Here is a 51,346-nt window from a genome sequence, read left to right on the forward strand (position 1 = left end):
AATTTTTTAGACGATGAGTTTTATCGGAACGCGTTTCCCACTGCACTGCTTGCAAGCGATCCGTATGATTTCGATCAATTGGAAAACGCATGGGAAAAGCAGGAAATCACGCATCTTTCGCTCGAAGGGCGTGAGCTGCTTGCAGCCTTTAGGATTCAATAAATCCAAATAGACACACCAAATAACAAGGCGTTGGACGCGGAGCCGCCGATCGCGTCGTTCGTGGAGTCAATGTTGATTGGCGGCGGCCCGGTCAACGCGGCCGTTCGGCCCACAAAGGAATGAGAAGGCCGATGAACACGAGCAAACACAGAACCAAGGGATGCTCATGATCAGTCGCGGTTCGGAATGGCACCGATGGGAGCCGCATATCCACGCGCCCGGCACGATCCTCAACAATCAGTTCGGTGCGACCGATCCCTGGGAGCCCTATCTGACGACGCTGGAAGGCCTAACGCCGAAGATAGAGGCGATCGGTGTCACCGACTACTACGTCACCGATACCTACCAGGAGTTCCTCAAGCATAAGGCCGCCGGCCGGTTGCCCGGCGTGATGCTGCTCTTCCCGAACATCGAACTGCGCCTGGATGTGGCCGCGAGGTCCGGCTTCGTGAACGTCCACATGCTGGTCAGCCCCGAGGATCTCGACCACCTGTCCGAGGTGAAGCGCATCCTGAATCGACTGCAATTTCACGCGTTCGACGATCGCTTCGACTGCTCACGCGAGGAGCTGATCAAGCTGGGCAAGCGTGCCGACCCGGCAATCACCGATGACGGCACCGCGCTCCGACACGGTGCGACGCAGTTCAAAGTCAACTTTGATCAACTGCGCAAGGTCATCGGCGAAAGCGAATGGGCGAAGAAGAACATCTTGATCGCCGTCGCTGGCGGCGCCGGGGATGGCACGTCTGGCATGCGCCAGGCCGCCGACGCCACCGTGCGTCAGGAAATCGAGAAGTTCGCCCACATCATCTTTTCGAGCAGTCCTGCACAGCGCGAATTCTGGATCGGTCAGCGCAGCGCGACGGTGGAGGAGTTGCGCGCACGCTATGACGGGTGCAAGCCTTGTCTCCACGGCAGCGACTCCCATGACCAGCAATCCGTAGGCCAGCCCGTCGAAGGTCGCTTGTCATGGATCAAGGGTGCCCTGGAGTTTGATGCTCTCCGTCAGGCATGCATCGATCCCGAAGGCCGCGCTTTCGTCTCCGAGCGGCCGCCACGTTCGGCCATGCCTTCGCAGGTCATTTCGCACGTCAGGATCAACGATGCGGATTGGGCCACCACGCCCGATATTCCTCTCAATCCCGGACTTGTTGCCATCATCGGCGCGCGCGGCTCGGGAAAGACGGCCCTGGTCGACGTGATCGCCGCAGGCTGCGACGCGATCAAGCCCGCCGGCTGGGATGCGGACGAGAACATCAGCCCATCTTTCCTGGCTCGAGCGCGCACGCTCATCGGGAGCGCGAAGGCGTCACTGACTTGGGACGACGGCGCCACGGTCACGCGCTCACTCGATGGCAGCGACGCCAACGATCCTACGGCGTTTCCGCGTGCCAGGTATCTGTCCCAGCAGTTCGTCGAGGAGCTCTGCTCGGCGAGGGGTGTCTCCGATGGCTTGGTCGACGAGATCGAGCGCGTGATCTTTGAATCACATTCACAGGACGATCGAGACGGGGCACTCGGTTTTGCCGAGCTGCGCGACCAGCACACCTCACGGTTCCAGCAGGCGCGCGAGCGCGAAGCCGAGGCGATCTCCGACATCTCGGAACGCATCGCCACCGAGTTCGAGAAAGAGACCCTTGTCGCCAGCCTGGCAACGCAGGTCCGGCAGAAGACGAAGCTGATCGTGGACTACACGGCCGATCGTGCGAAGCTCGTCGTCAAGGGCACCGAAGCACAGGTGGCCCGACACACCCAGCTCAGCGAGGCGGCTCAGACGCTTCGCAATGAGATCCAGGCCTTCGGGAACCGGCGCCGCACCTTCGTCGCCCTGCAGGACGAAGTTCGCAGCATGCGCGCTACGCGAGCCCCGGAACTGCTCCGCCAAGCCCAAGAACGACATGGGAACAGCGGTTTGAACGCGCAGCAGTGGGACGAATTCCTGCTCATCTACAAGGGCGACGTAGACAAGAGCCTGGCGGCCTACATCAAGTGGGCGGATGGCGAAATCCGCAAGCTGACGGGCATTGCGCCTCCGACCGGCGATCCGAACGTCGCGCTGATCGCCGACGACGCGGATGTCTCGACGCTGCCGCTAGCGCCCATCGCTGCCGAAATGACTCGCCTCGAAACGTTGTTCAGCGCCGACAAGATCGTGCGCGATCAGTATGCAGCGCTGACCAGCCGCATCGCGCTAGAGAACTCGGCGCTGCAGGCCCTCAAAGTCCGGCTCACCGATGCGCAAGGCGCTGCAGCCCGCCGGAAGAACCTCCAGACAGAGCGCGAGGACACGTATGGCCGCGTTTTCGAGGCTATCACCAGCGAGCAGAACGCGCTGGCCGGTCTCTACGAGCCTCTGATGGCGCGGCTTGTAGCGTCATCGGGAACGCTCAAGAAGCTCAGCTTCTCGGTTCGCAGGATCGCCGACGTCCACACCTGGGGATCCTTTGCCGAGGAGGAACTTCTCGACCGGCGCAAGACTGGGCCCTTCTACGGCCGTGGCTCGCTGATTGGCGTCGCGAACGAGGCTCTCAAACCCGCGTGGGAAACGGGCTCGGCGGCCGACGCTCAGGCGGCCATGACAGCCTTCATGGCCAAGTACCTAAAGGACCTGCTGTCCCATGCGCCTTATGCACCAACGCAGCAGGCCGATTTTCGAGCCTGGTCGAAGCGGTTCGCGCACTGGATCTTCGGCACCGAACACATCACCGTCCGCTACGAGATATCCTACGACGGCGTCGATATCCGCAACCTATCTCCCGGCACGCGAGGCATCGTCTTGCTACTGTTGTATCTCGCGCTGGATGATTCAGACGATCGGCCTCTGATCATCGACCAGCCCGAGGAGAACCTCGATCCAAAGTCTGTCTTCGACGAGCTGGTCTCGCTTTTCACAGCCGCGAAGGTGAAGCGCCAAGTCATCATAGTGACGCACAACGCCAATCTCGTCATCAACACCGACGCGGATCAGGTCATTGTTGCGGAAGCCGGCCCGCATCCGTCGGGTGGCCTGCCGCCGATCAGCTACAAGGCGGGCGGATTGGAGAATGCGGGAATCCGCAAGGCCGTCTGCGACATCCTAGAGGGTGGCGAAGCCGCCTTCCGCGAGCGCGCGCGGCGCCTTCGCGTCCGTCTCGATCGCTAGGTAATAGGTTGAGCAACGATGGCAGGCCCGTCCACAACTGCTACAGGTTCCCAACGCCCCCGAAGATCCGCATCTTGGATTCTCCGACTTGCCATGAGGCCTAACAACAGCATGCAGCGGACGGCCCGCTGCGCGGCCCGCCGCTGAACCGGAGCGTTAGGCCGACTGCGTACACACCATGAATCAGATACCTGACTCATACGCCGATCCTGTTCCCGCGCCTGCACCCAACCGGACCGGCTGGCGGCGTGACGGGCCCCGCTTCGCGCTGGTGGCGTGGGTGATCGCGACCGTTGCGTTGGCAGCGACAGCGGCGGGCGCTGCGATCGTCGTTTCCGTCGTCGCCGCAGTGCGTGCGGCTCTCGGCGGGGAGAGTTCTCGCGATCGGCTCGGCGAGATCGCCCAGGAGGCGCTCAGGTCGGACGCCTTCGCGTGGATCACCGTGATCGCAACACAGGTGGCGCTACTCGCGTGCGCGTGGCTCGCCTGCCGCATCCTGCGAAGACCCGTGCACGAGCGGCTTGGCCTCCGCGCGACGGGCCTGGGTCCCGTGCAGGGAGCGGTGGTGCTGGTCGCTACCGTCGTTCCGTTCGCGCTGGGCCTGGCCGCGGCGTGGCTCGTAGAAAGCGCGATCGGTTCATCGAGCGACGACGCCCTCGGCCTGCAGCGGATGTGGAGCGAGGGCTCGCGCGGAGGGAGCGTGGCGTGGGTCCTGCTGATCGCGCTCCTGCCGGGATTCGTGGAGGAGGTCTTCTATCGCGGGTTCCTTCAGCGCGGACTGCTGTTGCGCTGGGGAGCTGCGGCGTCGATCCTCACGAGCAGCGTGCTGTTCGCCGTCAGCCACGGCGAGTTGGCGTGGGCGGCGGCCATCTTTCCTCTCGGCGTGTGGCTCGGCGTCGTCGCGTGGCGCACCGGCTCGGTGCTGATGACCTTCGCCATACACGCGAGCGTCAACGGCCTGTGGACGGCGGGCATGATGATCCTGCACCGCGAGCCGGCGAGCGAGCAGGCATTGAACGAGATCGCCATCGCTCTGCTCGCGGTCAGCGTGATCGCGTTCCCGTGGGCGATCGCCATCCTGCGTCGGCAGCCTGCGGCCGCGACGAGCGTGGTTACGCGGCGGCCGATGTGGCTTCTTCAGCGAGTCGCCGGCGTGGGGATTGTGGCAGGGGCGTTCCTCTTCTTGCTCGTGCCGCCTGGAGCTCTGCCGATGTCACCCGAGCAGGCGGCAACGCAGCCCGTGCCCACGCTCGGCGAACTCGAGGCGAGCGCCGTCGAAGACGCGACCTGCGCAGCCGCGGGCGACAATGGCGCGGTCGAGTTTTTCCTTATGCCCGGCGTCGGCACCCGCGTCGCGCTGCCGAAGAACCGCGTCGGCATCGACGAGGTGATCGTCACGCTCGACGCCGCAGGCGAGACCGTCTGGCTCGCCTACGCCGGCGAGCGCAGTGGCAAAGGGGGCAAGCGCCGTCCTGTGGGCATCGTCGAGCAGCTCGCCTCGGGCGACCCGACCGTGCTTCGCATGACGCTCACGCAGGGGCCGCCGCCGGTGACGGTGCGCTTGACGCTCGAGGAGGACGAAGCGATGAAGATCGCCGCGTTCGCGCAGGCTGAAGCCGAAGGCTGGGCCATGCGCGGACGGAAGTAGGCCATCAGGAGTGGACGACGCCTTGGCTCAAGCACGTTTGTCATCGCAAGAAGGATCGACACCGAGATGCGCCTAACAACCGGTTGCAGCGGCCGGTCCGCTGCGCGGCCCGCCGCTGAACCGGAGCGTTCGCCCCGCTACATTCGTTGTTTAACATGACGCCAAGCAAGATACTGTTCGCGTTGTTGGTTTCCACAGTCATCGGTTTATCCGGGTTTGCTCTCTTGCTTCAAAGAAGGAGGGCAAAGCTTGCCAATAAAAACATTTACGGCACTGGACTTGATCGAAAAGAATGGACTCTTCTCCAACAGGCTGTGCTTTGCGCGGGGGAATGCCCCGATTTTCCATCTAGATCATTTGATTCTCTTCCACAGAATCTCAAGAGTCATGCGGTCGGCCAGATTGTTGCACGTTGTCTAGCAAATGAGCCAAATGTCGATTTGGAGGATGCAGCAAAGCTGATGGTTGGCGGACAACAGAATGCATGGCTCGCCCTAAGTAAGTCGTAAGGGAGCAACTACGGAAATCAGGGGATAACAAACCGTTGCACACGGAGCCGCGGGCCGAGCGGTTTCTGAAGTCAAAGTTGGTTGACCGCGGCCCGGTTAACCGTGACGTTCGGAGGCGGCACACGCTATGAGCGAAGAACGGTCAGAGTCTCGACGCAGAGTGCCACCCATCTTGTGGCTTGTTGTTGCGCTTCCCGTGCTGCTTGTTCTTCCACTCGGAATTGCGGCAGGCGAGCATTGCATTCGTGGCAGCGATCATTTCGAGGATCTTCTGCGTCGTGTTGGAGTTCACGACACACGTGATCGTGTGTATCGGCCGGTTATAGATCTGTTCCAATGATAACGCGGCCTAATAGGACTACGTTAGCGGAGCTTGTGCCGGATCGGTGTCGTCGTCATGCTCGGTGGCATGAAGCGGGTGTAACGTTCTTTCTGTAAATCTGGCTGTGGGCCTGCCCGTAGCGAGCGTAGCGAGCTGAGGGCAGGCCCACACCCGGGCCACAAGTTGAAGAGGTGGGTCATCGAGGCTTTCTTGGAAGTGCTAACTCACCAAGAAAGGGAAACCTGCGATGACCCACCAAGAAGGTATTGGATCGACGTGTGCCGACCTCAATGCACTGGTGATCGAGTTGGGCCCCGCGGCCATCGCCGAAGTCTTCGCCACGCTCATGAACCACGCCATGCAGATCGAGCGAGAGCAGACCCCATGGCCGAGTCTCGTGGCGTGCCCGATCGTCGAGGCTACGCCAACGGATTCAAACCCGAGTCGCTCAAGACCCGGGTCGGGGACGTGCATCTCCGTATTCCGCAGACCCGCGGCTACCACGACGACCGGGGCCGACCCTTCTATCCTCGGTCGCTGGAGCGGGGAGTCCGCAGCGAGCGGGCGATGACCCTCGCCATCGCCGAGATGGATGTCCAGGGCGTCAGTGCCAGGACGGTGACCAAGATCGTCGAGGAGCTGTGCGGGCTCGATATCACGTCTACCCAGGTCAGCCGAGCTGCCGCAAAGCTCGACGAGCAGCTTGCCGCCTGGCGGAGTAGCGCGTTACGACTCGATCACCGTTCTCGCCGATATCGACACCTCCCGTGTCCTGGACGTCGCTTCGGAGCGAATCCGGGCTGCCGCCGAAGCGGTTTTGCAGACTCGCGGCATGGCGGCCCACTCAACGGCCACAACGTGACTGTTGCCGGCGTGCACGCTGGCGGCGGCCGGGGTGGGCGGTGACAATCCTCCCGGGCGTCGTCTCTCCGGGGGGCCGTGTCATGCGTGGATCCGATGTCTCGATGTGCCGGGTGTCGCCGTCGGTGACACGACCCGAGAAACGGGAGATCCTCGGTCTTCAGGAACCCCACCCTCTGTCGAGCCCGAGCAGGCAAGCCGCCTGCTTCCCGACCTCCGGCATAGCCCGGTGGACCGCCGTTGCCTGCCGGCTCGTGGCCTGCCTCGGCATGGCGATCGTCGCAGTCTCCGCCAGCGCCGCCAACCGCGCCGCGCCGCCGACCAACGTCGTCCTCATCGTCTCCGACGACCAGCACTGGCGTGACTACGGCTTCATGGGGCACGAGCACCTGCGCACACCCTGCCTCGACCGGCTGGCGCGCGAGAGCCTCGTCTACCCGCGCGGCTACGTCACCAGCAGCCTCTGCTGCCCGAGCCTCGCGGCGCTGATCACCGGCCGCTACCCGCACGAGACCGGGATCGTCGGCAACGACCCGCCGGGCACCGACGGCCCGCGGACCACGCCCGCGGCGAAGGCCGCGTTCGCCGCCGGCCGCGAGGCGATGAACCGCAAGCTCGACGCCTTCCCGACGCTGCCCAAGCTCCTGGCCGCGGCCGGCTACGACAGCCTCCAGACGGGGAAGTGGTGGCAGGGGGATTTCCGCCGCGGCGGGTTCACCGCCGGAATGACGCGCGGCGAGCGCCATGGCGACGACGGCCTGGCGATCGGCCGCAAGACGATGGCGCCGATCGAGGACTTCGTCCGCGCGACACACAGGGCGGGGAAGCCGTTTTTCGTCTGGTACGCGCCGATGCTGCCCCATGATCCCCACGACCCGCCGGCCGAGCTGGTCGAGCACTACCGCACGCGTGCGCCGAGCGACCATGTGGCGCGCTACTGGGGCAACGTCGAACGGTTCGACCGGACGGTCGGTGAGCTGCTCGACTTCCTCGACCGCGAGGGGCTCGCCGCCGACACGCTGGTCGTCTATGTGACCGACAACGGCTGGATCCAATCGCCCGACAACCCGCGCTTCGCGCCGCGCTCCAAGCTCTCCCCCTACGACGGCGGCCTGCGGACGCCGATCATGCTCCGCCAGCCGGGGCGGATCGCTCCGGGCTCGTGCGCGACGCCGGTGTCGAGCGTCGATATCCTCCCCACGGTGCTTGCCGCCTGTGGCGTGGCGGCACCGGCCGGGCTGCGGGGTGTCGATCTCCTCGATCCGGCCGCGGTGGCGGCGCGGAAGGAGGTGTTCGGCGAGTGCTTCACCCACACGCTCGTCGACGCCGATGACCCGGCGCGGAGCTTGCTGTGGCGGTTCGTCGTCCGCGACGAGTGGAAGCTGATCGTGCCGGTGTCGGCCGACCGGCCCGCCGCGACGGTGCCGCCCGAGGGGCGGCTGGTCGACACCGAATCGCGCGTTAGGCTCGCGCGCGGGCAGAGCGAGCTGTACGACGTCGCCGCCGATCCGACCGAGGCGACCGACGTCGCCGGCGGTCACCCCGACGTGGTGCGGGAGTTGCGGGGCGTGCTCGACGCATGGTGGAATCCGTTTCCGCCGGCGTCGCCGGCGAACCCCGGGGGAGGAGAGTGAGATGGTGCGCCGCGGCGTTTCGGGTGGTTGGCTGTGCGTGGCGGTGTGCACGCTCTCGAGCGTGGCAGGGGGCGAGGCGCCCCCGGCGGGCACCTGGCCCAACTGGCGCGGGCCGGCGGGTGACGGGGTCGCCACGGGGACGGGGTATGCGACCCGCTGGAGCCCGACCGAGAACGTCCGCTGGAAAGTCGCGCTCCCCGGTTTCGGGGCGAGCACACCGGCGGTGTGGGGCGACAGGCTCGTCCTCACCTGCACGATCGACGGCCAGGATGCCGCGCTGTGCTACACGCGCGACGGCAAGGCGGCGTGGCGGAGAAGCCTCGGCACTGCCAAGGCGGGGAAGCACAAGAAAGCCACCGGGGCCAACTCCTCGCCGGTCACCGACGGCCGGCAGGTGTGGGTCTATTTCAAGAGTGGCGAGCTGGCCTGCCTCGATCTCGCCGACGGCGCGGTGGTGTGGAAGACGAATCTCCAGGAGCAGTTCGGCGAGGACACGCTGTGGTGGGACCTCGGCACGTCGCCGGTGCTGTCGGCCAAGGCGGTGGTCGTGGCGGTGATGCAAAGCGGCCCGAGCTACCTGGCGGCGTTCGACCGGCAGACGGGCAAACTGCTCTGGAAGCAAGACCGGCTCCTCGGCGCCCCGGAGGAGGCGGCGCAGAGCTACTCGACGCCGCTGGTCGTCGCCGGTGATGCCGCGAAGGGGGAACCGGCCGAGATGCTCGTGGTCCTCGGCGCCGACCATGTCACGGCCCACGATGCCGCCGACGGCCGCGAACTGTGGCGCGTCGGCGGGCTCAATCCGGGGGGCGAACGGTTCTTCCGCTCGATCGCCTCGCCGGTGATCGCCGGCGACCTCGTGATCGCCCCGTACGCCCGCGGCAGCACGTTGACCGCGATCCGCCGCGGCGGGACGGGGGACGTGACGACGACGCACGTCGCCTGGGTGCGGAAGGACCTCGGCGCCGACGTCCCCACGCCGACGGCCAAGGATGGCAAGGTCTACGTCTGCACCGACAAGGGGACGGTCGCCTGCCTCGACGCCGCCACCGGCACGACCGTGTGGAGCGGCGACGTCGAGCGCAACCGCAACGCCTACAGCGCCTCGCCGGTCCTCGTCGGCGACCGGCTCGTCGTCATCCGCGAGGATGGGGCGGCGGCGGTGATCGACGTCGCCGACGGCTTCAAGGTGATCGGCGGCGGCAGTGTCGACGAGATGACCGTCGCCACGCCGGTGTGCGTCGACGGCCGGATCTACCTGCGGACGCACGACAGCCTGTGGTGCATCGCCGGCACCTGACCGCCGGCGTCGTTTTCCCCGTGCCGATTCCAGGAGGCTGTCGATGAACCGTCTGCGTCGTTCCCGCTGCCGGGGTGCAGCCGTCGTCGGCGCCCTGCTGGTGGCCGCCACGGCCGCGCGGGCCGCCGAGCCGGCCCGCCTGCTGGTGGTGACGGTGACCACCGGCTTTCGCCACGGGTCGATCGCCACCGCCGAGCCGGTCCTCGAGCAGCTCGGCCGGGAGAGCGGCCTGTTCCACGTCGATTTCCTCCGCCTGCCGCCGGGGCGGCCGGGGCGGCCGCCGGAGCCGAAGCGGGCCGACGGCACGGCGGATGCCGACTGGGAGAAGCAGCAGGCGGCCCACAAGGAGGCGCTCGCGCGCCACGGCGCCGCCGACGCGGCGTGGTTTGCGGGACTCGAGGAGCAGTTCGCCAAGGCGTTCGCGCCGGAGGCGCTGGCCCAGTTCGACGGCGTGATCTTCGCGAGCACGACCGGCGACGACCTGCCGATCCCCGATCTGCCGGCGTTCCTCGACTGGGTGCGGTCGGGGAAGGCGTTCATCGGCGTCCACGCCGCCACCGACACGCTCAAGCGCTCCGATGCCTACGTCGAATTCATCGGCGGGGCGTTTGCCGGCCATCCGTGGAACGCCGGGGGCGAACACGGGTTCGTGGTCGACGAGCCGGGCCACCGCCTCGTGGCGATGTTTCCCGAGCGCTTCCGCTGGAAGGACGAGATCTACCAGTACGACCAGCGCTACGTGCCGGAGAACGTCCGCGTCCTGCTCAGCCTCGACATGGCTGCGAGCAACCCGAAGGAACCGTGGCACGTCCCGGTGAGCTGGATCCGCGAAGTCGGCAAGGGGCGGCTGTTCTCGACGAACCTCGGCCACAACGACTCCACCTGGAAGGACCCGACGTTCCAGAAGCATCTCGTCGAGGGGATCGCCTGGGCGCTGGGGAGATTCGACGCCCCGGCCACGCCCAATCCGGAGGTCCAGGCGGCCGAATACCTGCGCAGTGTCGTCGCCGCCGCCTGCGCCGCCACCAGCGCCGATCATGGGGCGCTCCGCGCCAAGGCCGACGAGCGGATCAAGGCCGATCCCGGCTGGGCCCGGCGCTGGCGGCCGCAGTTGGTGGCCCTGCGGACGCAGAACGCCGAGGAACGCAAGGCGGGCTACGCCAAGCTCCTCGACGAGATCCGCGATGCGCCGGCGAAGGCCGCTGCCAGCGGCCGCAAGAACGTCCTCCTCGTGATGTGTGACGACCTGTGCTGCGCGCTGGGGGCGTATGGCGACGCCGCGGCGAAGTCGCCGGCGATCGATCGCCTGGCAGCGCGGGGCGTGCGCTTCGGGCGCGCGTATTGCCAGTTTCCGCTGTGCAATCCGTCGCGGGCGAGCATGCTCACCGGACGGCGGCCGCAGCGGACGACCGTCCTCGACAACACCGTCCACTTCCGCACCGTCGATCCGGGGATCGTGACGCTGCCGCAGGCGTTCCGCGCCGCCGGCTACCGGGTGGAGCGGGTCGGGAAGCTCTACCACTACGGCGTGCCCCGGCAGATCGGTACCGATGGCCTCGACGATCCACAGAGCTGGGACGCGGTGTTCAATCCCAAGGGGCGCGACGTCGCCGACGAGGGGCGGATCTTCTCGCTCGTGCCCGGCCAATTCGGCGGCACGGTGAGCTGGCTGGCCGCCGACGGCGATCCCGCCGAGCAGACCGATGCAATTGGCGCGGCCCATGCCGAGCGCCGGCTCGAGGCCTTCGCCCGCGACAAGACGCCGTTCTTCCTCGCCGTCGGCTTCTACCGGCCGCACACCCCCTACGTGGCGCCCAAGGAATTCTTCGCCCGCCACCCGCTCGACTCGGTCCTCCCTCCCGAGGTGCCCGCCGACCACGACGCCCACGTGCCCGCCGCGGCGCTCGGCAGCCGTAAGAAGGAGCAGGTCCGGCTCGTCGGGGATCTCGGCCGGGAGGCGCTGCAGGCTTACCGCGCCAGCGTGAGCTTCGTCGACGAGCAGGTCGGCAAGGTGGTCGGGGCGCTCGACCGCCTCGGCCTCGCCGACGACACGATCGTGGTCTTCACCAGCGACCACGGCTACCACCTCGGCGAGCACGGGCTGTGGCAGAAGATGAGCCTGTTCGAGGAGAGCGCCCGGGTGCCGCTGGTGATCGCGGCGCCGGGTGGGGCCCGGGGCGTGCGCGACCACACCGTGGAACTGATCGATCTGGCGCCGACGCTCTGCGACCTGGCCGGAGTCGCGCCGCCGCCGGGGCTCGATGGCCGTAGCCTGGGGGCGCTGGTGAGTGACGGCGGTGACGTCGCCGGTTTTCCCGACCGTCCGGCCTTCACGCAGGTGACGCGCGGTGGGGCGAAAAACCCCGGGGGTGGCGGGCAGAGCGTGCGCCGCGGCCGTTGGCGCTACACGGAGTGGCACGATGCCGCGGGCACGACGACCGGCCGCCAACTCTACGACCACGACACCGACCCACACGAGCTGACCAATCTCGCCGCCGATCCGGCCCATGCCGCCACCGTGGCCGAGCTGGCTGGGTTGGTGGCGGAACGGTTCACGCCGCGCGCCGACGTGAAGGCGGCGACCGTGAGCCGCTGACCGTCGATACCGTCCGCAGCCCTGGGAGGACAGACGATGAACCGATGGCGGCGACGGTGTGGTCGCATGGCGGCGCTGGTGGCGGCGCTCGTCGGCGCCGGAGCCACTGGTGACGGTGGCTCACCGCCGGCCCGCGCCGCCGACCGCCCCCCCGACGTGCTCGTGATCCTCGCCGACGACCTCGGCTTCTCCGACGTCGGCGCCTACGGCGGTGAGATCGCCACGCCGCAACTCGACCGTCTCGCGGCCGGCGGCGTGCGGTTCACGCAGGGCTATTCCACGTCGCGCTGCTGGCCGAGCCGCGCGGCGCTGCTCACCGGGTACTACGCCCAGTCGGTCAACCGCGACGCTCTGCCGGTTGGAGCTGGCCCGGCTGCGGGCGGCGGCAAGGGCGGCAACCAGGGCACGCGACCCCGGTGGGCGAAACTGCTGCCGCAGCTCCTCGCGCCGGCCGGCTACCGCGCGTACCACTCGGGCAAATGGCACGTCGATGGCGATCCGCGTGCCAGCGGGTTCGCCCGCTCGCTCGACGTCGGTGGCAAGGGCCAGAGCAACTTCTTCGACGCCACCGGCATCACCGACGGCGGCCAGCCGATCACCGCCGGAGAGGACTTCTATGCGACGACCGCCATCGGCGACCATGCGGTCTCGTGCCTCGACGAGCACCTCCGGGACCATGCGGCCAGCCCCTTCTTCCACTACGTCGCCTTCACCGCGCCACACTTTCCGCTCCAGGCACCCGCGGAGCGGATCGCCGCCGTCGGGGCCCGCTACCGGGCCGGGTGGAACGCCATCCAGAAGGAGCGTCAGGGCAGGATCGCCGCCGCGGGGCTCGTGACGACCGTCCCGGCGGCGATGGAGCCTGCGATCGGGCCCCCATATCAGTTTCCCAAGGCGTTCGAGGCGCTCGGTCCGGGGGAGATCGACAGGCCGCTGCCGTGGGACTCGCTCACGGCCGAGCAGCGTGAGTTCCAGGCGGGGAAGATGGCGATCCACGCCGCGATGGTCGAGTCGATGGATCGCGAGATCGGGCGGATCATCGGCCGGCTGGAAGCCGCCGGCCGGCTCGCCAACACGCTCATCATCTTCGCCAGCGACAACGGCGCCTCGGCCGAGATCATGGTCCGTGGCGAGGGGCACGATCGGACGGCGGCGCCGGGCTCCCGGCCGACGTTCCTCTGCCTCGGCCCGGGCTGGTCGAGCTGTGCGAACACGCCGTTTCGTCGGCACAAGACCTGGGTCCACGAAGGGGGCATCGCCTCGCCGTGGATCGTCCACTGGCCGGCGCGGATCGGCACCGGTGGGGGCCTACGCACACAGCCCGTGCATCTGATCGACGTCGCACCGACGGTCCTCGAAGCGGCCGGGATCCCGCCCCGTGACCCGCCTCCCGCACAGCCCGGGGGCACCGTGGCCGTGCCACCGTTGCAGGGCCGCAGCTTCCTCCGGGCACTCGCCGATGCGGCGGCGCCGCCGGCGCACGAGAGCCTGTGGTGGTGCCATGAAGGGCACCGCGCGGTGCGCGTCGGCGACTGGAAACTCGTCGCCGCCAAGGGAGATCCGTGGGAACTCTACGATCTCGCCACCGACCGCTGCGAGACGCACGACCGCGCCGGCGAACAGCCCGAGCGCGTCGCGGCGCTGGCCCGCCGCTGGGAGGAGACCGCGGCGGAGTGCGCGGCGCTGGCGGCCGAACCGCCGGCCACGGTGCCGCCGGCCGCGGCGGTGCCGGCACCGCCTGGCAGCCCGCGACGACCGCCGAACGTGGTGATCGTGTTCGCCGACGATCTCGGCTACGGCGACCTCGGCTGCTACGGCGGCACCCGCGCCGCCACGCCGCACATCGACAGCATCGCCAGGGAAGGGACGCGCTGCACCGATTTCCACGTCGCCCAGCCGGTCTGCTCGGCGTCGCGCGCCGCGCTGCTCACCGGCTGCTATCCCAACCGGGTGTCGATCGCCGGGGCGCTCGGCCCGAGCGCCCGCCATGGGATCGCCGCCGCCGAGACGACACTTGCCGAGCTGCTCGCGGCGCGCGGCTATGCGACGGCCGCCGTCGGCAAGTGGCACCTCGGCCACCACCCGCCGTTCCTGCCGTCGCGCCACGGGTTCGACGAGTATTTCGGGCTCCCCTATTCCAACGACATGTGGCCGCACCACCCCGAGGCGAAGCCGGGAAGCTACCCGCCGCTGCCGCTGTTCGACGGCGAGACGGTGGTCGACGCCGACGTCGGCCCCGAGGACCAGGCGACGCTCACCGCGCGCTACACCGCCCGGGCGGTCGATTTTCTCGAGCGCGTTGGCCGCGGTGACAAGCCGTTTTTCCTGTATCTGGCCCACTCGATGCCGCACGTGCCGCTGTTCGCCGGCGAGGCACATCGCGGGAAGTCCGCCGACGGGCTGTACGGCGACGTCCTCACCGAGATCGACGCCTCGGTCGGCGCCCTGCTCGGGGCCCTCGAGCGCACGGGCCATGCCGACGACACGCTGGTGATCTTCACCAGCGACAACGGCCCCTGGCTCTCCTACGGCGACCATGGGGGGAGTGCCGGCGATCTGCGCGAGGGGAAGGGGACGGTGTTCGAGGGGGGTGTGCGCGTGCCGTGCGTGGCGCGGCTTCCGGGCGTGATCCCCGCCGGCAGCACCTGCACGGCGCCCTTGATGACGATCGACCTGCTGCCCTCGATCGCGGCGCTGACAGGCGCCGCGCTGCCTCACGACGCCGCCGGCCGGTGCCTCGTCGGCGGTCGGCCGATCGACGGCCAGGACCGGCTGGCGAGCCTCCGCGGCGCGGCCGATCCCCGGGCTGCCGAGGCGTCCTACGGCTTCTGGTACGCCGACAACCAGCTCCAGGCGGTGCGCCAGGGAAACTGGAAGCTGATGCTCCCCCACACCGCGCGGACGATGGCCGGCCAGGAACCGGGGGCAGGGGGCACCCCGGGGAAATACAAGGCGCTGCCGGTCGAGCGGATGCTGTTCGATCTCGACGCCGATCCCGGCGAGCGGCATGACGCCGCCGCGGCGCATCCCGACGTGGTCGACCGGCTCGAGCGTTTCGCCGAGGCCTGCCGCGCCGAGCTCGGCGACTCGCTTACGCACCGCGTCGGCACCGGCACGCGCCCCCACGACACGCTGCCCGACCGACCGCCGCCCGCGGCGGCGCGCCCCGGGCGGCGGCCGAACATCATCTACGTGATGACCGACGACCAGGGCTACGGCGACATCGCCGCCCACGGCAACCCCGTGATCCGCACCCCGTCCCTCGACCGGCTCCACGCCGAGAGCGTGCGGCTGACCGAGTTTCACGCCAGCCCGACCTGCTCCCCCACGCGCGCCGCGCTCCTGACCGGCCGCCACGAATTCCGCTCCGGCGTGACCCACACGATCCTCGAGCGCGAGCGGCTCGCTCCCGGGGCGACGACGCTGCCGGATTTGCTCCGCTCCGCCGGCTACGCGACCGGGATCTTCGGCAAGTGGCACCTCGGCGACGAGGACGACCGCCAGCCGGGGAAGCGCGGCTTCGACCGCGTCTTCATCCACGGCGCCGGAGGCATCGGCCAGAGCTATCCCGGGAGCTGCGGCGACGCGCCGGGCAACCGCTACGTCGATCCGGTGGTCCGCAGCGACGGCACGTTCGTGAAGACGAAGGGCTACTGCACCGGCGTGTTCTTCGACGCGGCACTGGAATGGATCGACTCGCGCCGTGGTTCGGGAGCCCCGTTCTTCTGTTATCTCACCCCCAACGCCCCCCACGGGCCGCTCGACTGCCCGCCGGGGAGCGACGAACCCTACCTCGCGGCGCTCGACGACCAGGGCCGCGCCGATCCCGGCAAGCGCGCCGCGATCGCGAAGTTCTACGGGATGATTGCGAATATCGACGCCAACGTCGGCCGGCTGCTCGCCAAGCTCGACGAGTGGGGGATCGCCGACGACACGCTGGTGGTGTTCACGACCGACAATGGCTCCGCCACCGGCCACACCGTGTGGAACGCCGGGATGCGCGGCGCCAAGGGGAGCCCGTGGCGCGGCGGGACGCGCGTGCCGAGCCTGTGGCGCTGGCCGAAGACGCTGCCGGCCGGCGTCGACGTTCCGGCCGTCACCGCCCACATCGACGTCCTGCCGACGCTCTGCGAACTGGCCGGAGTCGAGATCCCCGCGGAAGTCGCCGGCCGGCTCGAGGGGCGGAGCCTCGTGCCGCTGCTGTTCGATCGGGGCGCGCCGTGGCCCGACCGGGCGCTGTTCACCCACGTCGGCCGCTGGGAGCGCGGGAAGGCGGCCGACAGCGCCCTGGCCAACTGCCGGGTCCGCGAGGGGCGATGGAGCCTGGTCAACGTCGGCGGCCGCGACGAATCGTGGCAACTGTTCGACACCGCGGCCGATCCCGGCGAGACGACCGACCTGTCGGCCCGCGAGCCGGCGCTCCGTGCGCGGTTGATCACGACCTACCTCGACTGGTGGCGGAGCGTCCAGGGCGATCTGGTCAACGAAGACCGCGACGGTCCGGCGGAGAATCCGTTCAAGACGGCGTTCGTCCGCCAGTTCGGCGCCGAGGCGACGGCGGCGACCGTGAGCGCCGATGCGCCTCCGCCGCCGGCGCCCGCGCGGCAGTCGGCCGCGCAGCGCCGCAAGGCGAAGGAAGCGGCGGCAGCGCCGCCGCCGTCGCGCGCCGACGTCCCCTACGGCGACCATCCCAAGCAGGTGTTCCATTTCTGGTCGGCCCCCGGCGCGAGCGCCGCCGAGCCGGCGCCGCTGCTGTTGTTCATCCATGGCGGCGGCTGGAACGCCGGCGAGCATTTGAACGGCCTGGCGCCGATGCTTCCGGCGCTGCTCGACAAGGGGATTTCGGTGGCGAGCGTCGAGTACCGGTTCATCAAGGAGGCGATGGATGCCGGCATCGAGCCGCCGGTCCGGGCCCCGCTCCACGACGCGGCCCGCGCGCTCCAGACGATCCGGTACCGGGCGGCGGAATTCGCCATCGACCCCCGGCGCGTGGTCGCCAGCGGCGGGTCGGCGGGGGCGTGCACGAGCCTGTGGCTGGCGTTCCACGACGACCTCGCCGATCCGGCCGCCGCCGACCCGGTGGCCCGGCAGTCGACGCGCCTCCTTGGCGCCGCCGTCACCGGCGCCCAGACGACGCTCGATCCGGCGCAGATGAAGGCCTGGACCCCCAACAGCCGTTACGGCGGCCATGCCTTCGGCTTCATGAGGGATCCGCAGCAGCGCGACGCGCAGTTCGCCGAGTTCCTCGCGGCCCGGGAGCGGATCCTCCCCTGGATCGCCGAGTACTCGCCCTACGCGCTGGTCTCCGCCGACGATCCGCCCGTCGCCCTCTACTACGCCGCGCCGCCGGCCCTCGGCGAGGAGCAAAAGGACCCGACGCACACCGCCAACTTCGGCGTCAAGCTCGCCGAACGCCTCGCGGAGGTCGGCGTGGCGTGTGAACTGGTCCATCCCGGTGCCGCGGGCGTCCGCCATCCGACCGTCGAGGCGGCGATCGAAGGGATGCTCCTCGGGGAGCGGCCGGGGAACCGCTGAAGCCTCCGTGGAGAACCGCCGCATGAGCCGTTCGATCCCGCTGCTCGCCGCCGCGGTGTGCTGCGCGCTCCAGGCAGTGCCGGTGGCCGCGGCCCCCGCGGCCCGGCCGCCGAACGTCGTCTTCTTCCTCTGCGACGACCTCGGCACGGGGGACCTCGGCTGCCTCGGCGCCGGGGAGATCCGCACGCCGCACATCGACGCGCTGTTCGCCCGCGGCACGGTGCTCGCCCGCCACTGGGCCGGCAGCGCCGTCTGCGCGCCGAGCCGCTGCGTGCTCATGACCGGCCGGCATCCGGGCCACGGCGCGGTGCGCAGCAACCGCGAGGTCAAACCCGAAGGGCAGGCGCCGCTCCCCCCGGGCACGACGACGCTCGCCGGCCTGTTTCGCGCCGCCGGCTACGCCACCGGCGCGTTCGGGAAGTGGGGCCTGGGGGCGCCGGGGAGCGGCTCCGAGCCGCTCGACTGCGGCTTCGAGCGGTTCTTCGGCTACAACTGCCAGCGCGAGGCCCATACCTATTACCCGCAGCATCTGTGGAGCGACCGCCAGCGCGTCGCGGTCGACAATCCCGCCGTCCCGCGCGGGGGTACGGTGCCGGCCGATCCCCCTCCGGGACGCGAGGCGTTTGCCCCCTTCCTCGGCACGACCTACTCGGCCGACCTGATCGCCGAGCAGCAGTTGGCGTTCGTCCGCGCCCACGCCGCCGAGCCGTTTTTTCTCTACGTCCCGACGACGGTGCCCCACGTCGCCCTCCAGGTGCCCGCCGACGAACCGTCGCTGGCGGAGTACGAGCGCGTCTTCGCCGACGAGACCCCCTACCTCGGCGGCAAGGGCTACGTTCCCTGCCGCCGGCCGCTGGCGACGTTTGCGGCGATGGTCACGCGGCTCGACCGTGAGGTCGGACGGCTGGTCGCCCTCCTCGGCGAGCTGGGCCTGGCCGACGACACGATCTTCGTGTTCACCAGCGACAACGGCGCGACGATGCCGGGCGTCGGTGGGTTGGACACGCCGCGGCTGCGGAGCAACGGGGCGCTGCGCGACTGGAAGGGCTCGCCATACGAAGGGGGCCTGCGCGTGCCGACGGCGGTCGTCTGGCCCGGGCGGATCCCCGCCGGCCGGCGGATCGAGACACCGACCGGCTGCGAAGACTGGCTGCCGACGCTCCTCGACCTGGCCGGGCTCGGTGACCGGATTCCCGCCGGGCTCGACGGCACGAGCCTCGCGGGGCCGCTCACCGGCGCCGCGCCAGCGCCCGCGGAGCGGATCCTGTACCGCGAGCTCACCGAGGCGCGCTGGCAGGCGGTCCTCGCCACCGGCCGCGACGGAGAGTGGAAGGCGATCCGCCGCGCTGCCGGCCGCGACCGCGCCGACGAGGCGCGGCCGACCGAGCTCTACGACCTCGCGGCCGATCCCGGCGAGGCACACGACCTGGCAGCGGCGCGGCCGGAGATCGTCGCCCGTCTCGAGGCGCTCCTCGACCGAGAGCACGTTCCCCATCCCGACTGGCCGCTGCCGTTCGCCGACGCCGCTGCCCGCGCCCGGCGCGGCGCCGGCACCGGTCGGCGTCCCAACATCCTGTTGGTCGTCGTCGACGACCAGTCGCCGTTCGACCTGCGCTGCTACGACCCCGCCTCGCGCCTCGAGACGCCGGTCATCGACCGGCTGGCGCGCGGGGGGATGGTGATCGACGCCGCCTACCACATGGGGTCGTTCTCCGGGGCGGTGTGCACGCCGAGCCGCCACATGCTGATGACCGGGCGAACACTGTGGCACCTCCCGATCGGCCCCGGCGGCCGCCGCGCGGCGCCCGCCGGGCCCGCGCGCTGTCCCCCCGACATCGCCGAGCAGTCGCTGGCCGCCGTCTTCAACCGGGCCGGCTACGACACGATGCGGACCTGCAAGCAGGGCAACAGCTACGAGGGGGCCGACCGGCTGTTCACGACGCGGCGCGACGCCACGAAGCGCGGCGGCTCGGCCGACGACGGGAGCGCTTGGCACGCCGAGCAGGTGCTCGCCTGGCTCGACGGGCGCGCGGCGGCGGGCGACGACGATCCGTTTTTCGTCTTCTTCGGCTTCTCCCATCCCCACGACACGCGCGACGGCACGCCGGAGCTCCTCGCCCGCTACGGCGCCTCCAACCACGCCGACCCTGCCACGCTCCCGGCGCCCGGGGCCCGTGCGCCGCCGCTGCCGGTCAACTGGCTCCCGCGCCATCCCTTCGACGACACCGACATGCGCGTCCGCGACGAGATCGCCGTCAGCGGCGTGTGGGAGCGGCGCGACGAGCGCACGATCCGCAACGAGATCGGCAGGCAGTTCGCCTGCAGTGCGAACATCGACGCCCAGCTCGGCCGCGTCCTCGACCGGCTCGAGGCGACCGGGCAGCTGGCCGACACGTGGGTGATCTACACCTCCGACCATGGCATCGCCATCGGCCGGCACGGCCTCCAGGGGAAGCAGAACCTCTACGAGCACACCTGGCGCGTCCCGCTGGTCGTGAAGGGGCCAGGCGTCCGCCCCGGGTCGCGTGCCCCTGGCAACGTCTACCTCCTCGACCTGCTGGCCACGGCCTGCGACATCGCCGGCATCCTCGTCCCCGCGACGAACGAGGGGCGGAGCTTCCTCCCGGTGCTCCGCGGCGAGGTCGACCGGGTGCGCGACCGCCTCTACGGCGCCTACTGCGGCGGGGCGAAGCCCGGGATCCGCAGCCTCAGACGCGGCGACTGGAAGCTGGTCAAGTACCAGTCCGGCCCCGCGGCGGTCGTCGAAACGCAGCTCTTCGACCTCGCCGCCAATCCGCACGAACTGCTCGCCGAGCATGCTGGGGCCGAGGTCACGGCGCTCACGGGGCGCTTTGGCCGGGTGCCCGGTGGCAACCGGGCCGCCGACCCGGCCGTCGCGAATGTGCGTGCGGAACTGGAGCGGGAATTGCTCGCCGAGATGGAGCGGCTCGACGACCCGTTCCGGTTCGCCGACCAGCCGGCCCCGGCCGGCAAGGAGACGCGATGAGGATTCCCCGGGCGCTGTTTACCTGCGCGGCGGTGCTGCTCGTGGCCGTGCCGGCCGCGGCTGCCGAGCGGCCCAATATCCTCTGGCTCGTCGCCGAGGATCTCCCCCCGCGCCTCGGCTGCTACGGCGACGCCCTCGCCCGCACCCCGGTGCTCGACCGGTTGGCCGCCGAGGGGGTCGTCTTCGAGCGCTGCTATGCGCAGCCGGTCTGCGCGCCGTCGCGGTTCACGCTCGTCACCGGGCTGCCGGCCGCCGCCTGCGGGCCGGCCCAGCACATGCGCGCAAGCGCCACGCTTCCCCCGGGCGTCGCCGGCTTTCCCGAGCTGCTGCGCCGCGCCGGCTACCACGCCACCAACAACGCCAAGACCGACTACAACACCGCGCTCGATCTCGCCGCGACCTGGGACGCCTCGTCGAAGCGCGCCACCTACCGCGATCGGGCCGATCCACGGCGCCCGTTCTTCGCCGTCTTCAACCACGAGACGACCCACGAGAGCTGTCTGTTTCCCGAGACCGACGAGCTGCCGTTCGCGGCCACGCCGCCGGCGGCGGTGACGCTCCCCCCCTACCTGCCCGACACGCCCGAGCTGCGCGCCGACCTGGCACGGCAGTATGACCGGATCGCGCTGCTCGACCGGCAGATCGCCGAGAAGCTCGCCGAGCTCGAGGCGTCGGGGGAGTCCGACGACACGATCGTGTTCTTCTACGGCGACAACGGCGGCGTCCTTCCGCGGAGCAAGCGCTTCCTCCATTCCAGCGGCACGCGCGTGCCGTTGATCGTGCGCTTCCCGCCGAAGTGGGCCCACCTCGCCCCCGCGGCGCCGGGGAGCCGGATCGCCGACCCCGTCGGCTTCGTCGACTTCGCGCCGACCGTGCTGGCGCTCGCCGGCGTGCCGATCCCGGAAGCGCTCGCCGGCCGGCCGTTCGCCGGGCCGTCCCGCGTTGCCAACGAGTACGTGTTCACCACGCGCGACCGGATGGACGAACGGCTCGACATGGTCCGCGCGGTGATGGACCGGCGCTGGCTCTACATCCGCAACTTCCGCCCCGACCTCCCCTTCGTCCAGCCGCTGGCCTACATGTTCCGCGCCCGCGGCTACCGCTCGTGGGCCCGGGAGGCCCGCGCCGGCACGCTCACCGCCGCCACGGCAGCTTACTGGGGCGAGAAGCCGACCGAGGAACTGTACGACATCGATGCCGACCCCGGCAGCACGGTGAACCTCGCCGCCGATCCGGCGCACGCCGCGACGCTCGAGCGCCTCCGCGGGGCGCTCCGCGGGCAGATGCGCCGGATCCGCGACAACGGCCTCGTTCCCGAGGGCTCGGCGTCCGAGGGGTTCGCCGCCGCCCGTGACGAAGACCGGTTCCCGGCGGTGCGCGCGCTCGACGCCGCCTGGCTGGCGGCCGAGCGCGACGCGGAGGCGCTCCCGCGCCTCGCGGCACTCGGTGCCGATTCCGCCGAGCCGGTCCGCTGGTGGGCCGCGCAGGGGCTGGCGATGCTCGCCAAGCGCGCCGGTCGCGATGCCGACCTCCAGGGTCGCCTCGCCGCGGCGCTGCGCCCGCTCCTCGACGACCCGAGCGGTCCGGTCCAGGTGGCCGCCGCCGAGGGGCTCGCCGCAGCCGGTGCGGTGCCCGAGGCCCTGGCGGCACTCGGTCGGCGGATCGAGGGGCCCGATCCGTGGTGCGCCGTCGCGGCCGGCAACGTCGTCGACCGGCTCGGCAGGACCGCGGCGCCGCTCGCGCCGGTCCTCGCCCGGTTCCTCGCCCGGCCCGAACAGGACCCCGCGGAGAAGCGCCCCGCCGCCGTCCGTTACCCCGGCGACATCGCCGCCCATGCCCTGGCGGTGATCCGCGGCGAGACCGAGGCGCTCGAATACCCGCCACCGGCGGCCTCGGCCGCCGCGCACGACGCGACCGGCGCGCCGTGGAACGTCGTGTTCATCCTCGCCGACGACCTCGGCTGGACCGACCTGGCGGTGCAGGGCTCGGGCTACTACCGGACGCCGGCGCTCGATCGCCTCGCGGCCGACGGAATGCGGTTCTTGTCGCACCACTCCTGCCCCAACTGCCAGCCGACCCGTGCGGCGCTCCTCTCCGGCCAGTACCCGCCACGGACCGGCGTCTACACCGTCGGCGGCATCGACCGGTTCGATTGGTCGGCACGGCCGCTACGGCCGGTCGACAACGTCGTCAAGCTGCCGCTCGACCGCCAGACGCTCGCCGACGCCCTGCGCGGGGCGGGGCGGGCCACCGCACTGTTCGGCAAGTGGCACCTCGGCGACGACGACGACCACCATCCGCTGGCCCGCGGGTTCGACGAGGCGCTGGTGACAATGGGGAAGCACTTCGGCTTCGTGACCAAGCCGCCGGTCGACCATCCCGAAGGGGAGTACCTCGCCGACTTCCTCACCGACCGGGCCTGCGACTTCATCCGCCGCCATGCGGCGGAGCCGTTCTTCCTCTACGTCCCGCACTTCGCCGTCCACGGGCCCCACGACGCCAAGGAGGATCTCGTCGCGCGGTTCCGCGACCTCCCCGCCGTCGGCGGCCACCACGACCCGGTCTACGCGGCGATGATCGCCAGCGTCGACGAGAGCGTGGCGCGAATCCGCCGCCAGCTCGAGGAGTCGGGGATCGCGCGGCGCACGGTGGTGATCTTCTCGAGCGACAATGGCGGCGTCGGTGGCTACGTCCGCGAGGGGCTCCGCGAGTCGGGTGGCGTGACCGACAACCTTCCCCTGCGGAGCGGCAAGGGGAGCCTCTACGAAGGGGGCACGCGCGTCCCGCTGCTCGTCTCCTGGCCCGGGGTCACGCCGGCCGGCGCGACCTGCAGCGTCCCGACGATCCACGTCGACGTGTTCCCCACGCTCCTGGAGATCGCCGGCGCGCGGCCACCGGCGCAGCGGCTCGACGGCGTGAGTCTCGTGCCCCTGCTCCGTGATCCCCGGGCGACGCTCGACCGCGACGGGATCTACCAGCATTTCCCCGGCTACCTCGGCGCCGACGAGCGCCGTGGCACGTGGCGGACGACCCCGGTCGGTTCGATCATCGCCGGCGACTGGAAGCTGCTCGAGTTCTTCGAGGATGGCCGCCTCGAGCTCTACGACCTCGCCGCCGACCCCGGCGAAACGCGGAACCTCGCCGAGCGCGAGCCGGCCCGTGCCGCCGACTTGCACCGCCGGCTGGTGGCATGGCGGGAGCGGGTCGGCGCGAAGCTGCCGACGGCCAACGAGCGCGCCGCGCCCGCACGCCCCGCGAAGGCCGGTGCGGCGGGCGACTGACGCCGCCGCCACGCCGGGATTCAACGCGACACCGCGCCGAATCTGCGCGCCTGTTGCTTGCGGCGGTGGCGAACGGGTGTAGGAATGGAGGAACCGGTCCGGGAGCGTGGCGCGTGGGGGCAGCCGCTCTGGAAGGTGGACCGGTCTCTTCTCCTGTCCGGAACTCCATCCATGAACGGAGGCCCCCATATTCTCGCGCGCATGGTTCCACGGTCGATTCTTCGGCAATGACGACGCCGCCCCCCGCAGCGGGGCGGCTCCCCGGGCGACGCGGCAGCAGCGACGCTCGGCGACCCGCCTCGCGGGCCGGGAACGGTTGGCGTGCGAGTCACTCGAATCGCGGGCCCTGCTCGCCGGCGTCGTGCCCGGTTACTCGGTGAGCGATTTCTGGGGCAGCGGCTTCCAGGGGGCGATCACGCTCGACAACCAGACCGCCGCCGCGATCCCCGACTGGAAACTGTCGTTCGACTCGACGGCGACGATCACGTCGATCTGGGACGCGAAGATCGTGTCGCGCGTCGGCACGACCTACACCGTCGCCAACGTCGGCTGGAACGCGACGATCGACGCCGGCAAGAAGCTCGGTTTCGGGTTCGTCGCCACGCCGCCGACCGCGGGCGTGCTGCCGCCGGCGCCGACCGGCTGGGTGCTCAATGGCGCGGCGCTCGGCGGCACGGCGCCGGCGCTGCCGGTGGTGTCGGTGGCGGGCACGAGCGTGGCCGAGGGAGCCGCCGGGAGCGGCGGCCGGGCCGTGTTCGCGGTGACGCTCTCCCGGGCAGTGAGTACGCCGGTGACGGTGAGCTACGCGACGGCCAACGGCACGGCGACGGCCGGCAGCGATTACACCGCGGCCACCGGCACGATCACGTTCCCGGCTGGATCGACGCGGCAGGAGGTGGCCGTGGCGGTGATCGGTGACGCGACGGTCGAACCCGACGAGACGTTCGCGCTCAAGCTCACCGCGGCGCAGGGGGCTTCGCTCGGGCAGTCGACCGCCCACGCCACGATCACCAACGACGACACCCCGCCGGCCGGGCAGGGGGTGACGGCGACGTTCTCGATCGTCAACCAGTGGCAGGGGGGGTTCCAGGGGCAGGTGACGTTGAGGAACGGTGGCCTGACGGCCCTGGCCGGGTGGCGGTTGGGGTTCACCGCGCCATGGTCGATCAGCTCGTTGTGGAACGGCACGATCGACGGCCGGACGGCGGTGTCCGGCGGGACGAGCTACGTCGTCCGTGACGCCGGCTGGAACGGCGCGGTGCCCGTCGGTGGTGCGGTGAGCTTCGGGTTCTCCGCCACCACCACCGCCAGCACGGTCGCCGCGCCGACGAATTGGACGCTCAACGGCGCGCCGTTGGGGGGAACGACGCCCCCACCCGCGCCGCTGGTTCCTGTGGTGACAGTGGCCGGCGCGACGGTGACGGAGGGGGCCGCGGGGGCGACGGCGCGGGCGCTGTTCGCCGTGACGCTGTCGCAGGCGGCGACGGCGCCCGTGACGGTGAGCTACGCGACGGCCAACGGCACGGCGACGGCCGGCAGCGATTACACCGCGGCCACCGGCACGGTCACGTTCCCGGTCGGCTCGACACGGCAGGAGGTGGCCGTGGCGGTGATCGGTGACGCCCAGGTCGAGTCCGACGAGACGTTTTCGCTCGTGCTCACCGCCCCGCAGAACGCCACGCTCGGGCAGGCCACGGCCACCGGCAGGATCGTCAACGACGACGTCGCGCCGCCCCCCGATCCCGGCACCCTCCCGATCGCCCGCCACGACCGGGTGCTGGCGGCCTACTTCCCCGAGTGGGGCATCTACGGCCGCAACTTCCAGGTCGCAGACGTCCCGGCCGAGAAGCTCACCCACCTCATCTACTCGTTCCTCGACCTCAAGAGCAATGGAACGGTGGCGCTGTTCGACAGCTACGCCGCCGTCGAGAAGCGCTTCCCGGCCGGGGAGACGGTGAGCGGGGAGGCCGACCTCTGGTACTACCCGCCGGGGGATCCGCGCGCCACGCAGACGGTGTGGGGCAACTTCAACCAACTCGCCCAGCTCAAGGAGAAGTACCCGCATCTCCGGGTCAGCATCGCGGTCGGCGGCTGGACGCTGTCCGACCACTTCAGCACCGTCTGCTCGACGGCGACGGGGCGCGAGACGTTCGCCGCGTCGCTGGTGAAGTTCCTCGAGACCTACCGGATGTTCGACGGCATCGACTTCGACTGGGAATACCCGGGGGGGGGCGGCGAGGGGGGCAACTCGGCGAGCCCGGCCGACGGGCGGAACTACGCCCTGCTGCTGGCGACGTTCCGCGCCAAGCTCGACGGCCTCGAGGCACGCACCGGGAGGCGCTACGAGATCTCGGTTGCGGCGCCGGCGGGGGTCGACAAGATCGCGAACTTCAACGCCGCCGGGTTGGCCCCGTCGGTCGCGTTTTTCAACGTCATGACCTACGATTTCCACGGAACGTGGGAGACGACCACCGGGCATCTGGCCGCGTTCACCGCCGATCTGGCCGGCTACGACATCCGCACCGCCGTCGCCGCCTACGCGAAGGCCGGCGTCGATCCGCGGAAGATCGTCCTCGGCGCGCCGATGTACACGCGCGCCTGGAAGGGGGTGATCGACGGCGGCGACGGCGGCTACGCCGAGAAGTCGGCGGGGGCGGCGCCGGGGAGCTTCGAGCCGGGCAACTACGACTACAAGGAGTTGTTGGCGAAGCTCCAGGCCGCCGGAAGCACGTGGAAACTCCACTGGGACGATCGCGCCCAGGCCGCCTATCTGTACAGCGGCACCGAGGGGATCTTCAGCTCGTTCGAGACGCCGACGACGATCGCCCAGAAGGCGCAGTGGGCGTCCGATTCCGGTCTCGGGGGGATGATGTTCTGGGACATCTCCAACGATGCGACGACATCGCCCGAGAGCCTGCTCACGGCGGCCTACTCGTCGTGGGTGATCGACGAGAGCTTCGCCTCGATCCGCTCCCGGAGCCGGCTGACAGGCGAAACGATCATCGGCGGCGACGGCGTGATCACGCCGCTCGCGCCGGGTTGGTGAGCGCCGCGGCATGATCCGGCACGACGGTGGCCCGCGGCGGCGATTTCCCGCGCCGCGGGCTGCCGCCGCCGGCGGCCACTCGGCAGGCTACAATCATTTTTCCGATGAACTCCTCGGGGGAATGACGCGGCATGCACCGACCGGGCGACGGCCAGCCACCGACGACCCCCGCCGGCCGGCGGACGGGGCTGGCGCTGTTCTGGCTGTACGTCGCCCTGTACGGCGGGTTCATGGCGCTGGTGCTGGTCCGCCCCGACCTGCTGTCGAAGCGCCCCTTCGGCGGCGTGAATCTGGCGATCGCCTACGGGATGGGGTTGATCGCCGCCGCCTTCCTCCTCGCCGTCCTCTACATGGTCCTGCGCTCGGACCGTTCCGGAGGGTGACGGCCGATGCTCCACGAGACCTCGGCGACCGCCGTCGCGATCTTCGCCGCTTTCGTGCTCGGCGTCCTCGGCCTGTCGTTTTTCCTCGGTCGCAAGGGGCAGTCGGCGGCCGGCTACTACGCCGCCCACGGTCAGATCCACTGGTTCGTCAACGGCATCGCCTTCGCGGGGGACTATCTCTCCGCGGCGTCGTTCCTCGGCATCTGCGGGATGATCGCCTTCACCGGCTACGACGGCTTCCTGTACTCGATCGGATTCCTCGCCGGCTGGATCGTCGCCCTGTTCGTGATCGCCGAGCCGATCAAGGCGCTCGGCCGGTTCACGTTCGCCGACGCGCTCGACGCGCGCTTTCGCAGCCGCGGCATCAAGCTCGCGGTGGCGATCTCGACGTTGGTGGTGAGCGTCTTCTACCTGATCCCGCAGATGGTCGGGGCCGGGTCGCTGATCCGGCCGCTTCTCGGACTTCCCCACGAGGCCGGGGTGATCCTCGTCGGCGTCACCGTGACCCTGATCGTCGTCACCGCGGGGATGGTTTCGACGACGTGGGTCCAGTTCATCAAGGGGTCGCTGCTGGTGTTTTTCTGCGGCGTCCTCACCGTGTTGATCCTCCAGCGCGGCCTGAAGGAGAATGCCGGCCGCCCCGGCGTCGAGGACCTCACGCCGCAGGTCCGCACCGTGACCCCCGCGGGCGCCGTACTCGTCGACGGGGTGGCGCAATCGCGCGACCACGACCTCCGCCCCGTCGGGACGATCGCCGCCCTGCCGGAGCGGTTCGCCGGGCGGCGCGAGACCGGGCCGCTGGGGGCGCTTGAATACCTCGCCGTGCTCGAGGACTCGTCGATCGTCACCTGGGCGGGAAAGAAGGCCGCCACCGCCGCCGGCACCGAGACGACGTTCACCCCCGTCGTCCGCTCCGGGGCGGAGCTGCTCAAGCCGGGGGGCTCGTTCAAGGGACTGACCACCGGCAGGCTCGCCGACCGGCTCGACTTCGCCAGCCTGATGCTCGCGCTGTTCTGTGGCACCGCCTCGCTGCCGCACATCCTCATCCGCTACTACACCGTCAAGGACGGCGAGGCGGCACGGCGCAGCACCGTGGTGGGGATCGCCGCGATCGGCGTGTTCTACGTCCTCACCCTGTACCTCGGCCTCGGGGCGATGACCTCCGGGGCCCTCGACCCGACCGACACCAACATGGCGGCGCCGCTGCTGGCCAAGAGCTTCAACGACACGCTGTTCGCGGTGATTTCGGCGATTGCCTTCACCACCGTGCTCGGCACCGTGAGCGGATTGATCATGGCGGGGAGCGGCGCGGTGGCCCACGACCTCGTCGAGCACGTCCTCGGCGTGGCGATGACCGACCACGAGAAGGTTCGCTGCGGCAAGGTCGCGGCCGTCGTCCTCGGCGTCGTGGCGATGGGCCTCGGGATCGTGTTCCGCGACTTCAACGTCAGCTTCCTCGTCGGCTGGGCGTTCAACATCGCCGCCAGCGCCAATCTCCCGGCGCTGGTGATGCTGCTGTTCTGGCCGCGGACGACCAAGCAGGGGATCATCGCGGCAGTCACGGTCGGGATGCTGTCGTCGCTGGCGTGGATCCTCCTCTCCGCCGACACCTTCGAGAAGGTCTACGGCTGGCCGCGCGAGGCGGCACCGATGCCCTTCAGCCAGCCGGGTCTGGTGACGATCCCGCTGGGGTTCGCGGTCCTCGTCGCGGTGTCGCTGCTGACGGCGCCACGGCCGGCGGAGGGGAGAGCGTGAGCGGCGATCCCGGCGTGATCCGCTGTGCCCCACGGCACCTCGGGGCGATCCGCGAGATCTACAACGACGCCATCGTCGGCACCACCGCCCTCTACGAATACCACCCGCGCAGCGCCGAGACGGTCGCGGCCTGGTGGGACGGCAAGTCGCGGGCGGGCCTGCCGGTGCTCGGCATCGAGGCCGACGACGGGGCGCTGGCCGGGTTCGCCACCTGGGGCCCGTTCCGTCCCTTCCCGGCGTTCAAGTACACCGTCGAGCACTCGGTCTACGTCCACCCCGCCCACCGCGGCCGCGGTGTCGGGCGCCGGTTGCTCGCGGCGATCGTCGCCGAGGCGACGGCACGCGAACTGCATCTTCTCGTCGGCGGCATCGACGCCGACAACGTCGCCAGCAAAACGCTCCACCGCCGGGCGGGGTTCGCCCACGCCGGCACGATCCGCCAGGCGGGGTTCAAGTTCGGCCGCTGGCTCGACCTCGAGTTCTGGCAGCTCCACCTCGCCGGCCCGGAGCGACCCGTCGACGGCTGACCGCGATCCGGTCGGTTCGCGGCCCGTGGCCCAGGGGGTCTCGGCCACCGGCGCACCGGGAAACCCTCGGCGTGTGCCGCGGTCGCCTGCGTGGACTGCGTGAGCCGGCCATCCCGCGGCCGGTCAGGGCCGGAGAGGGCCTCGTTCACGGACAGTTCAGACGCGCGGCAGTTCGTAGCCCTTGCGGTATTCCTTCGTGAACAGCGCGTTGGCGGCGCTGTCGAGGGCCCGTTCGGCCTTCGGGTCGATCTCCAACTCGCGGCCGAGGAACAGCTTCGTCTCGGCGAAGTCGACTCCGTTCTCGGCGAGATGCGCCTCGAAGCCCTCGAGCGTCTTCTTCACCGCCGCCTCGTTGGCGGAAAGCGTGGGCCGCGTGCCGGCCGGCACCGCCGTGCCGAGCGCCCAGGAGACGTTGCCGAGGTGGGCCAGGGCGCTCGACAGATGGCCGTCTTCGATGTCGAGGACGAGGTCGGTGTGGTTACGGCTTTTGATCGCGGTGACGAGGTTGGCGAAATGGGCCTGGCTCGAGCCGCCGCTCCACTTCCCCAGTTCGTGGCCGTCGTAGTCGAATGCCACCCCCGACTGGTAATTGGTCGACACCGCGTAGCCCTCGGTGCCCCACCAGATGTTGCCGACTGCGAGCGGCCCGCCGGCGAGCCCGAACGTGACCGGCGTCTTGATCTCGAGCCCGCGGACATCGGAGATGAGCAGGGCGTCGTCCCACTGGAAGAGAGTGACCTGGCTGTTGGCGACGTCGCCGTTGTCGCGGTAGCCGAGGCGGCCGCCGAGGCTGACGACGCGGCGGGGGAACTCGGCCTTGCCGAGTCCCCAGCGAGCCTTGTCGAGCTCGTGGGGGTTTTGGTTGCCGATGTCGCCGTTGCCGGTGCGCTTGTCCCAGTGCCAGTCATAGTGGAGGCGCTGGCGGATCGGCACCTCGGCCGGCGCCGGGCCGGCCCAGAGGTCGAAGTCGAGCCCCGGCGGCAGCGGCGCCGGCGTGTCGACCAGACCGATGCTCGGGCGGCGCTTGTAGCACAGCGCGTGGGCGACCTTCACCGCCCCGAGCTTGCCGCTGCGGACGAAGTCGATCGTCTCGCGCATCCCGGTCATGCTCCGGCTCTGCGCCCCCATCTGGCACATCTTCCCGAGCTTCCGTGCCCACTGCGTGATCACCCGTCCCTCTTCGACGGTGTGGCTGCAGGGCTTCTCGACGTACACGTCCTTGCCGGCCTGCATCGCCCAGATCGCCATCAGCGCGTGCCAATGGTTGGGCGAGGCGATCGACACCAGGTCGATGTCCTTCCGCTCGAGGAGCTTGCGGATGTCCTTCTCGTACTGCGGCGGGCGCTGGAGCGACGCGAAGCGCTTCTCGTACTTGCCGAACGCGGCCGGGTCGCAGTCGCAGATCGCCGCCAGCTCCGTCTCGGGGTGGGCGAGCCACTGCGAGATGTGCTCCCCACCGCGGCCGTTGGTGCCGACGACGGCGACGCGCAGCTTGTCGTTGGGCCCGACGCGGCGCGGGGTGGTGGCGGGCGCCTCGGCGGCGCCACCCCGCGGCATCCCGGCGAGCGACGCGGCGGCCAGGGCCAAGGTCCGTTCGAGCATGTCACGGCGGCGGATCGTCATGGTTCACCCTCCCCTCGGCGTCCGGATCGAACACGAGCGGAAGAGTTTACCACTGGGCTGATGCCCTCGCGCCGGGGCCATGGATGGCCCCGCGGGCGCGAAAGTCAGCCCACCCTGGGCAGCTCGTAGCCGCGGCGGTATTCGCGGCTGAACAGGGCGTTGGCGTCGGCGTCGGTCGACCGCTCTGTAATCGGATCGAGGACCAGTTCGCGGCCGCGGGAGAGACGCGTCGTCGCCAGATCGACACGGTTGTCGTCGAGGTAGCGCTGGAAGCTCGCCAGCGTGTCGCTGACGTGACCACCGAAGGGGAAGTCGAGGTGACCGAGCGACAGCGGCGTCCGTGGCTCGAGCGGCTCGCCGAGTGCCCACGAGACGTTGCCAAGGTGCGCCAGGGCACTGGAGAGGTGGCCGTCCTCGATGTCGAGGTGGAGGTCGGCGGGGTCGCGGCTCTTGATCGCCGTGACGAAGTTGGCGAAATGCGCCTGGTAGGTGCCGCCGCTCCACCGCCCCAGCTCGTGGCCGTCGTAGTCGAAGGCGATCCCCGACGAGTAATTCGGGCCGACGGCATAGCCGCTGGTGCCATACCAGATGTTGCAGGCGCCGTTGAACGGCCCGCCGGCGAGTCCGAACGTGACCGGCGTCTTGATCTCGAGCCCGCGGACATCGGAGATGAGCAGGGCGTCGTCCCACTGGTAGAGGGTGACTTGGCTATTGGCGACGTCGCCGTTGTCGCGGTAGCCGAGCCGGCCGCCGAGGCTGACGACGCGGCGCGGGAGCTCGTGCTTGCCGAGGGCCCAGCGTGCCTTGTCGAGCTCGTGGGGGTTTTGGTTGCCGATGTCGCCGTTGCCGGTGCGCTTGTCCCAGTGCCAGTCATAGTGCAGGCGCTGGCGGATCGGGACCTCGGCCGGGGCCGGGCCGGCCCAGAGGTCGAAGTCGAGCCCCGGCGGCAGCGGCGCCGGCGTGTCGACCAGACCGATCGAGTCGCGGCGGCGGTAACAGATCGCCCGGGCGACCGTGACCGGTCCGATCGCCCCGCTGGCGAGGAACTCGAGGGTCTGCCGCATCCCGGTCATGCTCCGGCTCTGCACCCCCATCTGGCACATCTTCCCGAGGTTCCGCGCCCACTGCGTGATCACCCGTCCCTCCTCGACGGTGTGGCTGCAGGGCTTCTCGACATACACGTCCTTGCCGGCCTGCATCGCCCACACCGCCATCAGCGCGTGCCAGTGGTTGGGGGTGGCGATCGAGACGGCGTCGATGTCCTTCCGCTCGAGGAGGCGGCGGACGTCGGCGACCGCCTCGGGCAGCCGGCGCGGCGGCTGCTTGCGTTTCTCCACCTGTGCCAGGCAGCGCGCCGATGCGGCTGGATCACAGTCGCAGATCGCCACCAGTTCGACGCCGGGCGTGTCGAGCCAGTTGTCGACGTGGGCCCGGCCCTGGCCGTTGACGCCGATGACGGCGACCCGCAGCGTGTCGCCGGTCGCGATGGCCGCAGCCGTGGCGGCAGGCTCGGCGGCCACCGGCGGCCGACCGTCGGCCAGCGCCGCGGTGGCCAGGGCGAGTGCCTGCGAGACGAAGTCACGGCGGCTGGTGGCCATGCGAACGCTCCCCCGGGTTGGCCGAGCAGACCGTGGAAAAACTGATCGGCCGCCGGATGCAGCCGATGGCGTTGTCCACGGACAGCAAGCCCCGGGGAGTCTACCGCGGCGCGCCGCCGCGCCGGTCAGGCGCCGGGGCGACGGAAATGCCGGTAGGCCTGGAGGACGTCGTAGAGGTCACTCGAGACGGTCACTTCGTCCGACTCGAAGTCGGTCAGCCAGGTGCGGTTGCTGGCGACGGCATCGGCGAGGATCGGCAGGATTTCGCCGAGCGTGACCTGCACGCCCCGTTCCTGGGCCGCCACCTGCAGGGTGCCGACCGACTCGGTCTCCGGACCGGTGTAGACCCGAAACTTGCGCAGCGCCATTGGTGCACACTCCCTTGCCTGGGCTTTTCCGGGCCTGAGGGTCGGCCGGGAACGAGCGGTCGCGACGGCGGGACGCGTGCCATCCGGGCACCGGACCCGTCCGAAAGCCACTTCATCGGCGCGCGGGACCGGGCGACTTTGAAAAAAAGCCCCCGGCGGGTAGGAAACCCCCAGGTTTCCCGTGGGTCCCGGGAAGGGGGGCGTCAGGCCCCCACCGGGTCCGTCCCTTCCTGCAGCCCTCGGCCGAGCCGCCCGGCACGGAACGCGGCCCCCATCGACGTCGGCACCAGTGCCTCGGCCTGCAGGAGACGGGCCTTGTTCTCCGCCGTCGCGGCCTTCATCTCCTGCTCACGGGCGATCGCCACGCTGCGCCGCTCCTCGGCCTTCGCCCGGGCGACGCGCGTGTCGGCCTCGGCCTGGTCGGCCTGGAGGCGGGCGCCGATGTTCTCGCCGACCTCGATGTCGGCGATGTCGATCGACACGATCTGAAACGCCGTCTGCGCGTCGAGGCCGCGCTGGAGCACCGCCTTGGAAATCGTGTCGGGGTGCTCCATGACGTCGAAATGGCTTTCCGCCGAGCCGATCGACGTGATGATCCCCTCACCGACGCGGGCGATGATCGTCTCCTCGGTGGCGCCGCCGATGAGCTGCTGGATGTTGGTCCGCACGGTGACCCGCGCGGCGATCTTCAGTTCGACGCCGTTCTTGGCGACGGCCGACAGGGTCGACTTGCCGCTGGCATTGTCGGGGCAGTCGATGACCTTGGGGTTGACGCTGGTCTGGACGGCGTCGAGGACGTCGCGGCCGGCGAGGTCGATGGCGCAGGCCTTGTCGAAGTCGAGGTCGATGTCGGCGCGGTGGGCGGCGATCAGGGCGCGGATCACCCGCGGCACGTCACCGCCGGCGAGGTAGTGGGCCTCGAGCTTGCGCGACGAGATCTCGCGCCCCAGTCCGGCCTGCACGGCCATGATCCGCGCCTGGACGATCGTCCGCGCGTTGACCTTCCGCAGGCTCATGCCGAGCAGCTCGAGGAACGAGATCGGCGCCTTCGACCAGTAGGCCTGGAACCACAGCTGGCCGTAGTTGAACACCAGCGTGAGCATCACCAGGGCCACGAGGCCGAGGATGACGAGCAAACCCACGAACACCGGCTGCGGGATCGGCGGCATCGGCATCTCTTCCAGGGAGGAGCGGGGTACGCGAACCCGCCCGACAGAGCGTAGTTCCGGGATTCGGGCAGGGGAAAAACCACCGCCGGACCCCGCGAATCGGGCCTTCTTTCGCCCTCCCGAGGCCGCCGGTGGCCGCACCCCCCGCCGTTCGGTGGACCGTCGCTGCGGACGAACGGGTCGGAACGGGCCGTCCGCCGGTCAGTACACCAGCACGCTCTCGACCCGGGCCGGTGCGAGGCGCTCCCGCCCGCCGAGCGCCGCCAGTTCCACCAGGAACGCCGCCCCCACCACTGACGCGCCGCCCGCCTCGGCCAGCCGCATGCAGGCCGCCGCCGTGCCCCCCGTCGCGAGGACGTCGTCGACCACCAGGACCCTGGCCCCGGCGGCGAGGATCCCGCGGTGCATCTCCAATCGGTCGCGGCCGTATTCGAGGTCGTAGTCGTGGCCGATCGTGTCGGCCGGCAGCTTGCCCGGCTTGCGCACCGGCACGACGCCGATCCCCAGCCGCAGCGCCACCGGCACCGCGAACAGGAACCCGCGCGCCTCGACGGCGACGACGGCGTCGAGGCCTGCCCCCAGCCATGGAGCCGCGAGGCGCTCGACGGCCGTCGCCAGGGCCGGACCGTCGGCCAGCAGCGGCGTGATGTCGCGGAACAGGATCCCCGGCTTGGGGAAGTCGGGGATGTCGCGGATGTGGCGTGTCAGATCGACGGGGGCCATCGAGGTCTCCGGTTGGGGGGCAGGGACGGCCTGGCGGCCGCAGACACTCAGGCCCCTTGCCTGAGGCGGATCCGGACTCGGGGCGCGGCGTCGATCTCGGCGGCCAGCGCCGCCAGGGTCTCCGACTCGATCTGGCGCACGCGCTCCCGCGTCAGCCCGAGCACGGCGCCGATCTGCTTGAGGGTCATCGGCTCCCCGCCACCGAGGCCGAAGCGGAGGCGGAGGATCGTCGCCGCCCGCTCGTCGAGCCGCTCGATCCGGGCGAGCACGTAACGCAGCGTGTCGGCGTCGAGGAGCACCTCGGCGGGACAGCGCGTGTTCTCGTCGCGGATCAGGTCGCCGAGCGACCAGCCGCCGTCGGCCTGGTCGGTCTGCGGCGCGGCCTGATGGACGTGGATCGCCTTCTTGATGATCGGCAGTTTCTTGCGGGCCAGGCCGAGGGACCGTGCCACCTCCTCGGGGGTCGGCGTGCGCCCGAGGGCGTCGAACAGGCGGGCCGAGGCGCGCCGCCATTTCGACAGCAGCTCGACCATGTAGGCGGGGATCCGGATCGTCTTTCCGGAGTTGATCAACGCCCGCTTGATCGACTGCTTGATCCAGTAGCTGGCGTAGGTGCTGAAGCGCGTGCCGACCTTGGGGTCGAATCCCTCGACGGCGCGCAGCAGCCCGAGGTTGCCCTCCTCGATGAGGTCGGGGAGCGGAAGGCCGCGGTTGGCGTAGCCGCGGGCGATGTTGACCACCAGGCGCAGGTTCGCCCGCACCATGTGGTCGCGGGCGGCGGCGTCGCCGGCGGCGATCGCGGTCGCCAGCCGCTTCTCGTCGTCAGCGGTGAGCAGCGCCGTGTCGTTGATGTCGCGGAGATAGGTCTCCAGCGGGTTTTGCACTCCGTGGGACGACGGCCGGCGGCGGGGGGTTGGCATGGTCGGCGGCGATTCCGGATGAGGGATGATGGATGGATGAGGAGAAAGCCGGTCGCGGCGGTGACGAGTCCCCCGTGGGCGACCCGCACCGGCATCGCGTCCCGACGAAGAGGATATCGGCGGCATCGCCGACGCTCTGCACAAGCGGGGCAAGCGCGGCCGGGTGTGCGGCCTGTAGCGACGGTTGCGCGGCGCTCGGGCAAGAGCCTTCGAGCGTGTCCGGCGACGACCGGGGAAACACCGGGCGTTTTCCCGGTCGCCCGAGTGGACTGCATGAGCCGGCCGTCCCGCGACCGGCGGCTTTGTCCACGGACAATCAGCGCCGCCGCGGGTCGATCTGACCGGTCGGGGTCAGCTCGTCGATGATCTTGGGGATGTAGCGGCTGAGGACCTCGGCGAGGTGCTCACGATCGATGTTGCGCTTCCGCGCCAACTCGTCGATCTCGCGGCTGCCGAACACGTCGTCGATCTGCCGACGATCGACCGGCTTGTTGGGACCGGTCCGGACCCACGAATCGACCTGCTCACGCAGCCCCTTCTCCTCGAACTGGCGGACGACGTCGGGGAGCTTCTCGGCCTGGCCACCGCCGAAGATCTGCTTGAAGATCTCGGAGAGATCGTCGGGAGACGGCATCCCCTGCGGCGGGCCGCCCTGCGGGCCGCGCCCCTGGGGCGGCTGCGGGGCGCGCTGCGGTTGCTGCGGTTGCTGTTGCTGCTGCTGGGCGCCGGCCAGCACCTGCTTGAGGATCTCACCGAGAATGTCCATGCGTCGCTCCTGGGAATCGTCAGTGACAAGAAAAGAACCGGGAAGCCCGCGATTGTAGAGGGGCGTCACCGGCGGAGAAAGCATCGGGACCGGACGGCGCCGGCCGGTCGGGGCGTCAGGAATCGGCGGGCGTGACCCCGAGGACGACGTCGAACGCGGCGGTGAGCTCGCCGATCCGCGATCCTTCCAGCGGGCGGAAGTCGGCCAGCACGCTGTCGCGCACCGGACCGGCCGGAAGCGCGCGGAGGATCCCGTCACGCTCATTGCCGGCATCGCCGCGCACGTAGCACTGCGTGGTGAGCAGGCGGGTGTCACCGCGGCTGATGCGGACGTGGATGTGGGGCGCGCGCCCCGGGTAGGCCACCGGCTTGATCGTGCGGAAGCCGTAGCGGCCGTCGGTGCCGGTGACGAACCGGCCGTACCCCTGGAAATGTCCGTCGCGGCGCGAGCCATTGACGCTGCCCGAGTGGAGGTAGGCCCCATGGGCGTCGCACTGCCAGATCTCGACCACGGCGCCGCGCAGCGGCGTGCCGGTGGCGGAGAGGATCCGGCCCGACAGCCAGGTGACGACGCCGTCGGCCGGCGACGACGAGTCGTTGATGATCAGCAGGTCGTTGTCGGTGTCGAGCGGCAGCCGGTCGGGAAAGAACGGGCCCTCGGTCTGGGCGGCAGTGCGGACCAGTTCGTCGGCGTAGGCACCGCGACGGGTGGCGAACACCGTTCCGAGCGCCGCCATCCCGAGAAGGCGACGGCGGCTCGCGGCGGGCAACGGCCGGGGAAGGAAACCGGGCTGCAGCATGATGACCTCGCGCGGGGGCTGGGACGCGGCGGAGGGGCAGTATATCGGTCGCCGTCGGTCGGGGCGGGATCGGTTCACTCCGGCGACGTGGTTTCCCCGCCCGAGCGCGTCCCGAGCGCGCGCCACACCGCCAGCGCGACATCGTCGCCGAGCGCACGGACCGAGCCGTCCATCATCGCGACGGCGACCGTCCCGGCGTGATGGCTCCGCGCGGTGATCGCCGCGAACGTGCGAATCGTGGCGCTGTTGCCCTCCTGGCGCGAGTTGTAGTCGATGTCGTGCGTGATCCCGCCGACGGTGAGGGGGACTCGCGTGTTCGGCGTGAACACGGTCGTGAACCCGGCGTGGTGGACGCGGCCGTCGGGCCATTCGGTGTGGCCGGTGCAGTCGTTGGTCGTGGGACCGAGCTTGGGATCCGACGGGCTACCGCCGGCCAGCGCGACCACCTCGGCCGGGAGCGTCGGCGGCAGGGGGGCGGGGAAAGTCGCTCCGGGGTCGGCCGTGTTGCGGACGTAGGGCGTGAACGCCTTCACCTCTGCCAGGCACAGCGTCTTGGCCAGCCCGTCGGTGAACATCCCGGTCTTGAAGCGGGAGTTGGGATGGAAGGCACCGTCGCCGCCGTTTCCCGTCGCCGGGTCGTAGACGAACCACGTGCCGAAGTTGAAGCCGTAGGTGTGCGGATAGACGAACGGGGCGTTGTTCTTGAGCCGGACCGTGTCGTTCTTCTCGCTCGGGCAGAGGAAGATACCGACCCGCGTCGTGGGCACACCGGTGGTGCTGTTGGGCGGTTGGTCCCAGGCCCTCTCGAGATCGAGCTTCACCGCGGCATTCCCCTCCTCGACGAACGGGAGGATCCGGCCGAGGATGCCCCACGAGCCGTTGTTGCTGACGAACGACGTCCCCGGTGCATGGATCATGCTCGGCGGAAAGTGCCGCCGGGCGCCTTCGTAGTTGTGGACCGCCAACGCGAGTTGCCGGACGTTGTTGTGGCACCCCGTTCGCCGCGCCGCCTCGCGCGCCGCCTGGACCGCCGGGAGCAGCAGCCCCATCAGCGTGCCGATGATCGCGATCACCACCAGCAGTTCGACGAGCGTGAAACCACGGCGCGGCGCAGGGCGGCGACGACCGCTGGTGATCGGGGAGGAGGCCATGAGCACGCGCTCCTGGTCGGGGGCTGGTATCGGTCGGGGGCCGGGACCATGTCCCTTCTATGGATAGCACGGCATAGCACGTCGCGTGCCGGACGCCACGGTGCCATCCGCCGCTCGGGTCGGCCGGGAACGCGGCGGCGCTTCTCCCGCCCGGTCAACGCAGCGCGGTGAATCCGTCGCCGCGCGCGGCGAATGCTTCACCGGCCGAGCCGGTTCCGAAGCGTCGCCCGGTCGAGGCCGAGCCGCCGGGCGGCGGCGGTGAGGTTGCCCTGTTCCTGGGCGAGGATCTCCTCCGCCAGCGTTGGCTCCACCAGCGCCAGCAGGCGTGCGTGGAGGTCGGAGGGGGAGTCGGAGGTGGCGCCCTCAGCCGCCGCCCAGCGCCGCACTGCCGCCACCACCTCGGAGGCGGTGTGGCCGGGGGGCGCGGCGGTGCCGATTGGCGCCGGTAGGTGCTCCGGCAGGAGCGGGCCGCCGCGGGCGACGATGGCGGCGTGCTCGACGGCATGGCGCAGTTCGCGGACGTTGCCCGGCCAGGGGCGGATGGCGAGCGCCGCCAGGAACGCCGCGCTGACCTGCGGAGGGGGGCGGCGCCCGGCGAGGAAATGACCCACCAGCAGCGGCAGGTCGTCGAGCCGGTCGGCCAGCGGTGGCATCGCGATCGCGAACGCGGCGAGCCGGTGGTAGAGGTCGGCCCGGAACCGCCCCACCTCCCGGTCTCCGCGGAGATCGCGATTGGTGGCGGCGATGATCCGCACGTCGACGCGCTGCACCGCCGCGGCACCGACCGGCTGGATCTCGCCGCTCTCGATGACGCGCAGCAGCCGCGCCTGGACCTCGGGGGGAGCGTCGCCGATCTCGTCGAGGAACACCGTCCCGCCGTGGCCGCGGGCGAACAGCCCGGCGTGATCGGCATGGGCCCCGGTGAACGCGCCGCGGACGTGGCCGAACAGCTCGCTCTCGACCAGACCGGGCGCGAGCGCCGCGAGGTTGGCGGTGACCAGCGCCCCATGGCGCCGGGGGCCGTGGGCGTGGATCGCCCGCGCGGCCAGCTCCTTGCCGGTGCCGGTCGGGCCACTGAGGAGCACGGGCAGGTCTGCCGCCGCCGCGAGGGCAATCCGCTTGAAGACCGTCTGCATCGCCGCCGAGCGCCCCACCAGCCCGGGCGTGGTCGCTTCGGCGGGCGCCGCGTCGGCCAGCCGGTCCACCGCGAGGAGTCGGGCGACGACCGCCGTGACGTTCTCGAGATCGAACGGCTTGACGAGGTACTCTCGCGCTCCGGCCTGGACGGCGCGGACTGCGGTCTCGAGATCGCCGAACGCCGTCATCACGACGACCGCCGCGCGCGGCGCCAGCGCCAGGAAGTCGGGGATCGCGTCGATCCCGTCGCGCTCGCGGAGCCGAACGTCGAGGAGCACCAGGTCGGGCGCGGCGGACCCGCAGGCGTCGAGCGCGGCGGGGAGGTTGGCGGCGACGGCGACGTCGTGGCCGGCGTCGCGGAGCACCTCGCGAAGGCTCCAGCCGATCGCCGGCTCGTCATCGACCACGAGGATCCGGCTCATGGCACGCAGCCCAGCGCGGCGGCGACCGGCACGATCCGCTCGGCCGGTAATTCCAGTGCGAACCGCGTCCGCCCCTGGGCCCGGTCCCAGGCGAGACGGCCTCCGTGGGCCTCGGCCACGGCACCGGCGACGGCCAGCCCGAGGCCGATCCCCTCGGCCTTGCCGGTGACGAACGGCTCGTGGAGCGTGGCGGCAAGCTCGGCCGGCGGTCCGGGGCCGTCGTCCTCGACGGCGAGGCTGACGCCGGTCCCGTCGGCCGTGGCCACGAGCCGGACGCTGCCTCCCGGGCCGGCCGCGTCGATCGCGTTGAGGGCGAGATTGACAAGTGCCGCCCGCAACGGCTCGCGCCGGCCGCGGATCGCCAGGCCGGTGGCGGGCGCGCGGGCCAGGCCGACCCCGGCATGGGTGCAGCGCGCGGCGACGAGGTCGTGGACTTCGTCGACAAGCGCGCTGACGGTCACGGTGACCTCGGCGGCATCGGCGGGGCGCCCCAGCGCCAGCAGGCCACGGACCTCCTCCTCGACGATGTCGAGTTGGCGGACGGCGACGGCGAGGCTCTCGTCGCCGGCGGGGCAGCGCCGGCGGTGGAGATCGATCGCCAGCCGGCAGCCGGTGAGGCAGTTGCGCAATTCGTGGGCGAATCCGGCGGCCAGCTGGCCGAGGAGCCGCTGCCGTTCGCCGGCGACGAGCCGCTGGCGCAGCCCGGCAAGCGCGCCGGCGAGCCGGTCGACGCCGGCCGTGAGCCGGTCGATCTCGTCCCCCGCCGCGGTCGGCGGTGGCGCGTCGGGCGGCGGTGCGGCGCCGTCGTCGAACCGCCCGGCGGCGATCAATTCGACGTGCTCCTCGATCCCGGTCAGCCGCCGCGCCAGGCCGCGCGTCGCCGCCAAGCCGAGGGGCACGAGCACCGCCAGCGTGCCGGCGGCGACGGCCAGCGCCGGTGCCACCGCCTCGAGCGTCGCCGCAGCCAACGGCGGGATCGGCGCGAGCACGGCGACCGCCTCGGGTCTGCCGTCGGCGGGAATCAACGCGATCCGGTGGGGACCGGACGGCAGGTCGACCCGGCCGCGCGACTGCGCGGCGACGGGAAATGCCTCGGCGTCGGAGCGGGGGAGCGTGCCGCCGCTGACCCGCCCCGCGATCGGATCGAGCGACACGAATCGGCAGCCGGTGAGCCGGTCGAGCGCGTCGAGGACGACCGGCGACAGCGGCACCCGCGAAGCGGCCAGTGCCGACGCCACCTGGGTCGCCTGCCGCTCGGCGACCGCCGCCGAGCGCCGGGCCGCGAGCCACGCCGCGCAGACGACGTTGATGAGCACGGCGGCGAGGATCAACCCCACGACCGGCAGCACCAATTGCCGCGACAGCGAACGGCGGTGGCTGACCGGATCGGTCATCGGCGGGCACGCGGGGTGAACGGGGTGGGGCGACGAACCATCCATGATACGTGCGGTCACACCGCGGTCGGCCGAAGGGGTCGCCGGGCGAAACCTCCGCCCGCGGGCGGAGCGGTATCATCGGGCCATGACGCCTCGCGCTTCCGTCCGGGTTCGGGTCCTCACCCTGTGGGCCGCCGCCGTCGTCGTCGTCCTGACGGCGCCCTCGGGCCACGCCCAGCGCGCCGCGCCGGCACCGCCGGAGGCGCGCTTCCCCCTCGAGCTGCTCGAGTTCGGCCCGCCGTCGCGGACGCCGCTGTTCGCCGGCCGTGGCGACGGCGGCTGGGACCACGAGATCCGCGAACGCGGCTGGATCGTGCGCGAAGGGGGGCGGTGGCGGATGTGGTACACCGGCGTCGCGCCCAAGAGTGATCCAGCCGGCCCGCGCGGCCGCTGCCGGCTCGGCCATGCCACCAGCCCCGACGGTCTCAACTGGACGCGCACCCCGGGCCGGCCGCTGGTGGCCGACACCTGGATCGAGGACGTGTGCCTGATGCGCCCGGCGGGGGGCGCCTACCAGGCGTTCGTCGAGGGGGAGGGAGACATCGCGGCGCACTGGACGTCGGCCGACGGGCTCGACTGGCACTCGCAAGGCGCACTCGACATCCGCCTCGTCGATGGGCGGCCGATTCCCGACGGGCCGCGTGGCACTCCCGCCGTCTGGCTCGAAGGGGGCGTGTGGCACCTGTTCTACGAACGGCAGGATCTCGGCATCTGGCTGGCGACGTCGCGCGACCTGCTCGTCTGGACCAACGTCGCTGACGAGCCGGTGATCGCCTGCGGGCCGGAGCCCTACGACGCCCGCGCCGTGGCACTCGACCAGATCGTCCGCTACCAGGGGCGCTACTTCGCGCTGTACCACGCCAGCGCGCTCGGCGGCCAGGGGCGCTGGTGCACCTGCATCGCCACCAGCGACGACCTGCGGCACTGGACGAAGTGGCGCGGCAATCCCCTCCTCCCGGTCGATGACGAGGTGCCCGGCGAATCGAGCGCGATGCTCGTCTTCGACGGCACTCGCCACCGCCTCTACACCACCCACCCCGCGGTCCGTGTGCGGTTCGCCGTCCATCCGACGCGCGTCGGCGTGGAAACCGGCGGCCGGGGCGAACTGGCGCCGGTGCGCTGATCGCGGATCGCGCTGTCGGCCAGTGGTGGTCGGCCGCGCGGCTGCGTCACCGGCGGGCTTTCACCAGCCCCACAGCACGCTCCGCCGGTAGACGCGGTTGGCGTAGCGCACAGCAGGGCGCGTGACGATCACCGGTGCCGGCGAGTAATAGGACACCGTCGTCACCACCGGGGTCATGACGGGGACCACCGGCCGGGCGACGACGATGGGCATCACCGGCGCCACGGGCACGAAGCCACCGACGAACGTCGGCCCCGCCAGCCCGAACGGCACCGGCGCCACGACCGGCGGGCCGAACGACCCGACCCAGAATCCTCCCGCCTTGGCCGGCCGCGTTGCCGCCAGCGCCGCGACCAGACCGAGCATCATCACGACCCGCTTCATCGTCATCCTCCCTGCCGAAGAAAACCGGCGCCGCGGTGACCGATCCGTTCCGGTCCTCGCGCTGGCATCGATCATACGCGCGCGGTGCAAAAAACGCTCGCTGCGCACGGCCAGCGGACGGAATCGGTGCGCCGCCGCCGGTGCGGCCCGTCAGGGGACCATGCCGCGCTGCCGCAGCCACGCCAGCGACCCAGCTTGCCAGGCATCCCAGGAGGGGCCCTTGTAGCCGTCGAGCCCGTGGCCTCCCGAGGGGAGCCGGAGGAGCCGCACCGGGACCCCCTTGGCGACGAGGGCGTCGTGGAACAGGACGCTGTTGGCGATCGGCACCGGCGCGTCGTCCTCGGCATGGGCGAGGAACGTCGGCGTGGTGTCGGCGGTCACCTGCTGCTCCGCCGAGAACCGGCGGACGAGGTCGGCCGACGGCGCGGGGCCGAGGAGATTGCTCCGTGATCCGCCGTGCGCGGCGTTTCCGGACATGAGCGTGATCACCGGATAGACGAGGATCGCGAAGTCGGGGCGGCTGCCGACGCGCTCGACCGGGTCGGCCGCACCGGGGGCGCCCGCCTCGAAGAGCGTCGCCGCGGTGGCCGCCAGGTGGCCCCCCGCCGAGAACCCGATGATCCCGATCCGCCGCGCGTCGAGGTTCCACTCCGCGGCGCGGTGGCGGACCGTGCGGATCGCGCGCGCCGCATCGAGCCGTGGCACTTCCGGCCGACCGGCGGGAAGGCGGTATTCGAGGACGACGCCGGCGATCCCGTGGCGGCACAGCCAGGCGGCGATGCCGTGCCCCTCCGGGCCGGTCACCAGCCCGCCGTAGCCGCCGCCGGGGCAGATCACCGCCGCGGCCCCGGTCGGCTTCTCGGGAAGGTGGACGGTGATCCGCGGCTTCCCCTCACCATCGACAGAGCCATCCCCGACCGGCGCCGGTCCCGGCCACAGCGGCACTTCGATCGGCTCGGCAGCGGCGACGCGCGCCCCGCAGGCCAGCAGCAGGGGCACCAGGGCAAGGCCGGGGCTGCGCGCACGCTGCGGGAAACGCGAACGAAAGCTCGCGGAGACGGTCGGCATGGCTCGGGCCCTCGAGGGAGGCAGTGCGGCGGGGAGCGGGATTGGACCGTGGTGCCCCGCATTGTGGCACACTTTCCCCGCGGTCCGCGCCGCCCCTCCCGCCTCCGAGCGACGATGACCCGCCCCGCCGCCCCACTGGTGATCCTCTGCGCCGTCGGCAGTTCCGGCGACGTCCATCCGTTCGTCGGTCTCGGCCGGGAGCTCGTCGCGCGCGGCTGCCGGGTGACGCTCCTGGCCGCGGGCTACTTCCGTGGCCTCGCCGAGCGGGCGGGGCTCCGCTTCGTCGACCCGCTCCCCGACCTCGACTTCGCCACGGCGATCGCCGATCCGGTGATCTGGGATCGCTACCGGGGCACGAAGGTGATCCTCGAGAAGATGGGGCGACCGCTCCTCGAAGGGCTGCACGCGACCCTCGTCGGCCTCGACGAACCGGGGCGGACGCTCGTCGTCGCGTCGAGCCTCGCGTTCGGGGCGCGCGTCGCCGCCGAGACGCACGCGATCCCGCTGGTCAGCGTCCATCTTTCGCCGGCACTGTTCCGCAGCGTCTACGACTCACCGCGTCTCCCGGCCGGCTGGACGCACGTCGGCCCGCGTTGGTGGCGGCGGCTGCAGTGGGCCGGGATCGACCGGTTCCTCGCCGACCCGGCGATCGCGCCGTGGCTCGAGCCGTTCCGGGCCCGCCACGGCCTCGCGCCGGTCCGCGGCATCCTCCGCGACTGGTGGCACTCGCCGACCCGCGTGCTGGGGATGTTTCCCGAGTGGTTCGCCCCACCGCAGCCCGACTGGCCGCCGCAGACGCGCCTCGGCGGCTTCCCGCTCTACAGCGAGGAAGGGGTGAGCGCACCGGAGCGGGCAACCGCCGCCTGGATCGAGTCGGGCCCTCCGCCGATCGTCTTCACGCCCGGCTCGGCCAACGTCTTCGGCCACGCCTTCTTCGCCGCCGCCGTCGAGGCCTGCGGGATCCTCGGCCGCCGCGGGCTGTTGCTCTCGCGCTTTCCCGGGCAGGTGCCCGCGGCGTTGCCGGACCACGTGTGCCACGTCGACTTTCTCCCCTTCCGCTGGCTCCTGCCCCGGGCGGCGGCGCTGGTCCACCACGGCGGCATCGGCTCGGCGTCGCAGGCCCTCGCCGCCGGGATCCCGCAGGTGATCATGCCGCTGGGGTTCGACCAGTTCGACAACCTCGCGCGCGTCGAGCGGCTCGGCGTCGGCACGGGCCTCGTGCCCCGGAGGTTCCGCGGGCCGGCTCTGGCTGCCCGTCTCGGGAATCTGCTCGGCGACAGCGCCGTCGCCGCGGCCTGTGCCGCGCTCGCCGCGAAGATCGCGGCCGAGGACGGCATCGGCCGCGCCGCCGACGAGGTCTGCCGGCTGCTGCCGCACACGACGATCGTCGCCCGCCCGCATTAGCGCGCGGCGCGCCGCTCCTCGAGCGCCGTCACCAGCTCGCGGACCTTGTCGAGGTCCACCCCCTCGGGGGCGTTGTCGAGGAGCCAGCGGGCGTCGGCCAGCGCCGTCTCGAGCCGCTCGAGCCGCGTCGCCACGATCATCCGCCGGACGCGCGACGAGACCGTCTCCGGCTCGAGCGCCAAGGTCGCGTCGAGGTAGCGGAGCAGTGCCTCGGGGCGGTCCTCGCGCTCGGCGATCCCGATCAGGTTGCCGAGGATCCGCACGAGGATCGCCCGCGGGCCGACGACGGCCAGGTGGTCGTCGACAAGCTCGATCCCCTGCACGTCGCGGAGCAGTGCCGCCACGCCGGCCCGGTCGAGCTGCTTTCCACCGTCGAAGACGTCGATCCACACCGGCTCCCCGCCGGCGGGGTCGTGGCGGACGATGAAGTGGCCGGGAAGGCCGACCCCCTCGATGACCAGGCCGAGGCGCCGGGCGAGCTCCATGTAGACGACCGCCAGCGTGATCGGGATCCCCTCGCGGTCGTCGAGCACCTCGCTGACGTAGCTGTTGGCGCGGTTGTAGTAGTCGCCGCGGCTGCCGTGGAACCCGAGCTCGGAAAACAGGACGCGGTCGAGGGCGGCGCGCCGCGCCGCTTCGTCGGCGTCGGCGGGGAGCCCCGCGGCGACGTCGCGCGCGAGGCGCTCGAGCTGGCGCACAGACGCCTCGACGTCGAGCGCCGGGTCGTCGAGCTTGGCGACCAGCAGCGCCCCGCGGAGCAGGTCGATCGACTCGTCCTCGCGGACCGCCGTGGCGACCAGCGCCCCGATCGTCTTCCGTGCCTCGACGCCGCCGGCCAGCTCCTCGAGCCACGCCGCCTCGCGGCGCAGGTCTTCGCTGCGCGCGCGGAGCGCGGCGGCGCGGTCGTCGCCTTCGAGGAGGCGCGCGATCGAGTCGGGGGCGGGGCGGCCGTCGGCGGGGGGCGGGCCGGCGAGCCGGCCGGCGGCGTCGCGCGCGGCGGCGTCGGGGCGTGCCGGCGGCAGCGAGCGGCCCACGGCAAATCCGCGGAACGCCGCCTCGGTGCCGCGGAAGGCGGCCAGGCCGACGCGGCCGCCGGCGGGGCCGTCCAGCGCGACGGCGAACGCTTCGACGTCGTTGACGAAGCCGACGATCCGGCCCGCCTCGCGGCGGACGCGGAGGTGGTTCCATTCCCCGGGGCGGTAGGCGTCGCTTTGCAGTTCGCGGAGGATGTTCCACGACGTCACGTCGGGCCCGTCGAAGCGCGTCAGCCGGAGCTTCCCCGCCGAGGGATAGAAGCCGTGGTGACGGTCGCCGCCGTCGGCGGTGAACACGAGCCCCGCGGCCCCCGATTCGTCGTCGAGTTTCACCCACGTCGCCACCTCGTAGGGCACGGCAGGCGGCGGCTCGACGGCCAGGCAGAGCGAACGCCCGCCGAAGCCGGTCCCCACGCCGGCGACGGTGATCCGCCCGGCGCGCTGCCGCCAGCGGGCGCCGCCGAGCGCCGTCCATTCCGACGGATCGAGGGCGCCGATCGTCAGCCAGCGCTCCATCGACACTGGATTGGGATCGGCCAGGAGGGGAGTGAGGCGGTCGGCGGCGACGGCGAACCCGAGCGACGGCGTGACCAGCGATTTCATCGTCAGCACGCCATGGACGCGCCCCTGGCGGTCGAGGAGCGGGCCGCCGCTGTTCCCCGGCTCGATCGGGATCGCCAGTTGGATCATGCTCCGGCCGTCGATCTCGCGCTTCCCTGAGACACGCCCGGCGACGACGCTCCGCTCGAGGCCGTGCGGATTGCCGACGGCGACCACCTCCTGCCCGTCGGCGAGTGACTTCGGGTCGCCGAGCGCCAGCGGCGCGAGCCCCTGCCGGGCGATCCGCACGATCGCCAGGTCGGCCGCCCGGTCGACGGCGTGGACGGCGATCACATCGTGCCGCGACCCGTCGGCCAGTTCGACGCTCACCGGCCGGGCTTCGCCGATGACGTGGAGATTGGTGGCGACGAGGCCGTCGGCGGCGACGACGAATCCGGTGCCGAGGCCCTGGTCGCGCTCACCACGACCGATGTGGCGGATCGTGACCACGCTGCCGCGCACGCGCCGCGCCACCTCCTCGACCGATAGCTCATCGGCGGCCCCCGCGCGGCGGACTGCCGCGAGCGCGACGACGAGCAGCGTGCAGACGACCAGGCCACGCATGGCGACGGTTCCCGGGGGAGAGAGCCGCGGCAGGCGCGCGGCCAGGCGGACGATCCGATTGTCGTGCCGCGGGGGCGATCGGTCGAGCCGCGATCCTTCGGGCCACGGCGTCCTATACTTCGCAGGTCGGCTGCTCCCGCACCGGCTTCCCCGCGGCGACGAGGACGAGGGCGTGGCAAGCGCGAGTGCCGGCTGGCGGTTCGACAATTCCTACGCCCGGCTCCCGGCCCCGCTCTTCTCCCGGCTTGCCCCCGCGCCGGTGCGCCAGCCGCGCCTCGTCGTCCTCAACGACGACCTCGCCGCCGCGCTCGGCCTCGATCCGGCGGCGCTCGGGAAGACGCCCGAGGTGTTGGCCGGCAATGCCCTGCCGCCGGGGGCCGAGCCGCTCGCCCAGGCCTACGCCGGTCACCAATACGGCCACTTCGTCAACCTCGGCGACGGCCGGGCGATCCTCCTCGGCGAGCAGATCGCTCCCGACGGCCGGCGCCACGACATCCAGCTCAAGGGCTCGGGCCGGACCCCCTATTCGCGCCAGGGGGACGGCCGGGCGGCGCTGGGGCCGATGCTCCGCGAGTACGTGATCGGCGAGGCCATGCACGCGCTGGGGATCCCCACCACGCGGGCGCTGGCCGTGGTGGCCACCGGTGAGCCGGTGTACCGCGAGGCAGTGCTGCCCGGCGCCGTGCTCACGCGGGTCGCCGCCAGCCACGTCCGCGTCGGCACGTTCCAATTCGCCGCCGCCCTCGGCGACGAGGCGCTCGTCGGCGCCCTCCTCGACCACTGCATCGCGCGCCACGACCCCGAGCTCGCCGCCGCCCCCGAGCGGGCGCTTGTATTCCTCGACGCGGTCGTCGGCCGGCAGGCGGACCTCGTCGCGCGCTGGCTTGCCGTCGGCTTCGTCCACGGCGTGATGAACACCGACAACTGCGCCGTCTCCGGCGAGACGATCGACTACGGCCCCTGCGCGTTCCTCGACGTCTACGACCCGGCGACGGTCTTCAGCTCGATCGACCACCACGGCCGCTACGCGTTCGGCAACCAGCCGGCGATCACGCAGTGGAACCTCGCCCGGCTCGCCGAGAGCCTCCTCGGGTTGATCGGCGACGGCGGCGCGGGGGCGGTCGACGCGGCCCGCGGCGTGCTGGCGACGTTTCCCGATCGGTTTCGCCAGCGCTGGCTGGCCGCGATGCGCGTTAAGCTCGGTCTGTTCACGGCCGAGGAGGGGGATGGGCAGCTTGCCGACGGATTGCTCGCGGCACTCGCCGAAGCCCGCGCCGATTACACGCAGTCATGGGCCGCGCTCGCCGACCGGCTCGCGGCCGGATCGCCACCTGCCGCGACCGAGGCGCTTCATGTGTGGGAGGAAGCGTGGCGCGCCAGGCTCGCCCGGCAACCGCAGTCGCTTGCCGAAGCGGCCGGACTGTTGCGGCGGAGCAATCCGCAGGTGATCCCGCGCAATCACCTCGTCGAAGAGGCACTCGCCGCGGCGGTGGCCGGCGACCTCGCGCCGCTCGAGCGGCTCGTGGCAGCTATCCGCCAGCCATTCGTGGCGACGCCGGAGAACGACCGCTATCGCCAGCCGCCGCCCGCCGGCGGAGCCTGCTACCGGACATTCTGCGGCACGTGAGGCCAGCGGCGCCGAATCAAGGGGATGGCGAGAGTAGAGGGCTGCGGAGCATGTCCCCGGTGTGACGCCGTCAGGGGATCATCACGCCGCGGGTAAAGACCATCGCGGCGCCGGCGGCGGTGATCGCCTTGCGCGCCTGGCTGTCGGCCCGGTAGCCGAAGAACATAACGCGGATATCGGCTCCGGGAATCGCCTCGCGCGCCGCCTCGACGACCTTGAGAAACTTGCGCACTTCGCTGGCGCTCACGGCTGCCTTGACTTCGCACAGCACGATCACCGGCCGGCCGGCCAGCGTGCCGCGGATCACGACGTCGAACTCTTTCGCTTCGCCTGCGACGACGATCTCTTCGGGTCCCGCCGAGGTGATCACCATGCCGCGGTGATGTTCGAGCAACTCGGGAATCAACTCGCAGGCGAAATCCTCGAGGCTGCCGCCAAACGCTCCGGCAAGGCCCCCGACCTGCTTGGCGAGGTCCTTGACGGCCCAGGTGGTCTGCTTTTGGGCCTCGGCCAGATCTCGTTGCGCTTCGGCCAGCTCCTCGACGCGGGCTTCGGTGCACTTTTGGGCTACGGCTAATTCCTCGACCCTGGCTTCGGTGCGCTGCTGTGCCTCGGCGAGATCCTTCTGTGCCTCTGCCAATTCCTCGACTCGGGTTTCTGTGCGCTGCTGCGCCTCGGCCAGCTCGTGCTGCGCCGTGGCAAGCTCCTTGACGACGGCGGTGAGCTCGTTGAATTCGGCGCGGTGGATCAGCTCGTCGTGCGACTCGACGAACACCGTGGCCATGAGCGTGGCCTGCGGTTCGGGAAACTGCTCGAGGAGTTTGGTGCGGATCGACGAGATCGTGGCCATGGGTCGCGCCGTCGGAGAAGCCCCGAAAGAGTGTACAGGCGTTCCCTCATGGGTCCAAGGCCCGCCGCGGGGTCCGCGCCGAACACAGCGGCCAAGTGACAGAAGAACAGGGAACAAGGAGACGGACAAGGACGGGACAGCCAACCTCGCCCCGCCAAGGGACATAAGGACGGATAAGGGGACATAAGGACGGACTAAGGACGGGACAGGCACCTTGTCCCTCGCCGAACAACGGCGCCAGTCCCCTCTCCTTGCCCGGTCCTCTCCCTTCTTTCTCGGATCGACGAGTCGCGAGCCAACGGCGCCATCCCCCTCTCGAAGAGGGCATGGACGTGGCGACTGCCTGGCCGGGCCACCCTTGATTCCCAAAAACCCGCAGTTTTCCTGGGAAAATTTGGTCCATCCGGCATTTCCGTGGGTCATCGCGGCGGGCGCAGCCTCCGCTCGGTCTCTGCAGAGGGGGATGCCCCCCGCGCCTTTGCCCTCGCATCGACCCGCCGCCAGGGGGTGACGGGCCGATGCGAGGGCGACGGCGGAGGGGGCTTGGCTGGCCCTGTCATGGGAATGCCGGCATGTCGTCTCCTGTCGTCCACCCACAAAGATCCCGGATGGACCGTTTTTTCACCGACTGTTGACAGGCCAGGAGGGAGGGGTTAAACTGCGGTCTCCTTCAATCGTAGCCCCTCAGGATCCGCTCCTGCAAGCACCGTCCCCGTCGCGACCGCAAGGCCGCCGACGGCAATCAAACCGGCCCTATGGCGCGGAGCGGTTCGCTCTGCGGCTTCTGCCGGTGGTGCATGCGCGGGATCGAGGGGGCGACGCGCCCTCTTCATCGCGCCTGGCGGATTGCGCGTGGCGTGTCTGACGTCGTCTCG

General features: G+C 71.0%; 31 protein-coding genes. 16 read left to right on the forward strand and 15 right to left on the reverse strand.

Annotated elements, in window-relative coordinates; genetic code table 11:
- Positions 1–328: 328 nt before the first annotated feature.
- The 13 genes from FJ309_11265 to FJ309_11325 all read left to right on the forward strand — a co-directional run bounded on the left by FJ309_11265 (position 329) and on the right by FJ309_11325 (position 29,705).
- Positions 329–3,304, forward strand: a complete 2,976-nt coding sequence (locus FJ309_11265) for an ATP-binding protein (GenBank protein MBM3955175.1) — start codon at positions 329–331, stop codon at positions 3,302–3,304.
- 178 nt (positions 3,305–3,482) lie between these two features.
- A complete protein-coding gene (locus FJ309_11270) occupies positions 3,483–4,952 on the forward strand; it encodes a CPBP family intramembrane metalloprotease (GenBank protein MBM3955176.1) in 1,470 nt (489 codons plus the stop codon).
- 1,215 nt (positions 4,953–6,167) lie between these two features.
- Positions 6,168–6,689, forward strand: coding sequence for a hypothetical protein (locus FJ309_11275; GenBank protein ID MBM3955177.1), 522 nt, complete (start codon positions 6,168–6,170; stop codon positions 6,687–6,689).
- Positions 6,690–6,913: 224 nt separating this feature from the next.
- The gene (locus FJ309_11280) at positions 6,914–8,278 is read left to right on the forward strand and encodes a sulfatase (GenBank protein ID MBM3955178.1); all 1,365 of its coding nucleotides are present in this window, start codon (positions 6,914–6,916) and stop codon (positions 8,276–8,278) included.
- A gap of 1 nt (position 8,279) precedes the next feature.
- On the forward strand, positions 8,280–9,575 hold the full coding sequence (locus FJ309_11285; protein MBM3955179.1) for a hypothetical protein: 1,296 nt from the start codon (positions 8,280–8,282) through the stop codon (positions 9,573–9,575).
- A gap of 43 nt (positions 9,576–9,618) precedes the next feature.
- Complete coding sequence (locus FJ309_11290) at positions 9,619–12,171, forward strand: hypothetical protein (GenBank protein ID MBM3955180.1); 2,553 nt, start codon at positions 9,619–9,621, stop codon at positions 12,169–12,171.
- A gap of 36 nt (positions 12,172–12,207) precedes the next feature.
- The gene (locus FJ309_11295; GenBank protein ID MBM3955181.1) at positions 12,208–17,706 is read left to right on the forward strand and encodes a hypothetical protein; all 5,499 of its coding nucleotides are present in this window, start codon (positions 12,208–12,210) and stop codon (positions 17,704–17,706) included.
- Between the two features lie 22 nt (positions 17,707–17,728).
- Positions 17,729–20,713 (forward strand): hypothetical protein, encoded by a 2,985-nt coding sequence (locus FJ309_11300; protein ID MBM3955182.1) that lies wholly within the window; start codon positions 17,729–17,731, stop codon positions 20,711–20,713.
- The gene (locus FJ309_11305) at positions 20,710–23,994 is read left to right on the forward strand and encodes a DUF4976 domain-containing protein (GenBank protein MBM3955183.1); all 3,285 of its coding nucleotides are present in this window, start codon (positions 20,710–20,712) and stop codon (positions 23,992–23,994) included. The genes FJ309_11300 and FJ309_11305 overlap by 4 nt, the downstream gene beginning before the upstream one ends.
- A 316-nt stretch (positions 23,995–24,310) precedes the next feature.
- On the forward strand, positions 24,311–27,040 hold the full coding sequence (locus tag FJ309_11310; GenBank protein MBM3955184.1) for a hypothetical protein: 2,730 nt from the start codon (positions 24,311–24,313) through the stop codon (positions 27,038–27,040).
- A gap of 131 nt (positions 27,041–27,171) precedes the next feature.
- Entirely contained in the window at positions 27,172–27,423 is a 252-nt protein-coding gene (locus tag FJ309_11315) for a DUF485 domain-containing protein (protein ID MBM3955185.1), read from the forward strand.
- Between the two features lie 6 nt (positions 27,424–27,429).
- Complete coding sequence (locus FJ309_11320; GenBank protein MBM3955186.1) at positions 27,430–29,178, forward strand: cation acetate symporter; 1,749 nt, start codon at positions 27,430–27,432, stop codon at positions 29,176–29,178.
- A gap of 14 nt (positions 29,179–29,192) precedes the next feature.
- Positions 29,193–29,705: an N-acetyltransferase family protein gene (locus tag FJ309_11325; protein ID MBM3955187.1), complete on the forward strand. Its 513-nt coding sequence runs from the start codon at positions 29,193–29,195 to the stop codon at positions 29,703–29,705.
- Positions 29,706–29,861: 156 nt separating this feature from the next.
- On the opposite strand, the gene FJ309_11330 is transcribed toward FJ309_11325, so the two are convergent.
- From FJ309_11330 to FJ309_11380, 11 genes are all read right to left on the reverse strand, one after another.
- Positions 29,862–31,328, reverse strand: coding sequence for a Gfo/Idh/MocA family oxidoreductase (locus FJ309_11330; GenBank protein ID MBM3955188.1), 1,467 nt, complete (start codon positions 31,326–31,328; stop codon positions 29,862–29,864).
- 104 nt (positions 31,329–31,432) lie between these two features.
- Complete coding sequence (locus tag FJ309_11335) at positions 31,433–32,926, reverse strand: Gfo/Idh/MocA family oxidoreductase (GenBank protein MBM3955189.1); 1,494 nt, start codon at positions 32,924–32,926, stop codon at positions 31,433–31,435.
- Positions 32,927–33,051: 125 nt separating this feature from the next.
- Positions 33,052–33,294 carry a hypothetical protein gene (locus tag FJ309_11340; protein MBM3955190.1) on the reverse strand — a complete coding sequence of 81 codons (243 nt, stop codon included), beginning with the start codon at positions 33,292–33,294 and terminating at the stop codon, positions 33,052–33,054.
- Between the two features lie 203 nt (positions 33,295–33,497).
- The gene (locus FJ309_11345) at positions 33,498–34,463 is read right to left on the reverse strand and encodes a UPF0365 family protein (protein MBM3955191.1); all 966 of its coding nucleotides are present in this window, start codon (positions 34,461–34,463) and stop codon (positions 33,498–33,500) included.
- A 201-nt stretch (positions 34,464–34,664) separates the two neighbouring features.
- A complete protein-coding gene (locus FJ309_11350) occupies positions 34,665–35,186 on the reverse strand; it encodes an adenine phosphoribosyltransferase (GenBank protein MBM3955192.1) in 522 nt (173 codons plus the stop codon).
- Positions 35,187–35,233: 47 nt separating this feature from the next.
- Positions 35,234–36,232, reverse strand: coding sequence for a sigma-70 family RNA polymerase sigma factor (locus tag FJ309_11355; GenBank protein ID MBM3955193.1), 999 nt, complete (start codon positions 36,230–36,232; stop codon positions 35,234–35,236).
- Positions 36,233–36,422: 190 nt separating this feature from the next.
- Complete coding sequence (locus FJ309_11360) at positions 36,423–36,956, reverse strand: DUF937 domain-containing protein (protein MBM3955194.1); 534 nt, start codon at positions 36,954–36,956, stop codon at positions 36,423–36,425.
- A 31-nt stretch (positions 36,957–36,987) separates the two neighbouring features.
- Positions 36,988–37,671: an intradiol ring-cleavage dioxygenase gene (locus FJ309_11365; GenBank protein ID MBM3955195.1), complete on the reverse strand. Its 684-nt coding sequence runs from the start codon at positions 37,669–37,671 to the stop codon at positions 36,988–36,990.
- A 74-nt stretch (positions 37,672–37,745) separates the two neighbouring features.
- The gene (locus tag FJ309_11370; protein ID MBM3955196.1) at positions 37,746–38,822 is read right to left on the reverse strand and encodes a DUF1559 domain-containing protein; all 1,077 of its coding nucleotides are present in this window, start codon (positions 38,820–38,822) and stop codon (positions 37,746–37,748) included.
- 197 nt (positions 38,823–39,019) lie between these two features.
- Positions 39,020–40,381 carry a sigma-54-dependent Fis family transcriptional regulator gene (locus tag FJ309_11375; protein MBM3955197.1) on the reverse strand — a complete coding sequence of 454 codons (1,362 nt, stop codon included), beginning with the start codon at positions 40,379–40,381 and terminating at the stop codon, positions 39,020–39,022.
- The gene (locus tag FJ309_11380; protein ID MBM3955198.1) at positions 40,378–41,820 is read right to left on the reverse strand and encodes a HAMP domain-containing histidine kinase; all 1,443 of its coding nucleotides are present in this window, start codon (positions 41,818–41,820) and stop codon (positions 40,378–40,380) included. The genes FJ309_11375 and FJ309_11380 overlap by 4 nt, the downstream gene beginning before the upstream one ends.
- A gap of 82 nt (positions 41,821–41,902) precedes the next feature.
- Here FJ309_11380 and FJ309_11385 point away from each other — a divergent pair, with 82 nt between their 5' ends.
- Positions 41,903–42,940: a glycosylase gene (locus FJ309_11385; GenBank protein ID MBM3955199.1), complete on the forward strand. Its 1,038-nt coding sequence runs from the start codon at positions 41,903–41,905 to the stop codon at positions 42,938–42,940.
- Positions 42,941–43,000: 60 nt separating this feature from the next.
- Here FJ309_11385 and FJ309_11390 read toward each other — a convergent pair whose 3' ends face one another.
- Together FJ309_11390 and FJ309_11395 are read right to left on the reverse strand one after the other, a co-directional pair.
- Positions 43,001–43,324 carry a hypothetical protein gene (locus tag FJ309_11390; protein MBM3955200.1) on the reverse strand — a complete coding sequence of 108 codons (324 nt, stop codon included), beginning with the start codon at positions 43,322–43,324 and terminating at the stop codon, positions 43,001–43,003.
- Between the two features lie 150 nt (positions 43,325–43,474).
- Positions 43,475–44,392 (reverse strand): alpha/beta hydrolase, encoded by a 918-nt coding sequence (locus FJ309_11395; protein MBM3955201.1) that lies wholly within the window; start codon positions 44,390–44,392, stop codon positions 43,475–43,477.
- A 114-nt stretch (positions 44,393–44,506) separates the two neighbouring features.
- Between FJ309_11395 and FJ309_11400 the strand changes: the two genes are divergently transcribed.
- Positions 44,507–45,796, forward strand: coding sequence for a glycosyltransferase family 1 protein (locus FJ309_11400; protein ID MBM3955202.1), 1,290 nt, complete (start codon positions 44,507–44,509; stop codon positions 45,794–45,796).
- Here FJ309_11400 and FJ309_11405 read toward each other — a convergent pair.
- The gene (locus FJ309_11405; GenBank protein MBM3955203.1) at positions 45,793–47,994 is read right to left on the reverse strand and encodes a trypsin-like serine protease; all 2,202 of its coding nucleotides are present in this window, start codon (positions 47,992–47,994) and stop codon (positions 45,793–45,795) included. The genes FJ309_11400 and FJ309_11405 overlap by 4 nt on opposite strands.
- Between FJ309_11405 and FJ309_11410 the strand changes: the two genes are divergently transcribed.
- Positions 47,993–49,621, forward strand: a complete 1,629-nt coding sequence (locus FJ309_11410) for a YdiU family protein (protein ID MBM3955204.1) — start codon at positions 47,993–47,995, stop codon at positions 49,619–49,621. The genes FJ309_11405 and FJ309_11410 overlap by 2 nt on opposite strands.
- A gap of 70 nt (positions 49,622–49,691) precedes the next feature.
- Here FJ309_11410 and FJ309_11415 read toward each other — a convergent pair whose 3' ends face one another.
- Complete coding sequence (locus tag FJ309_11415) at positions 49,692–50,471, reverse strand: hypothetical protein (protein ID MBM3955205.1); 780 nt, start codon at positions 50,469–50,471, stop codon at positions 49,692–49,694.
- Positions 50,472–51,346 lie beyond the last annotated feature (875 nt).

The sequence above is a fragment of the Planctomycetota bacterium genome, assembly GCA_016872555.1.
GTDB lineage: Bacteria > Planctomycetota > Planctomycetia > Pirellulales > UBA1268 > F1-20-MAGs016.

Bases quoted from the DNA above. Each gene is read 5' to 3' on its own strand.
- FJ309_11370 (MBM3955196.1), bottom strand. From the start codon at position 38,822: ATGGCCTCCTCCCCGATCACCAGCGGTCGTCGCCGCCCTGCGCCGCGC.
- FJ309_11300 (MBM3955182.1), top strand. From the start codon at position 17,729: ATGAGCCGTTCGATCCCGCTGCTCGCCGCCGCGGTGTGCTGCGCGCTC.
- FJ309_11305 (MBM3955183.1), top strand. From the start codon at position 20,710: ATGAGGATTCCCCGGGCGCTGTTTACCTGCGCGGCGGTGCTGCTCGTG.
- FJ309_11330 (MBM3955188.1), bottom strand. From the start codon at position 31,328: ATGACGATCCGCCGCCGTGACATGCTCGAACGGACCTTGGCCCTGGCC.
- FJ309_11390 (MBM3955200.1), bottom strand. From the start codon at position 43,324: ATGAAGCGGGTCGTGATGATGCTCGGTCTGGTCGCGGCGCTGGCGGCA.
- FJ309_11265 (MBM3955175.1), top strand. From the start codon at position 329: ATGATCAGTCGCGGTTCGGAATGGCACCGATGGGAGCCGCATATCCAC.
- FJ309_11315 (MBM3955185.1), top strand. From the start codon at position 27,172: ATGCACCGACCGGGCGACGGCCAGCCACCGACGACCCCCGCCGGCCGG.
- FJ309_11340 (MBM3955190.1), bottom strand. From the start codon at position 33,294: ATGGCGCTGCGCAAGTTTCGGGTCTACACCGGTCCGGAGACCGAGTCG.
- FJ309_11290 (MBM3955180.1), top strand. From the start codon at position 9,619: ATGAACCGTCTGCGTCGTTCCCGCTGCCGGGGTGCAGCCGTCGTCGGC.
- FJ309_11365 (MBM3955195.1), bottom strand. From the start codon at position 37,671: ATGCTGCAGCCCGGTTTCCTTCCCCGGCCGTTGCCCGCCGCGAGCCGC.
- FJ309_11360 (MBM3955194.1), bottom strand. From the start codon at position 36,956: ATGCTTTCTCCGCCGGTGACGCCCCTCTACAATCGCGGGCTTCCCGGT.
- FJ309_11355 (MBM3955193.1), bottom strand. From the start codon at position 36,232: ATGCCGCCGATATCCTCTTCGTCGGGACGCGATGCCGGTGCGGGTCGC.
- FJ309_11275 (MBM3955177.1), top strand. From the start codon at position 6,168: ATGGCCGAGTCTCGTGGCGTGCCCGATCGTCGAGGCTACGCCAACGGA.
- FJ309_11385 (MBM3955199.1), top strand. From the start codon at position 41,903: ATGACGCCTCGCGCTTCCGTCCGGGTTCGGGTCCTCACCCTGTGGGCC.
- FJ309_11280 (MBM3955178.1), top strand. From the start codon at position 6,914: ATGGCGATCGTCGCAGTCTCCGCCAGCGCCGCCAACCGCGCCGCGCCG.
- FJ309_11320 (MBM3955186.1), top strand. From the start codon at position 27,430: ATGCTCCACGAGACCTCGGCGACCGCCGTCGCGATCTTCGCCGCTTTC.
- FJ309_11415 (MBM3955205.1), bottom strand. From the start codon at position 50,471: ATGGCCACGATCTCGTCGATCCGCACCAAACTCCTCGAGCAGTTTCCC.
- FJ309_11335 (MBM3955189.1), bottom strand. From the start codon at position 32,926: ATGGCCACCAGCCGCCGTGACTTCGTCTCGCAGGCACTCGCCCTGGCC.
- FJ309_11375 (MBM3955197.1), bottom strand. From the start codon at position 40,381: ATGAGCCGGATCCTCGTGGTCGATGACGAGCCGGCGATCGGCTGGAGC.
- FJ309_11380 (MBM3955198.1), bottom strand. From the start codon at position 41,820: ATGGATGGTTCGTCGCCCCACCCCGTTCACCCCGCGTGCCCGCCGATG.
- FJ309_11405 (MBM3955203.1), bottom strand. From the start codon at position 47,994: ATGCGTGGCCTGGTCGTCTGCACGCTGCTCGTCGTCGCGCTCGCGGCA.
- FJ309_11345 (MBM3955191.1), bottom strand. From the start codon at position 34,463: ATGCCGCCGATCCCGCAGCCGGTGTTCGTGGGTTTGCTCGTCATCCTC.
- FJ309_11395 (MBM3955201.1), bottom strand. From the start codon at position 44,392: ATGCCGACCGTCTCCGCGAGCTTTCGTTCGCGTTTCCCGCAGCGTGCG.
- FJ309_11410 (MBM3955204.1), top strand. From the start codon at position 47,993: ATGGCGACGGTTCCCGGGGGAGAGAGCCGCGGCAGGCGCGCGGCCAGG.
- FJ309_11270 (MBM3955176.1), top strand. From the start codon at position 3,483: ATGAATCAGATACCTGACTCATACGCCGATCCTGTTCCCGCGCCTGCA.
- FJ309_11350 (MBM3955192.1), bottom strand. From the start codon at position 35,186: ATGGCCCCCGTCGATCTGACACGCCACATCCGCGACATCCCCGACTTC.
- FJ309_11285 (MBM3955179.1), top strand. From the start codon at position 8,280: ATGGTGCGCCGCGGCGTTTCGGGTGGTTGGCTGTGCGTGGCGGTGTGC.
- FJ309_11400 (MBM3955202.1), top strand. From the start codon at position 44,507: ATGACCCGCCCCGCCGCCCCACTGGTGATCCTCTGCGCCGTCGGCAGT.
- FJ309_11295 (MBM3955181.1), top strand. From the start codon at position 12,208: ATGAACCGATGGCGGCGACGGTGTGGTCGCATGGCGGCGCTGGTGGCG.